At 60.7% G+C, this 55858-nt stretch carries 55 protein-coding genes (2 of these 55 cut by a window edge); 30 read left to right on the top strand and 25 right to left on the bottom strand.

The genetic code is table 11. The features are described from left to right. The 8 genes from AC245Y_RS01425 to AC245Y_RS01460 all read left to right on the top strand — a co-directional run. A protein-coding gene (locus AC245Y_RS01425) for an SDR family oxidoreductase (protein ID WP_012756011.1) crosses the window boundary here: on the top strand, nt 1-237 show its end. It extends 489 nt beyond the left edge of the window; 237 of the gene's 726 nt are visible here — the last part of the coding sequence; the start codon falls outside the window, past its left edge; the stop codon is at nt 235-237. Between the two features lie 11 nt (nt 238-248). After that, nucleotides 249-1022, top strand: a complete 774-nt coding sequence (locus AC245Y_RS01430; RefSeq protein WP_012756012.1) for an SDR family NAD(P)-dependent oxidoreductase — start codon at nt 249-251, stop codon at nt 1020-1022. 137 nt (nt 1023-1159) lie between these two features. Next, nucleotides 1160-1984, top strand: coding sequence for a class I fructose-bisphosphate aldolase (locus AC245Y_RS01435; RefSeq protein WP_017992898.1), 825 nt, complete (start codon nt 1160-1162; stop codon nt 1982-1984). Nucleotides 1985-2006: 22 nt separating this feature from the next. Beyond that, entirely contained in the window at nt 2007-3161 is a 1155-nt protein-coding gene (locus AC245Y_RS01440) for a Gfo/Idh/MocA family protein (protein ID WP_017992899.1), read from the top strand. Further along, nucleotides 3161-3832 carry a D-lyxose/D-mannose family sugar isomerase gene (locus tag AC245Y_RS01445; RefSeq protein WP_017992900.1) on the top strand — a complete coding sequence of 224 codons (672 nt, stop codon included), beginning with the start codon at nt 3161-3163 and terminating at the stop codon, nt 3830-3832. The genes AC245Y_RS01440 and AC245Y_RS01445 overlap by 1 nt, the downstream gene beginning before the upstream one ends. Beyond that, a complete protein-coding gene (locus AC245Y_RS01450; RefSeq protein ID WP_017992901.1) occupies nt 3832-4890 on the top strand; it encodes a carbohydrate kinase family protein in 1059 nt (352 codons plus the stop codon). Before AC245Y_RS01445 ends, AC245Y_RS01450 begins: the two co-directional genes overlap by 1 nt. 135 nt (nt 4891-5025) lie before the next feature. Then, a complete protein-coding gene (locus tag AC245Y_RS01455) occupies nt 5026-5814 on the top strand; it encodes an L-iditol 2-dehydrogenase (protein ID WP_017992902.1) in 789 nt (262 codons plus the stop codon). Between the two features lie 82 nt (nt 5815-5896). Then, a complete protein-coding gene (locus AC245Y_RS01460; protein WP_017992903.1) occupies nt 5897-6907 on the top strand; it encodes a zinc-dependent alcohol dehydrogenase family protein in 1011 nt (336 codons plus the stop codon). 15 nt (nt 6908-6922) lie between these two features. On the opposite strand, the gene AC245Y_RS01465 is transcribed toward AC245Y_RS01460, so the two are convergent. Continuing rightward, nucleotides 6923-7942 (bottom strand): LacI family DNA-binding transcriptional regulator, encoded by a 1020-nt coding sequence (locus AC245Y_RS01465; protein WP_017992904.1) that lies wholly within the window; start codon nt 7940-7942, stop codon nt 6923-6925. A 319-nt stretch (nt 7943-8261) separates the two neighbouring features. Between AC245Y_RS01465 and AC245Y_RS01470 the strand changes: the two genes are divergently transcribed. The 4 genes from AC245Y_RS01470 to AC245Y_RS01485 all read left to right on the top strand — a co-directional run bounded on the left by AC245Y_RS01470 (nt 8262) and on the right by AC245Y_RS01485 (nt 12049). Beyond that, on the top strand, nt 8262-9680 hold the full coding sequence (locus AC245Y_RS01470) for a rhamnulokinase (RefSeq protein ID WP_017992905.1): 1419 nt from the start codon (nt 8262-8264) through the stop codon (nt 9678-9680). A 20-nt stretch (nt 9681-9700) separates the two neighbouring features. Further along, nucleotides 9701-10456, top strand: a complete 756-nt coding sequence (locus AC245Y_RS01475; RefSeq protein ID WP_017992906.1) for a DeoR/GlpR family DNA-binding transcription regulator — start codon at nt 9701-9703, stop codon at nt 10454-10456. A gap of 90 nt (nt 10457-10546) precedes the next feature. Continuing rightward, nucleotides 10547-11236: a class II aldolase/adducin family protein gene (locus AC245Y_RS01480; protein ID WP_017992907.1), complete on the top strand. Its 690-nt coding sequence runs from the start codon at nt 10547-10549 to the stop codon at nt 11234-11236. Between the two features lie 39 nt (nt 11237-11275). After that, entirely contained in the window at nt 11276-12049 is a 774-nt protein-coding gene (locus AC245Y_RS01485; RefSeq protein ID WP_017992908.1) for an SDR family NAD(P)-dependent oxidoreductase, read from the top strand. A gap of 161 nt (nt 12050-12210) precedes the next feature. Here AC245Y_RS01485 and AC245Y_RS01490 read toward each other — a convergent pair whose 3' ends face one another. The 9 genes from AC245Y_RS01490 to AC245Y_RS01530 all read right to left on the bottom strand — a co-directional run bounded on the left by AC245Y_RS01490 (nt 12211) and on the right by AC245Y_RS01530 (nt 19973). Then, the gene (locus tag AC245Y_RS01490; RefSeq protein ID WP_017992909.1) at nt 12211-13071 is read right to left on the bottom strand and encodes a Pnap_2097 family protein; all 861 of its coding nucleotides are present in this window, start codon (nt 13069-13071) and stop codon (nt 12211-12213) included. 2 nt (nt 13072-13073) lie between these two features. After that, entirely contained in the window at nt 13074-14348 is a 1275-nt protein-coding gene (locus AC245Y_RS01495) for an MSMEG_0569 family flavin-dependent oxidoreductase (RefSeq protein WP_017992910.1), read from the bottom strand. A gap of 11 nt (nt 14349-14359) precedes the next feature. Continuing rightward, nucleotides 14360-14647 carry an MSMEG_0570 family nitrogen starvation response protein gene (locus AC245Y_RS01500; RefSeq protein WP_017992911.1) on the bottom strand — a complete coding sequence of 96 codons (288 nt, stop codon included), beginning with the start codon at nt 14645-14647 and terminating at the stop codon, nt 14360-14362. Further along, entirely contained in the window at nt 14640-15809 is a 1170-nt protein-coding gene (locus AC245Y_RS01505; RefSeq protein WP_017992912.1) for an MSMEG_0565 family glycosyltransferase, read from the bottom strand. The genes AC245Y_RS01500 and AC245Y_RS01505 overlap by 8 nt, the downstream gene beginning before the upstream one ends. Beyond that, nucleotides 15806-16780: a sll0787 family AIR synthase-like protein gene (locus tag AC245Y_RS01510; RefSeq protein WP_017992913.1), complete on the bottom strand. Its 975-nt coding sequence runs from the start codon at nt 16778-16780 to the stop codon at nt 15806-15808. The genes AC245Y_RS01505 and AC245Y_RS01510 overlap by 4 nt, the downstream gene beginning before the upstream one ends. A gap of 2 nt (nt 16781-16782) precedes the next feature. Next, a complete protein-coding gene (locus AC245Y_RS01515) occupies nt 16783-17325 on the bottom strand; it encodes an MSMEG_0567/Sll0786 family nitrogen starvation N-acetyltransferase (protein ID WP_017992914.1) in 543 nt (180 codons plus the stop codon). Beyond that, nucleotides 17322-18440 (bottom strand): MSMEG_0568 family radical SAM protein, encoded by a 1119-nt coding sequence (locus tag AC245Y_RS01520; protein ID WP_017992915.1) that lies wholly within the window; start codon nt 18438-18440, stop codon nt 17322-17324. Before AC245Y_RS01520 ends, AC245Y_RS01515 begins: the two co-directional genes overlap by 4 nt. Then, nucleotides 18367-19413: a Nit6803 family nitrilase gene (locus AC245Y_RS01525; RefSeq protein WP_017992916.1), complete on the bottom strand. Its 1047-nt coding sequence runs from the start codon at nt 19411-19413 to the stop codon at nt 18367-18369. The genes AC245Y_RS01520 and AC245Y_RS01525 overlap by 74 nt, the downstream gene beginning before the upstream one ends. Before the next feature lie 77 nt (nt 19414-19490). Beyond that, nucleotides 19491-19973 carry an MSMEG_0572/Sll0783 family nitrogen starvation response protein gene (locus AC245Y_RS01530; RefSeq protein ID WP_003545449.1) on the bottom strand — a complete coding sequence of 161 codons (483 nt, stop codon included), beginning with the start codon at nt 19971-19973 and terminating at the stop codon, nt 19491-19493. Nucleotides 19974-20484: 511 nt separating this feature from the next. Between AC245Y_RS01530 and AC245Y_RS01535 the strand changes: the two genes are divergently transcribed. The 3 genes from AC245Y_RS01535 (at nt 20485) to AC245Y_RS01545 (ending at nt 23246) form a co-directional block, all read left to right on the top strand. Continuing rightward, complete coding sequence (locus tag AC245Y_RS01535) at nt 20485-21180, top strand: alpha/beta hydrolase (protein ID WP_017992917.1); 696 nt, start codon at nt 20485-20487, stop codon at nt 21178-21180. A gap of 195 nt (nt 21181-21375) precedes the next feature. Continuing rightward, on the top strand, nt 21376-22026 hold the full coding sequence (locus AC245Y_RS01540; RefSeq protein WP_026157249.1) for an esterase/lipase family protein: 651 nt from the start codon (nt 21376-21378) through the stop codon (nt 22024-22026). Nucleotides 22027-22100: 74 nt separating this feature from the next. Further along, entirely contained in the window at nt 22101-23246 is a 1146-nt protein-coding gene (locus tag AC245Y_RS01545; RefSeq protein ID WP_017992919.1) for a right-handed parallel beta-helix repeat-containing protein, read from the top strand. A gap of 31 nt (nt 23247-23277) precedes the next feature. On the opposite strand, the gene AC245Y_RS01550 is transcribed toward AC245Y_RS01545, so the two are convergent. From AC245Y_RS01550 to AC245Y_RS01560, 3 genes are all read right to left on the bottom strand, one after another. After that, the gene (locus AC245Y_RS01550; protein ID WP_017992920.1) at nt 23278-24303 is read right to left on the bottom strand and encodes an acyltransferase family protein; all 1026 of its coding nucleotides are present in this window, start codon (nt 24301-24303) and stop codon (nt 23278-23280) included. Nucleotides 24304-24370: 67 nt separating this feature from the next. After that, complete coding sequence (locus tag AC245Y_RS01555) at nt 24371-25726, bottom strand: O-antigen ligase family protein (RefSeq protein WP_012756023.1); 1356 nt, start codon at nt 25724-25726, stop codon at nt 24371-24373. Between the two features lie 43 nt (nt 25727-25769). Next, nucleotides 25770-26504 (bottom strand): GDSL-type esterase/lipase family protein, encoded by a 735-nt coding sequence (locus AC245Y_RS01560; protein WP_017992921.1) that lies wholly within the window; start codon nt 26502-26504, stop codon nt 25770-25772. A 234-nt stretch (nt 26505-26738) separates the two neighbouring features. On the opposite strand from AC245Y_RS01560, the gene ku (AC245Y_RS01565) reads away from it, so the two are divergent. Next, on the top strand, nt 26739-27545 hold the full coding sequence (gene ku, locus AC245Y_RS01565) for a non-homologous end joining protein Ku (protein WP_017992922.1): 807 nt from the start codon (nt 26739-26741) through the stop codon (nt 27543-27545). Between the two features lie 177 nt (nt 27546-27722). Here the strand turns inward: ku (AC245Y_RS01565) and ku (AC245Y_RS01570) are convergent, their stop codons facing one another. The 3 genes from ku (AC245Y_RS01570) to AC245Y_RS01580 are packed head-to-tail and all read right to left on the bottom strand — an operon-like array spanning nt 27723 to nt 29135. Further along, a complete protein-coding gene (gene ku / locus AC245Y_RS01570; RefSeq protein ID WP_012756026.1) occupies nt 27723-28577 on the bottom strand; it encodes a non-homologous end joining protein Ku in 855 nt (284 codons plus the stop codon). Between the two features lie 17 nt (nt 28578-28594). Then, nucleotides 28595-28828 carry a DUF2188 domain-containing protein gene (locus tag AC245Y_RS01575; protein WP_012756027.1) on the bottom strand — a complete coding sequence of 78 codons (234 nt, stop codon included), beginning with the start codon at nt 28826-28828 and terminating at the stop codon, nt 28595-28597. Between the two features lie 46 nt (nt 28829-28874). Then, complete coding sequence (locus AC245Y_RS01580) at nt 28875-29135, bottom strand: hypothetical protein (RefSeq protein ID WP_011650444.1); 261 nt, start codon at nt 29133-29135, stop codon at nt 28875-28877. 145 nt (nt 29136-29280) lie between these two features. On the opposite strand from AC245Y_RS01580, the gene AC245Y_RS01585 reads away from it, so the two are divergent. The 3 genes from AC245Y_RS01585 (at nt 29281) to AC245Y_RS01595 (ending at nt 32369) form a co-directional block, all read left to right on the top strand. Then, complete coding sequence (locus tag AC245Y_RS01585; protein ID WP_017992924.1) at nt 29281-29709, top strand: OsmC family protein; 429 nt, start codon at nt 29281-29283, stop codon at nt 29707-29709. Between the two features lie 54 nt (nt 29710-29763). After that, nucleotides 29764-31248: an FAD/NAD(P)-binding protein gene (locus AC245Y_RS01590; protein WP_017992925.1), complete on the top strand. Its 1485-nt coding sequence runs from the start codon at nt 29764-29766 to the stop codon at nt 31246-31248. A 215-nt stretch (nt 31249-31463) separates the two neighbouring features. Then, nucleotides 31464-32369: a DMT family transporter gene (locus tag AC245Y_RS01595; RefSeq protein WP_012756031.1), complete on the top strand. Its 906-nt coding sequence runs from the start codon at nt 31464-31466 to the stop codon at nt 32367-32369. Nucleotides 32370-32381: 12 nt separating this feature from the next. Here AC245Y_RS01595 and AC245Y_RS01600 read toward each other — a convergent pair whose 3' ends face one another. From AC245Y_RS01600 to AC245Y_RS01615, 4 genes are read right to left on the bottom strand one after another with little or no spacing between them, the layout of a single operon-like run. After that, entirely contained in the window at nt 32382-34001 is a 1620-nt protein-coding gene (locus tag AC245Y_RS01600) for a VOC family protein (RefSeq protein WP_017992926.1), read from the bottom strand. A 21-nt stretch (nt 34002-34022) separates the two neighbouring features. Further along, entirely contained in the window at nt 34023-35618 is a 1596-nt protein-coding gene (locus tag AC245Y_RS01605; protein WP_012756033.1) for a response regulator, read from the bottom strand. A 4-nt stretch (nt 35619-35622) separates the two neighbouring features. After that, nucleotides 35623-36048 (bottom strand): response regulator, encoded by a 426-nt coding sequence (locus AC245Y_RS01610; RefSeq protein ID WP_003545468.1) that lies wholly within the window; start codon nt 36046-36048, stop codon nt 35623-35625. Beyond that, nucleotides 36035-38341, bottom strand: a complete 2307-nt coding sequence (locus AC245Y_RS01615) for a sensor histidine kinase (RefSeq protein ID WP_017992927.1) — start codon at nt 38339-38341, stop codon at nt 36035-36037. The genes AC245Y_RS01610 and AC245Y_RS01615 overlap by 14 nt, the downstream gene beginning before the upstream one ends. A 28-nt stretch (nt 38342-38369) precedes the next feature. Here AC245Y_RS01615 and AC245Y_RS01620 point away from each other — a divergent pair, with 28 nt between their 5' ends. The 3 genes from AC245Y_RS01620 (at nt 38370) to AC245Y_RS01630 (ending at nt 40399) form a co-directional block, all read left to right on the top strand. Next, on the top strand, nt 38370-38747 hold the full coding sequence (locus AC245Y_RS01620; RefSeq protein WP_012756035.1) for a response regulator: 378 nt from the start codon (nt 38370-38372) through the stop codon (nt 38745-38747). Between the two features lie 479 nt (nt 38748-39226). Further along, complete coding sequence (locus AC245Y_RS01625) at nt 39227-39931, top strand: helix-turn-helix transcriptional regulator (protein ID WP_012756036.1); 705 nt, start codon at nt 39227-39229, stop codon at nt 39929-39931. A gap of 30 nt (nt 39932-39961) precedes the next feature. Continuing rightward, the gene (locus tag AC245Y_RS01630; RefSeq protein WP_003556461.1) at nt 39962-40399 is read left to right on the top strand and encodes a response regulator; all 438 of its coding nucleotides are present in this window, start codon (nt 39962-39964) and stop codon (nt 40397-40399) included. Between the two features lie 3 nt (nt 40400-40402). Here the strand turns inward: AC245Y_RS01630 and AC245Y_RS01635 are convergent, their stop codons facing one another. The 4 genes from AC245Y_RS01635 to ybaL form a co-directional block, all read right to left on the bottom strand. Continuing rightward, a complete protein-coding gene (locus AC245Y_RS01635) occupies nt 40403-41119 on the bottom strand; it encodes a sensor histidine kinase (RefSeq protein WP_012756037.1) in 717 nt (238 codons plus the stop codon). 158 nt (nt 41120-41277) lie between these two features. Further along, entirely contained in the window at nt 41278-43824 is a 2547-nt protein-coding gene (gene secD / locus AC245Y_RS01640; RefSeq protein ID WP_012756038.1) for a protein translocase subunit SecD, read from the bottom strand. Between the two features lie 83 nt (nt 43825-43907). Further along, the gene (locus tag AC245Y_RS01645) at nt 43908-44288 is read right to left on the bottom strand and encodes a hypothetical protein (protein WP_012756039.1); all 381 of its coding nucleotides are present in this window, start codon (nt 44286-44288) and stop codon (nt 43908-43910) included. A gap of 54 nt (nt 44289-44342) precedes the next feature. Beyond that, nucleotides 44343-46163, bottom strand: a complete 1821-nt coding sequence (gene ybaL, locus AC245Y_RS01650) for a YbaL family putative K(+) efflux transporter (protein WP_012756040.1) — start codon at nt 46161-46163, stop codon at nt 44343-44345. Between the two features lie 34 nt (nt 46164-46197). On the opposite strand from ybaL, the gene AC245Y_RS01655 reads away from it, so the two are divergent. Next, on the top strand, nt 46198-46497 hold the full coding sequence (locus AC245Y_RS01655; RefSeq protein ID WP_012756041.1) for a helix-turn-helix transcriptional regulator: 300 nt from the start codon (nt 46198-46200) through the stop codon (nt 46495-46497). A gap of 81 nt (nt 46498-46578) precedes the next feature. Here the strand turns inward: AC245Y_RS01655 and AC245Y_RS01660 are convergent, their stop codons facing one another. Further along, entirely contained in the window at nt 46579-48000 is a 1422-nt protein-coding gene (locus AC245Y_RS01660) for an ArnT family glycosyltransferase (protein ID WP_017992928.1), read from the bottom strand. Between the two features lie 827 nt (nt 48001-48827). Here AC245Y_RS01660 and AC245Y_RS01665 point away from each other — a divergent pair. The 7 genes from AC245Y_RS01665 to cheB all read left to right on the top strand — a co-directional run. Continuing rightward, nucleotides 48828-50462, top strand: coding sequence for a globin-coupled sensor protein (locus AC245Y_RS01665; RefSeq protein ID WP_032996231.1), 1635 nt, complete (start codon nt 48828-48830; stop codon nt 50460-50462). A gap of 63 nt (nt 50463-50525) precedes the next feature. Beyond that, entirely contained in the window at nt 50526-50822 is a 297-nt protein-coding gene (locus tag AC245Y_RS01670; RefSeq protein WP_003545491.1) for an STAS domain-containing protein, read from the top strand. Beyond that, nucleotides 50819-51184: a chemotaxis response regulator CheY1 gene (gene cheY1 / locus AC245Y_RS01675; RefSeq protein ID WP_003545492.1), complete on the top strand. Its 366-nt coding sequence runs from the start codon at nt 50819-50821 to the stop codon at nt 51182-51184. The genes AC245Y_RS01670 and cheY1 overlap by 4 nt, the downstream gene beginning before the upstream one ends. Nucleotides 51185-51201: 17 nt before the next feature. Then, on the top strand, nt 51202-53478 hold the full coding sequence (locus AC245Y_RS01680) for a chemotaxis protein CheA (RefSeq protein ID WP_017992930.1): 2277 nt from the start codon (nt 51202-51204) through the stop codon (nt 53476-53478). 4 nt (nt 53479-53482) lie between these two features. Beyond that, on the top strand, nt 53483-53950 hold the full coding sequence (locus AC245Y_RS01685; RefSeq protein ID WP_017992931.1) for a chemotaxis protein CheW: 468 nt from the start codon (nt 53483-53485) through the stop codon (nt 53948-53950). Beyond that, nucleotides 53947-54855, top strand: coding sequence for a protein-glutamate O-methyltransferase CheR (gene cheR / locus AC245Y_RS01690; protein ID WP_017992932.1), 909 nt, complete (start codon nt 53947-53949; stop codon nt 54853-54855). Before AC245Y_RS01685 ends, cheR begins: the two co-directional genes overlap by 4 nt. Beyond that, nucleotides 54852-55858 carry the 5' portion of a protein-glutamate O-methylesterase CheB gene (gene cheB / locus AC245Y_RS01695; RefSeq protein WP_017992933.1) on the top strand. 37 nt of this gene lie beyond the right edge of the window, so the window shows 1007 of its 1044 coding nt (coding positions 1-1007); the start codon lies at nt 54852-54854; its stop codon lies beyond the right edge, outside the window. Before cheR ends, cheB begins: the two co-directional genes overlap by 4 nt.

A 55858-nucleotide genomic window follows, 5' to 3' on the forward strand; every position in this document is an offset into this window, starting at 1 on the left:
CAGACGATGCGACGCCAGCTTCTGAAAAGTGGCATTCGTGTGGGGTCGGTTTCTCCAGGGCCGGTGATCAGCGCTTTGCTTGCTGACTGGCCGGAGGAAAACCTTCGCAAGGCCAAGGAGGCCGGAGCCTTGATCGAGCCCAAGGAAGTCGCCGACGCGATCATCTTCATGCTGACCCGTCCGCGCAACGTCACTATCCGCGATATCGTCGTGCTTCCAAGCGCCTTTGACATTTGAGGAGACGCGAAATGAGCTACCAGCAGAAATTTCGCCTCGACGGCGAACGGGCGGTGGTCACAGGCGGAGGGCGTGCGATCGGTCTCTGCTGCACCGAGGCGCTGGCGGAGGCGGGCGCCGCCGTCGTCGTCATCGAACGCAGCGAGGCCGACGCTGTGCAAGCACTTGCGTTGCGCGACAGAGGCTACGACGTCGAAGTCCGGGTCGGCGACGTCACAGACGCGGCCCGAATGGACGCGATCGCGGCTGAACTCGCCGACGGCGGGCGGCCGGCGACCATCCTGGTGAACAATGCCGGAATTGGCCAGAGCGGCATCCCGGCGCAGGATCTCACCGACGCCGATTGGCTGCGCATGATGGACGTCAATCTCAACGGCGTCTTCTGGTGCTCGCGCGCCTTTGGTCGTCCGATGATTTCGATGAAACGCGGCGCCATCGTCAACCTCGGCTCGATGTCGGGGACGATCTGCAACCGGCCCCAGCCTCAGACGGCCTATAACGTCTCCAAGGCGGCAGTCCATCACCTCACGCGCTCGTTGGCCGCCGAGTGGGCACACCACGGTATCAGGGTAAATGCCGTTGCGCCCACCTATATCGAGACACCGATGGTGGTCGCCGTCGAAGCCAATCGCGAGCGTATCCCGCTCTGGCTCGCCGACACGCCGATGGGAAGAATGGGAACGCCGGAGGAGGTTGCAAGTGCGGTCCTCTTCCTCGCGTCGGGCGCCGCCAGCCTGATGACCGGGGCGATCGTCAACGTCGATGCAGGGTTCACCTGCTGGTAGTCGGTCCCGGACGAGGTGAGAGCGGCGCCTCGTCCACACCTGGAAACCAGTATGGAAACGTTACCACATTATCTTGACTCGCATTCCTGCTGCGTTTATCCAAATGTGGAAACGTTACCATATCGGGAGGAAGCTTGATGAAATCCGCGCGATTGAACCGACTTTTCGGCGTGTCTGGAAATTGTTTTGACGTTGCTATCGATCACGGCATGTTCAATGAACGGACTTTCCTCGCCGGCATCGAGAACATGAAGACTGCGATCGAGGTGATCGCGCAAGCGGCGCCGGATGCAATTCAGCTGCCGCCGGGAACCGCACCCATGCTGCAGGCGATCCCCGGCAAGCAGCGTCCGGCGCTGGTGCTGCGCACCGACATCGCCAACATCTATGGCAATCCCCTGCCGTCTCAGCTGTTTTCCGAAATGATCGACAGGGCGGTGGAACAGGGCGTTGCGTTGGATGCCGCCTGTGTCGTCGTCAATCTCTTGATGCTGCCGGACCAGCCGGAAGTCTACCGCGCCTGCGTGCGCAATGTGAACAGCCTGAAACGCGAATGCGAGATCTACGGCATGCCGCTGATGGTCGAGCCGCTCGTCATGCAGGACAATTCCAAGGGCGCCTACATGGTCGACGGCGCGATCGACAAGATCCTGCCGCTCGTGCGCCAGGCGGCCGAACTCGGCGCTGATATCATCAAGGCCGACCCCTGCGACAATGTCGAGGAATATCACCGCGTGGTCGAAATCGCCCAAGGCCTGCCGGTGCTGGTGCGCGGCGGCGGCCGCGTTTCGGATCAGGAAATCCTGATCCGCACCAAGCAGTTGATGGAGCAGGGCGCCCGCGGCATCGTCTATGGCCGCAACGTCATCCAGCATCAGAATCCCGCCGGCATGACGCGGGCCTTGATGGCAATTGTCCATGACAAGGCTTCCGTCGAGCAAGCCTCGCTGCATATTGGCTGACGCGCGTCTGGGAGGACATGTCATGACGAAAATATTCCGCTTCGGCGTCATCGGCTGCGGTCTGATGGGGCGCGAGTTCGCGAGTGCCGCGGCGCGCTGGCTGCATCTGGCCGATGTGAAGGCGCGACCGGAAATCGTCGCCGTTTGTGATACCAACGCGACGCTGCTCGACTGGTTCAGGGATCATGTGCCGACCGTTCGGCAGTTCGCCGCCGACTATAAGGAGCTTCTGGCCAATCCCGAGGTCGATGCGGTCTATTGCGCTGTCCCGCATGTGCTGCACCAGCAATTCTACATCGACGTCCTGAAGGCCGGAAAGCATCTTCTCGGCGAAAAGCCCTTCGGCATGGACGCCGCGCAGAACCGGGAGATCATGGCGGTTCTCGCCGAGCACCCCGAACTCCTGGTCCGCTGCTCGTCGGAAATGCCTTTCTTCCCCGGTGCGCAGAAGGTCATCGCGCTCGCAAAAGGCGGCGAGATGGGGGATATAATCGAAGTCGAGGCGGGTTTCCTGCACTCCTCGGATATCGACCGGCAGAAGCCGATCAACTGGAAGCGCATGGCCGATATCAATGGCGACTATGGCTGCATGGGTGATCTCGGCATGCATGTGCTGCACGTGCCGCTGCGTCTCGGCTGGCGCCCGACCACCCTGCATGCGCAATTGGTCAAAAAGGTTACCGAACGTCCTGACGGCAAGGGCGGCATGTTGCCCTGCACCACCTGGGATAATGCCACGATCAGCAGCCGCGTGCGCACCGGGGATCAGGATTTCCCGATGGTGCTGAAAACCTGGCGCATCGCACCCGGCGAATCCAACACCTGGTACATCCGCGTTCTCGGCATGAAGAAAAGCGCGTTCTTCAGCACGAAGTCGCCGCGCCAGTGGCAGTGGATGGATTATAATGGCGGTGTCCAGGCTTGGAGCACCGAGGATCTTGGTTATGGCTCGCTGTTTCCAGCCATAACAGGCAAGATCTTCGAATTCGGGTTTGCCGACGCCATACAGCAGATGTGGGCGGCCTTCGTCGATGAGCTTGCCGGCGGGAATGCCAACGGTTTCGGCTGCGCGACGCCCGCCGAGGCGCAGGCGCATCATGCGGTCCTGACGGCAGCCCTCAAATCCGGCCTCGAGGACGTCGTGGTACCGGTCGAGTATGACGGGGCGTCAGACTGATGAAGCGCTCCGAGATCAACGCCGCGTTGCTGCGGGCAACCGAGACCCTCGAGCGCTGGCACTGGTCTCTGCCGGCATGGGGGTCCTGGACGGCAGCGGATTTTGCCGCTCATCCTGAGGCATCGGCCTATTTGCGCGCTCATCAGCTGGGTTGGGATGTCACCGATTTCGGCTCGAACCGCTTCGCCGAATGCGGCCTCGTGCTGTTTTGCCTGCGCAATGGCATCGTCGATATCAGGGGTGAACGGACCTACGCCGAAAAGCTGCTCTTCGTTGGGGAAGGGCAGCTCACGCCGACGCACCGTCATGCGGCGAAGATGGAAGACATCATCAATCGCGCCGGCGGCGATCTCGTCATCGAATTCGCCGCAACCGATGCCGATGGCAATGTGCTGGCGGAGGATGTGACGGTGCCGGTAGACGGGCTGCAGCACCGGCTCGCCGCATGGGAGCCGCTGGTTCTCCAGCCCGGCCAGAGCGTGACGATCCGCACCGGGCTTTACCACCGCTTCTACGGCAGGAAAGGCGGCGGACCTGTCCTTGTCGGCGAGGTCAGCCAGGTCAACGACGACAACAGCGACAATTTCTTTCTGGAGCCGATCGCGCGCTTTGCCGCGATCGAGGAAGACGAGCCGCCGCTGAGACCCTTGTGGAACGAAGGAGTCAGCTGATGCGAGCCGGGGAGGAGGTTCACGATCGCGACAGTCAAAAGCAGGGCGGCATCGTTTGCGCCGGAAACTTCATCGTCGATCGCGTCCACACCCTGTCTTATTGGCCCGAACAGGGCAATCTCGCCCATATCCTGCACCAGGATCTGGGCGTGGGGGGCGGGGCGGCCAATGTCGTCACCGATCTGGCTTCGCTTGGATTTCCCGGAAAACTGGCGGCGGCGGGATGCATCGGCGTCGATCAGGACGGAGAGATCGTCAAGGCCCGCCTTGCGGTTGCCGGCGTCGATGTCGTGGGGCTCACCGCGCTTGCCGACCGGGTGACGGCGCATACGCATGTCATGAATGTGCCCGGCCAGAACCGGACCTTCTTCTATCATGGTGGCGCCAACGATGCCGTCACGGATGAGCTTGTCTCACCCGCAGCCTTCGCCAAGGCCGGCTATCGGCTGTTCTATCTCGGCTATCTCATGCTGTTGCCGGGTCTCGACCGCATTGGCCCCGACGGCCGTTCGGGAGCATCGCGCCTGCTGGAAGCGGCGCGGCGCGCCGGCCTGACGACCTGCGTGGATTTCGTATCGAGCGAAGACCCGGAATTTGCGGCCAAGGTCGGCGTCGCTCTGCCCTTCTGCGATTATCTGATCATCAACGAGATGGAGGCGGGGCGGGCAACCGGCGTTATCGTTCGCGATGCGGAGGGAGATTTGACCGAGGCGGGGCTTTTGGAAGCGGGCGAGCGCCTGCTTGCGGCGGGCGTCGCCAAGGGCGCGATCATCCATGCGCCGGAAACCTGCTTCTGGTTTTCGCCCGGCGCTTCTCCGATCATGACGCGTTCACGACCCGTCGATCCCGATGACATCGTCAGTACCGTCGGCGCAGGAGACGCTTTCTGCGCCGCCGTGCTCTACGGCCTGCATGAGAACTGGCCGGTCGAGCATATCTGCGCCGTCGCCCATGCGGCAGCTGCGCGTTGCCTCAAGGGGGCGACGGCCACCGATGGCATCCCCGACATGTCTGTCCTTCTTCGCGAGGCGAAGGAGACGAACCCGGAATCCGCTTAGCCCATTGGCGCCGCCTCCGGAGGGCGGCTCCGATTATCGTTCAGTCAAAAGGGGAGGAGCAACCATGAAGCTATTCATTATGGCAGCCGCGCACGGCGCCTTTGCCGATTTAGGCGCGACCGGGGAGGCAGTGCAATGACCCATACGGAAACGGCGCGACTTTCCGGCAAGGTGGCATTGGTCACGGGAGGAGCGAGCGGCATCGGCAAGGCGGTCTGCGAGCGTTTTGCCGCCGAAGGCGCCAGGGTTGTCGTGGCGGACCTCGACGGTGAACGATGCGCACGGGTGGCCGAAGCGATCGGCCCGCATGTCTGGGGTGTGGCGCTTGACGTGACCAGCCAGGACAGCATCGAAGAAGCTGTACGCTTCACTATATCAACCGCCGGTCAGATCGACATCCTGGTCAACGCCGCAGGCATTTACGACGTCGAGTCCATCCTGGAAATATCCCGGGAACGGACCGCTAGGGTATTTCAGGTCAATATCGAAGGCCTGATCTTCATGACGCAGGCCGTTGCCCGGCACATGGTGGAAGGAGGGGAAGGTGGCCGCATCATCAACTTCTCGTCCCAGGCTGGGCGTCGGGGCGAAGGACCGGCCGTGGCTTACTGCGCTTCCAAGGCGGCCGTCATCAGCATCACCCAAAGCTGCGCTCTGGAGCTGATCCGTTACGGGATCAACGTCAACGCCATTGCTCCCGGCGTCGTCGATACGCCGATGTGGGACGTCGTCGATGCAAAACTCGGCAGCCGGGAAGGTTTGAAACCCGGCGACGTCAAACGCCGCGTGGCCGCCGCCGTGCCCGCCGGACGATTTGGCGCCCCCCAAGAACAAGCTGCCATGGCCGCCTTCCTGGCCGGACCTGATGCAGCATATATTGTGGCGCAGTGCTACAATGTCGATGGCGGCAATGTCATGAGCTGAGCGCTTGAGCCGTGCCCGGGATGGTCGATGCCGCGGGGCGGACGTGTGATCAGCACAATCACTTGTGGTCTGGAGGAGTGGAATGAGAGCTGTACGTTTAGAGTCGATCGGGTCTTTGACCATGCGCAGCGTCGAGAAGCCGGTTGCCGGGCCGGGCGAGCTGCTTGTCCGGGTTTCCGTGGCCGGCATCTGCGGTTCCGATCGCCACATGTATAAGGGTGAGTATCCGACGGCTTTCCCCGTGACGCTGGGCCACGAATTCTGCGGCATAGTCGAAGCGATCGGCGATACCGTTACCCGCTTTACCGGTGGTGAGCTTGTGACGGTCAACCCGAATATTGCCTGCGGCACCTGTCGGGCTTGCACGCAGGCGCGGCCGAATTTGTGCGAGAGCTTGACCGCCATCGGCGTGACACGGGATGGCGGCTTTGCCGAATATGTGGCGGTGCCGCAGGCCCAGGCCTTCGTCCTGCCGGCCGGCCTCGATCCCGTTCACGGCGCCTTCAGTGAACCGCTGGCCTGCTGTATCCACGCCATCGACAAGGCAAAGATCCGTCCGGGCGACAGCGTCGCTATCCTCGGCGGGGGAGTGATCGGCCTGCTCATGGTGCAACTGGCCCGCCTGGCTGGGGCAGGCGAGATTATTTTGATTACGCGGCAGCAATCGAGACGCCAAACCGCTCTGCGCCTGGGGGCGACGCACGCCTTCGACCCGGCCGCTTCAGACACAATCGCTTCCGTTCGAGAGGTCACCAAAGGCGGCGCCGACGTGGTCATCGAGTGCGCCGGCGTCAGCGACACGCTGCAAAGCGGTCTGAAGATGGCGCGGCGCGGTGGTACCTTCGTGCTTTTCGGGGTCACACCGGCGGGGGTCGAGGTGCCGGTTCTGCCTTTCGATCTGCTCGTAAACGAAGTCGATATCAGGCCGGCCTACCTCAACCCCTTCACCCATTCGCGGGCTGCGGCAATGGTCGCGAGCGGAGTGTTGGAGCTGGACGCATTGGTCACCAAAACCATAAGTCTCGAGGAGGTCGCCGACGTGGTGGCCAACGCGCCATTGCCGGGCGAGATCAAGGTCATCGTCCGGCCCTAGCTTCGGGGTCCCACCTCAGTTGCGGACGAGACCGGTGGAATCGCGCTCAATCAGGGTGACCGGCACTTTTACGATCGCGCCTTGCCGAGATTCGTCTCCTGTTTGGTGCTCTTCGATCAGCGCTTCCAGCAGTCGTGCTGCCTGCTGTCCGACATTGCGGATCGGCTGCGCAACCGTTGTCAGCCGTGGAAAGACGTAAGCGGCCTCCGGCAGATCGTCGAAGCCGACGACCGAATAGTCGCCCGGAACGGAAAATCCGCGATCCTGGATGGCATGGATTGCGGCAATCGCCGAAACGTCGGTCGTGCCGATGATCGCGGTGACCTCGGGTCGAGACGCCAGCAATTCCCGCGCCAGCCGGTAGGTCTCTGCAAAGCTGTGCTCTTCCGCCATCGCCACGATGGCGGGCGCGATGCCATCTTTCGCCATTTCTGCCGTGATGCCCTGAAGGCGAAGCTGGATCGGCTGGCTGTGGGCCGGCGCGCCGACAATGGCGATTGCCCGGTGGCCGAGGTCGATCAGATGGCGCGCCATCAGCCGTCCGCCTTCCTCGTGATCGGCCATGACAGCGTCGTCAGCGATGCCGCTCAGCTCGCGGTCAATGGCGATGATCGGAATGCCAGCGTCCCGCAGCACGCCGAAATGCTCGATGCTGCCAAAGGCGCTTGCCACGATGACGCCATCGACGCGCTGAGCGAGCAGCATGGAGATATAGCGCACCTCATGGTCCATATTTTCCGCCGTGCTGCAGATCAGCGTCTGATAGCCGTGCTGGAACAATTCCTGTTCGATCGCATGGGCCAGGATGCCGAAGAAGGGCACGTCGATCGACGGCAGCATCAGTCCGATCATCCGGCTTGGTGCACCGCGCAGCATGCGTGCACCCTTGCTCGGCGTGTAGTTCAGCGTTCGGATGGCCGCCTCGACCCGCTCCCTGAGCTCAGGCGAGGCATAACCGCTGTTGTTGAGCACGCGCGAGACCGAAGAGACTGACGTTCCTGCAAGTTTAGCGATATGTCGGATGCTGGTCGTCACGTGCTCGCATTTCTTTCTCTACAGCGCTGCGCGTCTTTTCAGACGCGCATAGGAGGCTAGCACAGGAGCGGTCGAACATTCATCAGACGGGATCCTGACGTTCACTTCCATTTGTCAGTCCACTAGATCACTCGCGGAACGCCGCATCAAGCGCGCCGCTGTTCGAAGACCTTTCTGTCGCTCCGAAACCGCAAAAGTTGCGCGCTATACAAGTCAAAAATAAAATCACATAAAGTCACATTTATAAAGATTGGTTTGTGTTTACGGTCTGATACTGTCGCCTTGGCGGGCGTCCGAGCCATTTTTTGAGAGAAGCAAAATGATCAATTGCCTCGTAGTCGATTTGGGCGCTGGCAGCGGGCGGGCGATGCTGGGCCGTTTCGACGGACAAAAGGTCGATCTTTCGGAGGTCCACCGGTTCTCCGGGATAGAGATGCGCCTCGGTGATGGACCGCACTGGGACCTCAATCGTTTGCTTGAGGAAATCAGGAAGGGCTTGCAGCTGGCACTCGAACGTTGCGCGAAGATCGATTCGATCGGCGTGGATAGTTGGGGGGTAGATTATGCTCTCGTCGATGCCGATGGAAAGCTGCAAGCTGCGCCTCATCACTACCGGCATCCCCGTTCCCAACGAGGTTATGACGCCTTTCCCATGACACCCAGTGAAATGTTCGAACGGACCGGTTCGCAGGTTCTCCCAATCAACACGGTCTATCAGCTTTTCAGCGCAGGCAAGGAAGATCCATCGGTGATCGCCACCAGCCAGCGCGTGCTGATGATCGCCGATGCCGTCAATTATTACCTGACAGGGGCAGTCGGCGGCGACCTTACGCTTGCGCGCACCTCCGGCCTTCTCTCGTTGGACGGAAAATGGGATCGTTCCATCTGCCGCAGCGCCGGCATCCCCCTCGGCCTGCTTCCACCGTTAAAGCAGCCGGGCACAGTCCTTGGCCGGCTTCGGGAAGAGCTCCAATTGGAACTTCAACTACACAACCGAATTCCCGTGATCTCGGTCGCGGCCCACGACACTGCAAGCGCAGTATGCGGACTTCCACTGCGTACGCAGGAAGCGTTCCTGATCTGTGGTTCATGGTCAATCATCGGCCGCGAGGTGCGTCACGCGATCACTTCGGAGGACGCCCGGTTAAGCGGTTTCGGCAACGAAGGTGGCATTGAAGGTCGTCAGCTTTTCTTGCGAAGTTTGAATGGGTTACATCTGCTGCAAAAGCTTCGTGCGCACTGGTCGGGGCGCGTAGGGCAGGAGATCAGCTTCGCTCAAATGTCAGACCTTGCGACGATTGCCTCCGCACGTGGGATGACAGCCTCGATCAATCCGTCGGATCCAGCTTTCTTCGATCCGCCCGACATTGTGGCCGCTTTGACGCGCGCCTGCCCCGAACTCGCGGGATGCACCAATGACGACCTCGGCACTCTCGCACTTGCCGTTTACCGCGGGTTGATTGAAGACGTTGCAGACAGTCTTTTGGCGCTCGAACGGCAGACGAACGAGCCCGTGGCCCGCCTTCGGATCTGTGGTGGCGGGGGCCGGGACGCTCTTTTGTGCCAGCTGATAGCAAACCGCACCAGCCGCATTGTCACCGTCGGACCAATCGAAGCAAGCGCTTGGGGAAATATCGCAATGCAGCTGATTGGCCTTGGTTTGATCGAAAACCTTGCAGCGGCTCGCATCGTGATTGAAAAGTCGGCCGATATCCTGAATTACTACCCCCAGAAATAACAATGGGTTTCCCCTAAAAAATGCTTGCAGTCGAACGAAGACAGAAAATTCTTGACCTGGTCTATCGCCACAAGACGGTGCAGGTCACTGATCTCAGCAAGTCTTTTGGCGTCACCGAAGAGACGATCCGCCGCGACCTGCAGACCTTGGATGGAAGCGGGCTTCTGAGCCGCACACACGGAGGGGCGGTAGCAAAGGAAGCCGAAGCGGAAGATGTTCCTTACCGGATGCGTCAGGTCACCAATATCGAGGCGAAGCGGAAGATTGCCGCTCTCGCGGCTGCATTGGTGCACGATGCGTATGCCGTTATGATTGACTCTTCATCGACAGCTTTTGAGGTGCTCAGCGCGCTTAAAGATCATCACGACCTAACATTGATTACCAATTCTGTACGCATTACCGCCAATCCTGGAGCGACGCAGCACACTATCGTGTCTGTCGGCGGCGAGCTGCGTAAGCAGTCGATGACCTTCGTTGGAACGTTGGCGACGCAGGCAATCGCCAAATTCAATGCCGATATCGCGCTCATCAGCTGCAAGGCCATCTCGATATCGGGAGGCGTTATGGATGCGAGCCTTCCGGATGCTGAGGTCAAGCGTGCGTTCATTGCCGCCGCCCGAAAGGTATGTCTCCTCGTCGACGGGGACAAGTTTGATGGTTCGGCGCTCACCAGCGTCTGCCCTGTTGATCAAATCAACGCTGTTATCACCGATCGTCAGCCTTCCGACGAATGGATCAAACATTTTCAGAAGCTGAGCATCCCAGTTCTCTACTAAAAACAACATTTTCAGACATTAAAATTTCTGTTTTTGTTGACTATGTCGCTGTCGCGGTTATGGTCCTCTCCGGAATTGAAGGTGAGGATCATGGAAAATAATCTCGAACTGCGTGAATTTATCTGCGAGGTGGGCCGACGCGCCTACGCGCGTGAGATGGGCGCGGCCAACGACGGCAATATTTCCGTTCTACTGGATGATGGTACGCTTCTTTGCACGCCGACCGGTGTCTCCAAGGGCTTTATGAAGCCGGAAATGATCTGCCATATCGATCGCAGCGGAAAACCCATCGGTGATGGGCTATATCGTCCGTCCAGCGAAATTGGCATGCATTTGTGTGTCTACGATCATCGCGACGATGTGCGTTCCGTCGTGCATGCGCATCCGCTTTACGCCACCGTGCATGCCATTTGTGGCAAGCCGCTGACCCAACAGATCATGCCTGAGTCGACAATGTTTTTGGGCGAAGTCCCGCTGACACCGTACGGCCTTCCGTCGACGCCGGAACTGTCGGACGCCATCATACCCTACCTGCAAAGGCACGATGCGCTTTTACTCGAAAACCACGGCGCCCTGACTTATGGGCATGATTTGAACAGCGCCTATTTCAAGATGGAAGCACTCGATTACTACGCCAAGGTCGTCTACCTCGCGGCCTCCTACGGCGGCGCCAAGGAGTTCAACGCAGATCAGATCGAGAGGTTGCTCGATGTTCGCCGCAAGCACTTCAACCAGCCAGGCCGCCATCCGTTTTTGAATCTCGCAGAGCAAGTTCGTTAGGAAGATCATTGATCTTCTGAAGAGTATGTGGAGGACGCAATGTACGCAGAAAAGTTTCGCCTGGATGGCAAGGTCGCCGTCGTTACGGGTGGCGGACGCGGCATAGGGCTAAGCTGCGTCGAGGCGCTTGCCGAACACGGAGCAAAAGTTGTCATTGCCGATATTGATAAGGCAATCGCCGATGAGGGCGCGGCGGCAATGAAGGCAAAGGGATATGATGTCGCCACCTACCAGGTCGATGTTACGAAATCGGCGGAAGTCGATGGGCTGGCCGACTGGGTGGTCTCGACCTATGGCAAGGTGAACATCCTGGTTGCGAATGCAGGCATCGCTCGTTCCGGCGTCGCCGCAGAAGACGTGACCGACGAGCATTGGCTCCACGTCAATGACGTCAACTACAATGGCGTATTTTGGTGTAACCGTGCCTTCGCCCGGCATATGCTCAATGCCAATTCGGGCTCGATCGTCAACATCGGGTCGATGTCGGGTCTGATATCGAACCGCCCACAGAAGCAAACCTACTATAACGCCGCCAAGGCTGCCGTGCACCAGATGACATCGTCGCTTGCGGCCGAATGGGCCGACCGTGGCATCCGGGTCAACGCCGTTGCGCCCACCTACATCGAGACTGCGATGACCACGTATCGTCACGATAATGAGGGAATGATCGATGTCTGGCTGCGAGATACTCCGATGCACCGTCTCGGCAAACCTGACGAGATCGCTTCCGTCGTCCATTTTCTTGCATCGGATGCGTCAAGCCTCATGACCGGTACGACGGTCGTTGCCGATGCTGGTTTTACCTGCTGGTAAATCTATTCCGCATGCATTTTGGCTGGCGGATCAAACGACAGGCGAGATCATGTCTAGTTTGAGGTTCGCATCCTCGAGGGTGATGGCCAAGCTTGGGCTGCAGGCTTTCAGCCGGTTCCAACTTGCAAACCGAACCGACGCGGCTGAATCTGCAGGTAGCCTCAGCGAAGACATCTCCACAGACCGAATATTTTGGCGATCACTTTCCCATTTTCGCGTCGTAGCTGCCCATAGACAGTTTTTTGCTCGTCAGAAAAATCAATAAGGTCGAAGAAGACGCTTTCATTTCGTTCGATATTTCCGAGGAAGAAAACGTCTTTTCGGACGACCGGCCCCTTCAGGGGAAACCAGCTTTCCAAGGCGCGATCGGCCAATGCCTGATACTCGGCAAAGTAAAATAGTCCTGCGCCGTTGAACTCCTGCGAGGCGCTGGGATCAAATCGAAAGGTTCTGAGCGCTTTGTTGGCGGGGACCGGAAACCCGAAATGCGTTGCTGACCGCCCATTCCGGATGTCTGCAGCATTCTCAGCCAGGCGGCTGGGCTGGAACCGCTCTCCCGGCGGCTCAGGCAACGTCACACGCGCTATCGAGTGATTGTTGTCTTTGATCGTTCTGTAAACGAAGGTTGAGATGAGTTCGACCGCGCCGACGCTTCGTCCGTGGACAGACAATTCATGTCGGGTCGAAGTCCGGGTTCGCGAGACTACGGACAGTCTCGAATGGATGGTCAAAATATTGTTCGCCTGCACGACGTCGAAACGCGCATCCGTCAGTGACGTTGCACAGATCGCGGCATAGGCCTCCTCTCCATCGGCCGTTCTGAAAGCCGCATTGTCGAGCCCGAGATGACAGGCGAGCATCAGCCAGTGACGATGGCCGAGTTCCTTCATCAGCCATGTCTCGGACAGCCCGTTTCCATTCAAATGCGGCATGCCGAGGAGTATATGCGGATCAAGGGCACGTTCCATCAAGTCGCGTGCCGAAGGTCCTGCGGGCGGAAAATCGAGAAGGGCCGCGCTCATGATCAGGCACTGACCGATTGCTTGAGAGACGATGTCTGTGCCGAACGTCGCGCTGCGAGATGCCCGACCACATGTTCTGCATCCCTGCCGACGCTGAGGAACCGGCCCGAGCCCCAGGTCCAGAGCCAGGGAAGTCCCAGCACGTAGACGCCATCGACGGCAGTGACGCCGCGGCGATGAACGGGATAGGCGTTGCCGTCGAAGATCGGCAGTCCGACGAAGGACCAATCCGGGCTGAATCCCGTGGCCCAGATGACCGAGGTGATCCCCTCCGCCTTCAGGTCGAGTTCGGCAATCTCAGCCTCAGGCTCCCAGATAGGGACATAGGGGGATGCGGCCGGAGCATCGATACCCTTTTCGGCGATATGCCGGTCAATCAGGGCATTGATGCCGTTATAGACCCGGTCGGCGCCGTCGAGATTGGCCTTCAGGTTCGGCTCGAACAGCATCCGGCCGGCGGCGATGCCGGACATGCGGCCATACAGCGCCATGCCCTCCAGCGCGAACTTGCGCAGATCGATATCGCGTCCGCCGTCGCGTCCTGTCAGATAATGGTTGGTGTCGTGCTTCTTCTTCGTCATGCCATCATGTTCGACGGTGATGTCGTACTGGCCGATATCGGAAAGCCAATCGACCACATCGCGGCCGCGATAGAACCGGGCGCAACGCGGTGCATTGCCGGTGACGAGATGCACCTTGCGGCCGGCAAGATGCAGATCCTCCGCAATCTGGCAGCCGGACTGGCCGGAGCCGACCACGATGACGCCGCCGTCCGGCAGTTGGTCGGCATTGCGATAGGCGGCGGTGTGGATCTGCATGATGTCCTCGGGCAGGCGCTCGGCCGCACGCGGAATGGCCGGATCTGCATAGAGGCTGGTGGCGATCACCACGGCATCGGCAGTCACCGCCCCAGCCGAGGTCTCGAGCCGGAAGAGGCCGCCATGCTTTTCGAGCGACGTCACGCTGGTTTGCTCGAAGACCGGCGCCTCGACCTTCTTCACGAAGCGATCGACATAGGCAAGGATCTCGTCCTTGACCATAAAACCGTGCGGATCCGTGCCGTCATAGGGATGATCGGGGAGCTGGCACTGCCAGTTCGGCGTCACCAGGCAAAAGGCGTCCCAGCGTTCGTTCTTCCACTTATGCGCAACGGTCTTCTTCTCGAAGACCACATGGTCGATGCCGTGGCTCTTCAGATAGTAAGAGGCCGAGAGCCCGGCCTGGCCACCGCCGATGACAATCGCACTGTAATGGCTCTTGAGGGATGGTGTGGGCATGATGGGTCATTTCAAAGGATGAAGCTTTCGCAGCGGACTTCGGCCTCTGCGTCGGTGAGATAAGGAGTGGCGGCCTGTTCGATGCGCGACAGTTGGCCGAGCGCCAGCGAGCAGGGATAGCCGTATTTCGCCTTGACCCTGTCGCTGGCGATGGTCAGTGCCGTGCGGCTGCGATTAAGAAAGTCCGATAGCGGATAGGTTTGGCCCTCGGCGAAATAGTCCTTGATCACCAGCGAGGGCGAATAACAGGTCTCCTTGCGGCCATCCGGCCAGGCAATGACAAACCGCATTTCAGGCATGGTTGGGCTCCAGCAGCGTGTGATAGCGGGCAAGATGGGCGGTTGCGGTTTGCTGCCAGCCATGGCGGGCGGCAACCGCGAGACCACGGGGAATGATCTGCTCGCGGATAGGTGCGACCAGCGCCAGCGCCATGCCTTCGGCAATCGAGACCGGATGATGCGGATCGCACCAGATCGCATCGCCGGGACCCAGATATTCGGTGAAGGGCGCAATCGAGGATGTTACGACCGGAATGCCGCTGGCCATGGCTTCCAGAACGACGAGGCCGAAGCCTTCCTTGATCGAAGGGAACACCAGCGCATCCGCCAACCGGTAGAGGCTCGACATGTCGGCATCCGCGATCGCTCCGGTGATATGCACCGCTGCGGCGTCCCGACCGAGGCAGGCGAGGCAAGAACGGAACTCCTCCTGATAGTCGCCATGGTCCAGGAGAGAGGCGCCGCCGGCAATGACAAGCTGGGCATCTGGCCGGATGGCGCGGACCTGACGAAAGGCTTCGAGAATACCGAGGGTGTTCTTTCGCGCCTCGATGCCGCCGACACTGAGGAAGATCGGCCCGCTTCCCAGCTGCAGCCTGTCGCGCAGAGCGACCTGCTCCCCGCTCCAGGCAGGCGAGAAGCGGTTGGTGTCGACGCCATTGCCGACCACTGTCGCCTCGATGCCGCGCTCGTCTCTCAGCCTGTCCTGCCAGAGGCGGCTGACGGCGAAGAAGATATCGGCCGCATCGATCGCGCGGTCCTGCAAGGCCATCAGGCGCGGATCGGCAAACTGGTCGATGTGGTGGACAGTGCGGGCAAAATTCGGGATCAGGCCGTCCAGTTTGAGCGTCGCCAGCGCATTGCCGGAAATGCCGTCCTGGGCGTGAAAGAGGTCGAAGCCATCGGTTCCCGTTCTCCGGAAATAGTCGACATAGTCTGCAATCCGCTGCTCGACCATTTGCGTCATGTCCGCGGGTGCCGGCGGCACGGCAATGCAGGCCGCGCCGCAAAAGGGTTGACGAAAGAAGCCCGTCCCCTGGGCATCCGGCGCGTGCAGGACCACTTCATGGCCAAGTGCGGTCAGCGTTTCCGAAAGCTGCATGGCATGAACCACGCCGCCACGCGGATTGGTGGAATGGGTCAGCATGGCAATGCGTAGCGTTCGGTGCGGCGGGAGGCTCATGCGGCGACATCCTGTCGGCCGAGCTGCAGCAGTGGTGTTTCGGCATGATTGCGCACCACTGCACGGCTCTCGCCATCGACCAGCACGACTTCGGCGCCGGCCACGACCGCGCCGATGACCGCGGCGCTGATGCCGCGCGCGGTGAAGCGGGTGACGACATCGGCCACATCTTCCAACGCGACCGAGAGCAGATAGCCGAAGCTCGGAAAGGTAACGAGCCAGCGATCGAGATTGACACCGGCGGGCAGGGGAATGGCGGTGACGTCGATGTCGATGCCGACATGCGAACATTCGGCCAGCATGATGGCCGTGCCGACGATGCCGCCCTGGCTGATATCCTTCGCAGACAGCGCCAGCCCGGCCTCGGCGATCTCGGGCAGCAATTCGAGGTCGCCGCGCAGGCGCGCCGGCGCGGCATCGGTGGCGGCTTCCCAGTTATTGAAGGGTTCGCGGTAACGGCCGCGATGGTCGATGGCTGCAACCAGCACATCGCCCGGCTTTGCATCGAAGCTCGTCAGCAACTTCTTGGAGCGACCGAGAATGGCGACCGACAATTGGCCGCGTTCGCTGCGGATATTGGTGTGCCCGCCGACGATCGGCACACCAAAGGCGCTGGATGCCGCCCGCATACCTTCGAGAACGGGTGTCGCACCTGCCTCGCCATTGGCCCAGACGGCATCGACCACGGCGATCGGCCGGCCGCCCATGGCAACGACGTCAGAGATATTGACCATGACGCCGCACCAGCCGGCGAACCACGGGTCGGCGGCGACGAACTCGTTCATGAAGCCTTCGATGGCAAAGAGCAGATAACCGTCGCCGTCGGGCAGCGCGGCGCAATCGTCGCCGACGGCAATCTGCTGCCCCTGCAGGCCGAGCCTTGCCGCGATCGTGCCGATATCCTGCTTGGCGGCGATGCCGCTGCTGGTCGAGAGTTTTGCCGCCAGGGCCCTGATGTCGATTGCGGCCATCCTCACGCTGCCTTTCTGGAAAGGGCGGTGAAGCCTGCCTCGGGTGTGGCGCAGGGCGGATAGTAGGCAAGGTCAGCCTTCATCCTGAGATGCGGCTTGCCATAGACCTCGAACTCCTCGATCACATCCCAGTGCAGCCTGCGGAACAGCAGGCCGTTCTGAACCTGCACATTGGCGAGGAACGTGTGGCATCCGATCGCGTTGGCGGAGGACACGGCGAGTTTGATCAGGGTCGCCCCCAGGGCGCCGATCTTGCGGTAATCGCGATGGACCGCCAGTCGCGAGCCCCACCAGAGACCGGGTTCCGCCTGATGGATGCGCACCGTTCCGACCAGCTGGTCGGCGGCAATGCCGAGCATGGAGAGCGCCACGATCGGGATGGCCTGATCGTCGATCGCGTCGCGGTCATCGCCCTCGAAGATCTGCTGTTCCTCGCAGAAGACGGCACGGCGCAGCGCATGCGCTTGGCTGCGCTCCCAGGCGGAGGTCGCGAATTTCACCTGGAATTCGCTCGAGCGATAGGGAGCAAAGGTTTCGAGCATCATTTGGTAAGCATCCTTTCATAGGTGGAAAGGGCGGAGCAGGCGCCGCATTTGCCGCAGCCGGCCTTGATGTCGACGGCCTTCAAGCCGCTGGCGACCAGCATCCTGGACAAGGGGCCGAGGATCGAGTGCATGAAGTCGGGCCTCGGCGCCGGGTGGCTTTCGAGCGGCGTGCCCGAGATCGGCACGAAGGGCACGACGAAGGGATAGACGCCGAGCGCAACTAGCTTTTCGCAGATGTCCAGAATGGCTTCACGGCTGTCGCCAAGCCCAGCCAGGATATAGGTCGAGACCTGGCCGCGCCCGAAGACCTCCACTGCGGCCTCGAACGAGGCCATGTATTTGGCGATCGAGACCTGCGCCTTGCCCGGCATGATGCGGGCACGCACCTCTGGCGTCACGGCCTCCAGATGCATGCCGAGGGCATCGACGCCGGCCTCCTTCATGCGGGTGAACCATATATCGTCTTCCGGCGGCTCACATTGCGCCTGGATGGGAATGTTGACTGCCGCCTTGATGGCGCGGGCGCTGTCGGCGAGGATCGCAGCGCCGCGGTCGTCGCCCTTCGGCGTGCCGGTGGTCATCACCATATGCTTGACGCCGTCCAGTTCGACGGCCGCCTTGGCGACTTCCGCAAGCTGCTCTGGCGTCTTGTGGGCGATGGTGCGGCCGGCTGCCAGCGATTGGCCGATGGCGCAGAACTGACAGGTCTTGGTGCGGCTCTGATAGCGGATGCAGGTCTGCAGCACCGTCGTGGCAAGCACGTCCTTGCCGTGCAGAACGGCGATCTGCGAATAGGGAATGCCGTCGGCGGTCGAGCGCTCGTAGAAGCGCGGGCGCAGGGGAAAGGAGACCTCACCCAGCGCCGTGCCATCCCGGCTGATACGGCTGCGGCCCATATCGTCCGGCTTTTCCACCAGATAGGGGCTCTCGAATGCAGGTGCGGTGTGAACCGGCACCATCACCGTCATGCCGTCAATGGTCAGTGCCTTATGGTCGGACGGTCCAGCACCACCGCGTCGGCTTTCATGTCCGGCCTTGGGGTCAACGAGCCGGGCTCCGTAGGACTGCAATTCGTTGATCAGAATCTCGGTCGGCAGATGTGTCGTATTCTCCATCGGAAAAGGTCCTTGCTTCGGCTGTGGGGAGGGATGGCTGAGTGGTGGTGACCATCGGCGCCGTGGCCCGGCCATCCATGACAAGATGCAGCAGCTCGGGTCGGGCATAATGGCCGACCGAATCCATCATCCGCTTGCGTTTGACGATCAGGCTCATGTCGAGATCGGCGATCAGGATGCCTTCGCCTTCTGTCAGCGGCGGCACGACATGTTTGCCTTCGGGCGAGATGATCGCGGTCATGCAGCCGCCGCGCAGGGTCTTCTGCAGGCCGGCGTCTGACGTGATGGAGGCGATCTGCTCGTCGGCCAGCCAGCCTGTGGCGTTGACCACGAAGCAACCGCTTTCCAGCGCATGGTGGCGGATGGTGACTTCCATCTGGTCGGCAAAAATCGGCCCGACCATGGAGCCTGGAAACTGGGCGATATGGATGTCTTCGTGCTGCGCCATCAGGGCGTAGCGGGCCAGAGGATTGTAATGCTCCCAGCAGGCCAGCGCCCCAAGGCGTCCGACGGCGCTGTCGACCACCTTCAGGCCGGAGGCGTCGCCCTGGCCCCAGATCATCCGCTCGTGAAAGGTCGGAGTGATCTTGCGACGCTTGAGGATGAGTGTGCCATCGGCATCAAACAGCAGCTGGGCATTATAGAGCGATCCGTGGTCACGCTCGTTGACGCCAAGCGCCACGACGATGCCATGCTCGCGGGCGGCCGCCGAGACGGCATCGGTGGGGGCACTCGGCACCGTGACGGCTTCCTCGTAAAGTCGCACGTGCTCCTTGCCGGAGAGAACAGGCGGCAGCACGAAAGAAAAATAGGGGTACCAGGGGACGAAGGTTTCGGGAAAGACGATCAGCTCGGCGCCTTTGGCTGCCGCTTCGCGAATTGCATCCAGCACGCGGGCCAGTGTTTTCTCGCGCGAGGTCAGATCCGGCGCGATCTGCGCGGCGGCAACCCGGACGCTCGGTTTTTTCTCCATGACGAAATCCTCGATTGACGGGGCAGGAGGCGGAGCGCCAAGGCTCCGCCCCTTATTCTTCGGAGCGCGCCTGGTGCTTAGAGCGTCCAGGTATCAAGGATGAAGGCGCCGTCGCGGCGATGGATCAGGATCAGGTCGAGAACGTCGAGCGGACTGATCGGCGTGATGCCGGGGATCAGCGCGCCTTCGCCATGGCCGTAAAGCGCCTGAAGGGCAAAACGGCAGGCATAGACCTTGCCGCCTTCTTCCATGAACTTGACGATCTGGTTGTTGAAATTCAGATGGCCGGGAAAGGCCTCCGCACCGAGCGTCGGAAAACCACGCTGGACGCCGAGCGTCACGCCCGGGCCGTAGAGAAGGATCGAGGTTTCGAAACCCTTCCGCTTCAGGCGTGTCGCCTGCAGCAGGTTGACGAATCCGATCGATCCTTCGAAGGCCACGGTATGGAAGGTGACGAGGGCTTTTTCGCCTTCGCCGGCCTGTACGTCCTCGAAAACCTTGTCCTCGTAATCGACAAGAAAGTCGCCTTTTTGATTGGCTGGCTTGGTCACTGCGGGCATGGATGGCTCCTTGATTGAAATCCGATCCCCATCCGGGGAGCATCCATCCAATTGCAAGCGTCATGCCAGATTGATTATGCATAAATAGCAGTCAAATCTACCAATTATACATTCAATTATGCTATCAATTTCGAGGGTTAAAGTTTTAAAGCCAATTTTCTGGGCGATCGAACGCAAAAAACGAATGCATGAAAGCTCAAAACAAATGCATTCAATTGGTCGTCAACCAGCAGGGAGACATAATATTTGTCCGGCATGAGTCCTCGTCACCGGTCGCATCGGGATGCGGAGGCTCATGTCCGAACATCCGGCCTCGGCCGCATGTCAGTGAATGCGCTCGTTCGCCTTGCGTCAAGATGGCCTATCGCATCAATCGGAAAAGTCTAGCCATGTTGAATGCGATCAATTAATGCGATTTGTATGCATTCATAATGACAATTGGCATCCAAGTGCTACAGCGTCTTTGCGCGCCTGGAGAGACACGCGGTGCTGCAGGAAACAGGAGAAAACTATGAGTAATAAACCGACTATCATTCTGGTGCACGGCTTTTGGGGTGGGGCCGGGCATTGGGGCAAGGTCATACTCGAACTGGCGCATAGGGGCTATCAGTCCATTCACGCCGTCGAACTACCGCTGACGTCGCTAGGCGAGGACGCTGAACGGACACGAAAGATGGTGGCTCAACAGAACGGGCCGATCCTGCTCGTCGGTCATTCCTACGGCGGCGCGGTCATCACCGAAGCGGGAGATCAACCGAATGTAGCGGGGCTTGTCTATATCGCCGCATTCGCTCCCGACGCAGGCGAAAGTCCAGGCAGCATCACTCAACGGCATCCTCCTGCAGCAATGGTCAATATCGAGCCTGACAGCGACAACTACCTGTGGCTCAAGGCTGACAAATTTCACGAAAGCTTCTGCCAGGATATGTCCCCCGAAGACGGTTTCGTTTTGGCGGCGACCCAAAAGGCGCCGCTCGCTGGCACTTTTGGAGATGCCATCACCGCCCCGGCCTGGAGGAAGAAGCCGTCCTGGTATCAAATAGCAAGTGAAGACAGAATGATTGCTCCTGAAAATCAAAAGGCAATGTCGGCTCGTCTCAATGCTCGGAAAGTCGTGACCTTGGCGGCAAGCCATGCTTTGCCCCAATCAAAGCCCCTGGAGGTTGCGGCTCTTATCGATGAGGCGGCGGTAGACGTCTCGAAGTAAGAACAAGGCGCTTGTGGCGGGGGTGTGAGAATAAGCGCCCCCCGCTTTCTCGTCTTGCGTGCTTCGGCTTCGAGCACACATACGCCACAACGAAACTGTTCGAATGTCTGGCCATTTGGCGCATTGATCGACAAGCTTCACCCTGAGAGCTACAGAATAGGCCTGATCGATAGCAGCCCGTTGAGCGGACAGATGATGAACGACACAGTTCTTCTTTTTCACGGCATTGCCCGGACGAAGAAAAGCATGGCGAAGCTCGCCGGCTTCCTGTCCGGCCACGGTTATCGGGTTGTGAATGTCGGTTACCCCTCCACCAAGTTTTCGATCAGCGACCTCATCGACATCATCCGACCGGAGATCGACGACGCCGTGAAGAAAGCAGGCGATGGCCGGGTCCATTTCGTCGGTTATTCGATGGGTGGGCTGGTCATCCGCGCTTTTCTCAGGCGCTATCGCCCAGCCAAGCTGGGGAGAGTGGTCATGGTCGGAACGCCGAACAACGGCAGTCAGATTGCCGATTTCCTCAAGAGCTGGCCACTATACAGGAAGGTCTATGGACCGGCAGGACAGCAGCTGATTACCGATCAAACCGCCATGACCGAGCTGTTCGGCACGGTCGATTACGAACTTGGCATCATTGCCGGGAACCGGACCATTGATCCGGTCTCTTCGCTTATCATCGGCCTCAGGGTTCCGAATGATGGGAAGGTTTCGGTGGAGAGCACGCGCCTTGACGGCGCGGCGGACCATATCGTCATTCCGGCAAACCACACTTTCTTGCCCGTCAACAAGACGATGTGGAGCCAAGCCCTGTCGTTTCTGAAAGATGGGCGGTTTACAAGCTGAATTTCCAAATATTCAAACATCTGCCACATGCCCTCTGCTTAATTCCCCGCGGCACCGGTATCGAAGGAAATGCAATGACCGCCATCCTGCGAAAGAAAGTTCACGGCGCGTCTACACGCGGACAGGTCATCGACGGTGCGCCCGATGTCGGCGTCGCCTATCAGGTGTTTTCCGATACGGTGATCGAAGACGTTATCGTCAAGAATTCCCCTCGCGGCTTCAAATTTCACAATGGCAAGAATCTCACCGTCAGGCGCTGTGAAACGGAGAATGTGAACGGCGACGGCATCTACCTGACGAAGACGACGCACGTGTTGCTGGAGAATAATCGCATCGGCGCGGCCCCGGGCGAGGGAGCAGACTGCTGCCAATTCGCCTATCAAAACAGCGACGACAATATCAGCTCCGATATCGTGATCCGCGGCAACCTCTTCCTGCAGTCGCCGGCGAGCGCATCGAACAAGGGCGCGCTGGTCTGCGACAAAACGCGACAATACCTGGTCGAGTACAATTTCATCGGCGGCAAGAATTTCTCCTTTTCGTCGATCGGCGATGACGCCGTGGTGCGCAGCAACATCATGCGCGATGGCAGGATGAATGATTATTCCTTCGGCTACGGCGTTGGCGACAAGGCCGACCACGCCGGCCATCACGTTTATGACAACTGGATCGAGAACACCAATCGTGGCGTCAGCCTGAGCGGTTTTTCGGATCAGGAGCTGGCATTTCGCAAAGACATCGATATCCACGACAACGTCATTAGCCAATGCGACATCGCGTTCTTCGCCAACCGTCGGTGGTCCGGCAGCTTTCGGCGCAACATATTCCTGCGGTGCGAACAGGACATCGTTCTCAAGGGAAACGGCAAAGCGACTGCGGGTGATATCGATGGCAACTATCGCAACGATGGCAGCTTCCTGAACGTCACCCCGCCGCCGCTTCGCTTCAAGCCCGATGGCAACGCGTCCGTTGCCTCCGGGGAATGGACATCCGAGCCCGACGAAATCCGCATCCAGTGGCGCAACAAGGGGATCGATATCCCAGGCGCCAATCGGCCCTCCTTCACCGCGGAGCCTGGCATGGAATTGTCATGCGTCTTGCTGGCTCGCAAAGACCAGAACTGGATGCTGGCGATCGCCGAGACTGCCTATGACGACTTCACGCCGCGCGCATGGCAGGAACACAAGCTGCCTTGGCAGAAGCGCTATCTCTCGATTTAAGCCGTGCGACGGGGGCCCGGATCGCGCAAAATCAGGATCGACGCCAGCGAAGTCTCATGGCCTTTCCTGCGCTGAGCGCTTTGCGAACCGGTTCATCGTAGAGGCGGGTGACGACAATGGCCAATAGGACGATCAGCGGAAGAACGATGGCAAAGATCGCCCAGGCTGGCGGTTGTCCCAAGCCAGCGGCTTTCCAGGCTCCCAACAGCAAGCCCAGCAGCGGAACATGAATTGCATAGAGCGCGTAAGACGCCTCTCCCGCAATAAGAAGGGGCTGCCGCAACACGCCATCGAAGTTGGCTGTGTAAAGGACAAGCACGGCGATAGGAAATAAAACAGTGATGACAATCAGGTCCTTTATGCCAACCCAGGCGGCCGGCGCCTGGAAGACGAGAAGAGCGGTCGCGACGACGATTGTTGTCACTGCGGCGGCTTTTCCGATGCCTGAAGGGGAAAGCCGCTGACGGTAGCGGTACATCAAGATGCCGAGGCTGAAAGAAAAGAGAACGCGGGGAAATCCGGAGAGCAAGGCGCCGTCGAGCGGGATCAGGTCGGCGCTTCCATGGGCCAGCGTTTGCGCCGCCAGCCAAACCCATGACGCAAGCAGGATGAGTGCGAGTACGCCGCTGGACAGCATTCTCGCCGCATAGCCGTAGGCCAGGTTGATCACGATCTCCAGGAATAGGGACCATGACGGACCGTTGAAGGGGAACAGGTTCGGCGCCTTCAGCGATGTTCCACCGATCGCCGGCAGGAAGAACATCGAGGCAATCAACGAGGTGGCAAACAGCATCGGATCGATTTGCTGATTTCTGCTGAGCGACATGCCGGCATATGCGAGTACGCCGAGCAGCAAACCGAGCAGATACAGGGGGTATAAGCGGATGAGACGCTTGATGGCAAAATCATTGGCAGAGAGTGAAGACTCTTGAATGAGTTTCCTCTCATAGGCGTGGCCGATCACGAAGCCGCTGAGACAAAAAAACAGGTCGACGGCGAGATAGGCAGCAGGTGCTGCATCAAATCCGACGAAACCTTCGGTGTGATGCACTGCCACACAAATGGCCGCCAAGCCACGAATCCCATCGAGGCCAACCAGTCTACGATTATTTGAAGTCATCTTTTTAGCCTGATGCATGTTGCGCCCCTGCCTGGGTCGGTTTGCGGAAGCGGGACAGGAACTCCGGGCCAAGGCTCGTAAGCGCGATCACGGTGTGGGGCCACAAGATGAAGGGGGCCAGCATCATTCCGGCTTCGGTGAACGCGCCGATCAAGATCAGGAGGATAATGACAACCTCCTTTCGCTTGGTGATGGCGAGCGCTTGATTGAGGGGTGACGAGGTCATCTTCCCCACGAGCCGCACCACGACGAACGAGGTCCAGATGATGGTGGCTGGTATGCCCATGTTCAGCGCAAGTTCGATATAGGTGTTGTGTGTCGATTGAGCATCCCACGTAAGGCGAACATATTGCTCCATGATATCGGGCTGTCGGAACAAGGCGAATCCCCAGCCTGAAAACGGCCGCTCGTAGATCAGCGGCAGCAACTGTTCCCAGACATTCGTACGTCCGCTGAGCGTAAGGTCTTTCCCGAATGACTCGGCAATCGCCTGGGCCACACCCATCAACGCGACGGAGACGACGAAGCCTAGCAGGGCGAATGCAAGAAGAACGACGAAGGATCTGAAGATGCGGCCTGGAAAGCGCTGAATCCAGCTCATTCCGTAGTATACGGCTATTCCGATCGAAAGCAGGATGATCGCCGTCGATGATTTCGCCAGCACGATGAGCACGAGGTAGAGCAGCATTGCCGCCCATCGCAGGAGATCATAATAGCGCAGGCGCCACATCGGCAGGGCTGGAAGTAGCAGGATGAAGTTTGTTGCCGAAAACTGGCCGAGCATATTTTTGTGGTAGAACGCCCCTTTCACCATCCCGGCATAACTGCCTCTCATCACCGCAAACCGGGGAAAGGCTGCCGTGTAAAGAATATTGATGAAAGCCGTGGCAATGGCAAATTTCGCCAAGCTTTCAAATGTGTCGACGGCTCCATAACGGGCTCGGTAAAGAAGGGGTCCAGCAGTCAGCAATGCGACGGCGACGAGAGCCCGGAGCGAGGCTGTAACGCTGACGGAAAAAGCAATCGACAGAAAGACGCATAAGCAGATTATGCCGACCAGCGGCGAGGCGCTGCGGAGCATTTCAACGACTCGCCTGGGCTCCAGCAAGCAGTAGAGGCCGATGAGTGGAACGAGCGACATCAGCAACAGTCGCATTGGCATGGGATCTTTGCCGACACCCTCCTGGAAGTCGGCGGGCAGCCCGTACCACATGCCAGTCGCTCTCCAGAGGGAAATATAAAATATTGCCGAGAGGAGGATCCGAACGAGGGTTTCACGCCGAATGCGATATTGCGCGCGAGCTCTGGGTCTATGTCTTTGCAGGCCAATCGGTTGGTAGCTGTCAAATGAGGTGCTCATGACATTCCGCCTTACGTTTTGGTAACCACCTGAGCGGCAAAAATTAAAGCTGCAGACCCGCTGCGGCGAGGAAGCTCGTGATCAGCTTGTATGCCCCTTCATTGAAATGAAGATGGTCAGGCTTGTAGTTGGAACAATCCTTATCGCTTGGTTTGCCGCACCGCAACATATCATCGTTCATTTGAACGAAGGTGACACCAGGCATTTCAGCCAATGACGATGCGACAAGTTGGTTGGCCGGAATTCGGACATCCTCGTAGAAGGCGTAGCGCTTGCCCCGAGGCGGTATGGACAACGCATAAATATGGGCGCCTGGCCAAAGAGCGCGAACCTTGCTGACAACAGCCACGACACCCGCCGCCACGGCGCATGGCGCCGTTTTCGCACCCAGGTTATTCGTGCCGATAAGCACGACGACATCCGTCGGATGGAAATCCGGAAGGTCTAGATCATCGAGGCGGTACAATGCATTTTGCGTGGTGTCGCCGGCGACCGCGAGGTTCATCGCCGGGCGGGTGGGAAAGCTGTCCTTGATCCAGGGCTGCCAGAGTTCGACGAGCGAATCGCCGACAAGAGCCAGATTGTATCGGGCCGATTTGACGCGATAGCTGGGAAGAGCGCGATTAAGTCGCTTGCTTGCCTGCTTTTGCTGGGCCGAGGCGTTCGTCGCTTTTGCAGGGTCAGGGCATTCCTGTGCGAAGGACGGCCCAGCATTGCCGACGATGAGAAGGAAATTCAATGCGAGGACGATGACGAGGTTGGCGAAAACTCGCAACATTCAGATGACCGATATCCTGACGTCTTGGGGCTTTCATTATTGAAGAGGAAAATGGCGGTGGCAAGGAAAGAGTGGTTCTGGTCTCTCCGCCCGCAATGCTCGGGCATGGCAGCCGATCCATGAAATGGACATGCACCGACCGCATCCGATCAACGAAATCGTCAATTGCCGGAACCAAAGACCGAACCCGCCGTTGATTGCCATGCCCCACCGTGTCCGGGAGACATGACAGACATGGCACGTCAGACATTCTGGAAAGGTTATCTCAAGCTTTCGCTCGTCACCGCCGCCGTCTCGCTGACGCCGGCGACGACCGAAAGCAACAAGGTTCGTTTCCACGTCCTCAATCGCCAGACGAAGAACCGCGTCGAAAGCCGCTATGTCGACAGCGTCACCCACAAACCGGTGGCCGAGAGGGACCAGGTGAAGGGTTATCCGCGCGGCGAGGATGACTATGTTCTTCTCGAAGACGAGGAGATCGAGGAAGTCGGGCTCGAAAGCACCCGCACCATCGAGATCGACAATTTCGTGCCGCGCGGCTCGATCGATTGGATCTGGTACGACAAACCGCATTTTCTGGCGCCGGAGGACAAGGTCGGAGTGGAAGCCTTCTGCGTCATCCGCGAGGCGATGAAGGCGAATGACGTCGTCGGCATCGCCCGCCTTGTCCTCTATCGCCGCGAGCGTGCGGTGCTGCTGGAACCGCTGGGCAAAGGCATCGTTCTCTGGACCCTGCGCTATGGCGACGAAGTGCGGGACCCCGTGGCCGAACTCGACAGCAAAACTGAAATCGACAGCAAGCTGCTTGCGCTGATGACGCAACTGGTGAAGGAAGAGACGAAGAATTGGAGCCCGGCCATGGTGCAGGACCCGATTCAGAAACGCCTGAAGTCGATGATCCGCGGCAAGCAGAAGAGCATGAAGAAGGCGGCGCCTGCGCAAAAACCTGCACCGGTGAAATCGACCGGCAACGTCATTAATATCATGGATGCGCTGAAAAAAAGCCTGGCGGCCGAAGGCGGCCAGAAGCCGCGCCAATGAAAAAGTGGCCAGAGATTTCGGGAAACTGCATATATAAATCAAAGATTTAAAGCGCGCCGCGGGAATCCACTTTGACGCGCTTGAGTCCGGCGGCTTCGCCGGCGCGACAAACCGATGCATTCGCGCGAGGTCGGGTGCGCTTGAGATTGCCCATCGCCCGCCAGGGTCGAGGCCATCTCAGCTTGCCTTCTTGCTGCGGCTGTCGCTGCGCGCCGGTGCCTTCTTCTTCGCCAGGGCCTTCTTTGCTGGAGCGTTGCCGCTCATCTTGGCGCTTTGGCGCAGCGCTTCCATCAGGTCGACGACCTTGCGTTCCGGGGCCGGTTTCTTCTTCGGTGGCGCCCGGCCCTCGATCTTCGCCTTCACCAACTCGACGAGGGCGGCTTCGTAGCGATCTTCGTATGTGCTCGGTTCGAAGCTGCCTTGTTTGGTGCCAATGATATGGCCCGCAAGCGCGATCATTTCCTTGTCGAACTTGATGTCGGGAATGTCCTCGAAAACCGTCTCGGCCGAGCGCACCTCGTAGTCGAAATTCAGCATCGTCGCGACGATGTAGTCGTCATGCGGACGGATCAGCAGTGTCCGGTTGCGCCGGAAAAGCACGGCTTCGGCCAGCGCCGCGACCTTGCCGTCACGCATGCCCCTGGCGATCAGCGACAGCGCCTCTTCGTCATGTTCGTCGACGGGCGCGAGATAATAAGGGCGGTCGAAATAGAGCTTGTCGATATCGTCATAGGCGATGAAAGCCTTGATATTGAGGACCTTGTCGCTTTCCGGCATGATTTCGGCGATCTCGTCGCCCTCGATGACGATGTAATCGCCATTCTCCATCTGGTAGCCCTTGACCTGGTCGCCCCGCTCGACCGGCTTTCCGGTCTCGCTGTCGACGAATTGCCGTTCCACCCGGTGGCCGGTCCTGCGGTTGATGATGTTGAAGGAGACGCGGTCGGAGGAGGAAACGGCGGTGTAGAGCCCGACGGCGCAGGCAAGGTCGCCCACCTTCAGATGACCCTTCCAGCTTGCCCGAGCGGCCATTCCATCCTCCGTCGCAATCAGAGCCGGCTGCCGCTCTTGTCGGTTTCGAGTTCCTGAAATGCCCAGCCACGGCCGTCGGGCGCGGGATAGGCGAGCAACGCATCGCCATCGCCGATCTTCTGGCGCGATGCGGCGTCCTTGGCATGGATGATCGCTTCATCCGCTGTCGCATAGGTTTCCGAAAGTGTGTCGCCGAGCTTGTAGGCCCAGCCATTGTCATGCGGCACGACCTGATAGGTGATATCGGCCATTTCGGATCTCCTCTTCTCACTCAAATAGGGTGCATGATGTCGTCGGCTAGTTCCGATTTGCTTTGCGCCGTTCATCGAGCGCGATGATCTTCTCCAGCGAGGCGATATCCTCGCTGGTGACGACGGGAACCGGATCAGCAGCGATGGCTTCCAGCACTTCCTGTGAGACGGCGCCATTTCGGATCGCCCATTCCAGCGTTTCGCGGGTTTCCCGCTCGGCTTTCAGCTGCGCATAGAGCGCAACGATCAGCCGATCGCGAGCATCCATCCGCCGGCCTTGGTTATCCATGCTGCGGACGTCAGGCATCGCAATCCACCTTTGTCACTGATTTCGTTCAGGTGTATTCAACTGATGACGGATCGAAAGGTTCCGAAACCGATGGGCCGCCGCTTGCCATTGCCGCCTCAGGCGGAAATTACTATCTGCAACATGTTCGCCAGAGGATTTCAACATGGCCGATCTCAAGGCTCGTCCCCGCCCGACCGGCGCCACCGCCGTTCTCGGCCGTACCGGTTTCCCGCACGTCACCTCCGCCACCAAGGGCGAAATAGATATCGTCACCGGGCCGTCGCAGCCGGGTTTCAATCCGCTCGATTTGCTCTATTCCTCGCTCTCGGCCTGTCTGGTGCTCAGCGCCCGCATCGCCGCCAGCCAGATGGGCATTCTCGACAAGATCAGCGAGATCACTGCCGAGGTCACCGGCGAGAAAGCGACGGAAGGCCTTTCGCGCGTCGCCAAGTTCAACATCGCCTTTTCGATCAAGGGCGATATCGACGAGGAAACCCGGCAGAAAATTGCCCATGCCGCCGAAGACGAGATCTGCACCGTGAGCAACACCATCCGCGGCAATCCCGAGTTCTCGACGACGATATTGGGGTAAGGCTAAATCTACATAATAATTATAGACAATCGAGAGCGGAGGATTGCGTGACCAATGCCCGGCTTCTATGCTCGGGCATCGAAAGCAATGATCCCGGCCACCATGCAGCCCAAGCCTCTCCCGACGTCTGAACAGCCCGTCGTCGCCATCATCGGCGGCGGTGTCTCCGGCGCCGGCGTCGCCTATCATCTCGCGAGAGCCAACTGCGGCGAGCGCCCTGCCATCGTGGTTTTCGAGCCGCGTGCCGAACTCGGCCGCGGCCTTGCCTACGACACGGCCGATCCGGCCCACCGCATCAATGTTCCAGCCGCCAAGATGAGCCTGCAGCCAGATGACCTGGGCGAATTCCTGGCCTGGATCGAAGTCCGCGATGCGGTCGCCGGCGACCCTGAGGCCAGGCAGCCCGATGGCTCGCTCTTCCCCCGGCGCCGGCTGTTCGGCGATTATGTCGCCTCGCTGCTGAAGCCGCTGCTGGAAGACGGTAGCGTGCGTCATTGCCGCGCTGCAGTGACGGCTGTCGAACGCTGTGCCGGCCGCTGGTCAATCCGCGACGACAGAGGCGGCGTGACGAAGGCCGATATCGTCGCGATCGCCACCAGCCATCCGCCGCCGACAGCCCCAGGCCGGCTTGGGAGCCGGCTTGCTGCCCATCCCCGTTTCGTCGCCGATACCACCAAGCCGAACGCGCTCGACGTGATCCGCCCGCATGACCGGGTGCTGGTCATTGGCAATGGCCTGACGGCCGCCGATGTCATCGCCTCGCTGGCGCAGCGCGGGCATGACGGTTCGGTGACCGCGATCTCGCGCCGCGGGCTGCGGTCTCGCGGCCATCCGCTGGTACCGCAGGAACTCTTCGGCGATTTCGTCTCCAGTGCAGCCCATTCCGCCGTGTCGCTGCTGAGAGGGATCCGTACCGCCATAGGTGCGGCGAAGGCGCAGGGCATAAGCTGGCATGGGGTGATCGACCAGGTGCGGGCGCAGGGATACGATCTCTGGCAGGCGCTGCCGGTCGCCGAACGACGCCGTCTCGTCCGCCATCTGCGTCCCTATTGGGATGTGCATCGTTTCCGGATCGCCCCGCAGGTCGAGGCCGTGCTCGACGCAGCTGTTACCTCGGGCCGTCTGGATATCCTGGCCGGCTCGGTCGCCGATGCGCGCATCGAGGGCGAGCTCATTCTTTGCTCCCTGCAGCCGCGTCATCAGCGCCAGCCGTTGGAGCGGCGCTATGACGCCGTCGTCGTCACCACCGGCCCGGCGCATGGCGGTATTCTCGACACCCAACCCTGGCTCGCAGCACTCGCGGCGAACGGTCACCTGGCGCTCGACCCGACCGGCCTCGGCCTTGCCTGCACCGAGCGCTCGGAGGCGATCGGCCCGTCAGGAAAGGTAGATCCCTCGCTGCTGATCTCCGGCCCGCTGGCGCGCGGTACATTCGGCGAGCTGATGGGACTGCCGCAGGTGACCGAGCATGCCTTTTTCGTCGCCGGCGAGATTGCCGAAAAGCTGCGGACCAGCGCGACGAATAGGCATCCTGCCTGATTTTCCACCAATATGTCGCTCTTCGACTGTCCCCGGTGATCGACTTCTGATAGTCCCTCGGCCATCACTGCATAATTCCTTAAATCGAAGGCGATTTAAGGATAAAATTATGCAGCAATTTAAAGTGTTACAGCGTCCTTTGCGCGTCTGAAAAGACGCGCGGCGCTGTAATATCCCGCCGGCCCGGCATTCGGGCGACCAGAAATATCGAGACCATGTCGCAGGCCGCCCCCACCCTTTCCGAAGCCTCGCCTTCCAATCGTTTCGCCCTTGCGGCGCTCCTTCTCGGCGGCGCGGCGATCGGCGGCTCGCCGATCTTCGTCAGGCTGTCCGAAGTCGGACCGATGGCGACGGCCTTCTGGCGTGTGGCGCTGGCGTTGATCCCGATCGTCATCGTCTCGCTGCTGAAGAAGGAAAGGGGGCCGAAGCCGCAAAGCCTTTCCGACTACGGCATGCTCATTCTCCCAGGCGTCATCTTGGCGCTTGACCTTGCCGCCTGGCATCTTTCGCTCACCATGACGTCGGTCGCCAATGCGACTCTGCTTGCCAACCTCGCACCTGTTTTCGTCACGCTGATTGCCTTCGTCTTTTTCAGCGCGCGGATCAGCCGCGGCTTCGCGCTCGGGCTTGTCCTTGCGCTCTCAGGCGTCGTCATTCTGAAGGGCGGACCGGCAGCCATCGGCAATGGCGACCTTCGCGGCGACGGCATCGCGATGATCGCCGCCTTCTTCTATGCCTGCTACATCCTTGCGATCGGCAGGCTGCGCAGCCGCTTCGATACGCTCCGCATCATGCTGTGGAGCACGACCTGCGCTGCCGCCTGCATCTTTCCGATCGGCCTGATCTACGAGGGCCATATGCTGCCCGCGACCGTCTATGGCTGGTCGATCGTCTTCGGCCTCGCCTTTATCAGCCATGCCGGCGGACAGGTGGCGATCACCTATGCGCTCGCCTATCTGCCGCCGGCCTTTTCCTCGCTGACACTGCTGCTGCAGCCGGTCGTTGCGGCAATCCTGGCCTGGGCGCTGCTTAACGAGGCGATCGGAACGATGCAGGCGCTCGGCGGCGCCGTCGTGCTGGCCGGCATCATGATTGCCCGGACATCCCGCGTTCAGGTGTGAAGCCGCGGCAGATCAGCGGTTTTCCTGCAGCAGCCATTTCTGGATGATCGGAATGTCGGCATCGCCGAGATCGTGGCCGCCGGGGATGACGTCGGAATCGACGGTGGCGCCCGAACTCTTCAGCCTCCCTTCCAACTCGCTCGCATATTTGCCATAGGCATCCGTCTTGCCGCTGATGACGAGCAGGTCCGTGCCTTTCAGATCGGCATGCGGATAATCGCTGAGCACAGGCATGGAACGCAGCAGCACGGCCTTGTGAACCAGGTGCGGGTGTAGGTAGAGCAGCGAGTTTAAAAGGTTGGCGCCATTGGAATAACCGACATAGACGACCTTCTGAGGATCGAGCCCGTAGGATTTGACGGCGCCCTCGATAAAGGCCGCGAAGGCCTCCGCCTCGGTCTTGATGTCGTTCTGGTCGAAGGAGAAGGGCGTAATGCGCTTGTACCAGCGCGGAAAACCTTCCTCCGTCGCCCGGCCGCGCACGCCGAGCAGCGTCGCCCGCGGCGCCGCTTTGTTCAACAGTGGCATCAGCGTCGTCTCGTTGCCGCCGGAGCCGTGCAACAGCACGAAGACGCTGCCGTCGGGATCGGGGGGCGTATAGAAACGGTGGACGAATGGCAGCTCGCGATAATTGACACGCGGCTGGCCGGGCATCGAAAATTGCGGCAGCATCACCTTCAGGTCGTGAAGATTGGTGATGGCTTCGGGCGGTGCGAACAGCTTCCCCCCGAGGGCGGCCTGCTCTTCGTCCACGGTCATGCCGGGCTTGTCGGTGGCGAGCTCCACCAGCGTACCGCCGGGCTCGCGGGCATAGAGCGAGCGGAAATATTTACGGTCATGCATGTTGGTCGGCGATGCGTCAGTCGCCTCCAGAGCCTTGCGAACGACAAGCAGCGTCTCCTCGTCGGCGGCGCGGAAGGCGACGTGATCGACCGTCCCGGTGCCTGGCGCGCCGGACCAGAAGCCGCGCGCATCGCGCACGTCGATAATGTCGCCGGATTGCGACACCAGCCTGTCGATCGTGCCGCGGCTGGCCTGGAAGCGGTAACCGAAATGGCTCTCGAGGAAGCTGCGGCTTTCGGTGGGCTTCTCCGTCAGCATGGTTGCGCCGCGCACCCGCTGGATGGCATGCTCGACCGGGATCGAGGCGCCGTCCCAGGCGGCCGGCGATACCAGGCTCTTTGCGCCGGCGAGCTTGAGGATGATGTTGTCAGGGTCCTTCAGCCGTAGGACAGGCTCGCCGAATTCGTCGGCCGGTCCCTCGGAGCTGAGGCCGAAGCTCATGGCACGCGTCAGCCAGTAGCCGATGCTGGTGGGGTTGATCGACAGCGATATTTCGCTGATCTGGCCATAGCCGGCCCGGCCGGGCGCACCATCTTCCCAGGCGAGGAAGGTCAGCAGCGAACCCGGCGTCCCCTCTGCATCGCCATAGAAGAGATGAAGCTGCGTCGCGTCCTCGTAACCGGCTGTCTGCTTGACGAGCCGCATGCCGAGAAATCCCGCGTAAAAGTCCACGTTCGCCTGCACCTTTCGGGTGACGGCCGTGACGTGATGTATACCTGATACCATCGAGAGCAGTCCTGATTGAAGCGGCGTCGTCAGGAGCGCGAGTATGAGAGCTGCGAAGGTCATACCGTTGCCAATGACGATCGCTTAGTTTTGTTCCGCACAAAGCGCAAGCGAATCGCCGCGCTGCAACAACTCCAAATTCTCGACATCTTCGAGTGCCTCTTCTAGTTGCTGCAGGGTCGGCGGCTTGACCATATAGGCGCGCGCACCGAGATTTCTGGCCCGCCGCATGTCGCTCTCGTCGCTTGATGTGCTGAGGATGCAGACGGGAATTTGCTTGAGGCGCACGTCGGCTGAAAGCGCATGCAGCACCTCGAAGCCGTCCATGATCGGCATGTTGATGTCGAGCAGCATGAGGTCGATCTGCGGCAGATCGGCAATGCCGGCGCGTTCTTCGAGCAGCCGCATCGCCTCGCGCCCGTTGGTGGCGACATGCAGGTTGAAGTTCACCTTCTCCCTCCGCATCAGCTTGATCTTCAGAAGTTGAATGTCGGCCGGGCTGTCTTCCACCAGCAGCACTTCGGCAAGCCTGCCCGAACCTTCGGCTTGCTGCTCCGCCGGCCTTGTGCTGTGCGGCACGGCCGATGCGGCTGATGGCACGGGCCTCGCCTCGGCGAGCGGCACTTCGAGAATGAAGGTGGCGCCCGGCCCATTTTCTGCCTCGCACCAGATCGAGCCGCCATGCATCTGCGCGATGCGGCGGCAGATGGCAAGGCCGAGCCCGGTGCCTTCGATGCCACGGCCGACGAGACGCTTGAACGGCTGGAAGATCAGTTCGCGGTGCTCGGGGTCGATGCCGGGCCCGTTGTCACGCACCGTGAGGCGGCAGGTATCGCCCTGCGCTTCGCCTGTGATGCTGATCTCCGGAACCTTCTGCTCGCAATAGCGGATGGCGTTCGACACCAGGTTCTGCAGGAGCTGGGTCAGCAGCGTCGCATCGCCCATGACCTCGGGCAGCGCCCCGCGGATGATGACGGCTCCACGGCTTTCGGTCTGCTGGCGCAGATTGTCCTCCACCTGGTCGAGCACATCAGAGAGCGAGACCGGCCTGAGCTCCAGTCCGCCGGAGGCCTCGAGCTTGGTGAAGCCCGAGACCTTGACGATCAGGTCTTCCATATGGTCGGCCGCGCTGAGCACGTAATCGAGCAATTCCCGGTCTTCGGCCGGCAGCGCCGCAGAACCGTGCAGGATGCGGGTGAAGGATTTGATCGTCCGGAGCGGCTCCTTCAGATCATGGGCCATGGCGCGGGTGAAAATCTCCAGCGACTGCCGCTTCTGCTCCAGTTTCGCCTCCAGCATGCCGTGCATGATGGCGTTCTGAATGCAACGATGCAGCGTCTCGGGCGAAAGCGAATCCTTTGTCAGATAGTCGCGTGCCCCGCTCTTCATCACCTCCACGGCCACGGTCTCACTGCCCTGGCCGGTCAGCATGATGACGTTGGCGGCGGGATCATCCTCCAGGATATCGGCAAGAACGCCGAGCCCGTCGCGCCCAGGCAGCGAATAGTCGAGCAGGATGCAGTCCGGCCGTTTCCGGCCATTCAGCGCACGGCCCTCTTCGCCCGTCTCCGCCTCCACGACGGTATAGGCAGTGCTGGAAACGCGGCCCAATATGCGGCGATAGACCTCGAGATCGTCGATGTTGTCGTCGATGATGAGAATAGAGCAGTGTTCCGCCAATCTGTCAGTCCTCGAGTGGCAGGATCGCGATTTCGAACCAGTATTCCTTCAGCCGCTGGATCGCGGCAAAGAGCCCGTCGAGATCCACCGGCTTCTGCACATAGGTATTGGCGCCGAGCGCGTAGCAGCCTTCGATATCGCGTTCGTCGTCGGAGGTCGTGAGGATGACCACCGGGATCTTGCGCCAGCCGGCGTTCGACTTGATCGCCTCCAGCGTCTTGCGGCCGTCAAGACCCGGCATGTTGAGGTCAAGCAGGATCAGCCCCGGTTTCGGCACCATCTCGGCGAGCATGTCGAGCGCTTCCTGACCGGAGGCCGCCCAGCGGATCGAGTTGCGCAGATTGGTGCGTTTGAAGGCGCGCATCGTCGCTTCGAAATCGTCTTCGCTGTCCTCGACGATCAGGATCGGTTGCGTATCACGCTGCTGCATTCTGCCCCTCGCGCTTTTTTCCCAGAGTGAAGTAGAATGTCGTGCCGGTGCCGACCTCGGATTCCAGCCAGATATCGCCATTGTGCCGGGCGATGATCTTGCGAACGAAGGTGAGGCCTGCTCCGGTCCCGTCGTCGGAATCCTGCGACTTTTCCAGCCGTTTGAAAATGCGGAAAATATCCTCGTGGAATTCCCGCGGAATGCCCTTGCCGTTATCCTTAACGAAAAACACGTTGCGGGCAACCGTGCCGTCCTTGCCGACGAACCGATCAAGATAGCCGATCGAGACGAGCGGCGCCGGCTTGTCATTGTATTTGATCGCGTTGGTAATGAGATTGCGGAACACTTCGGTCAGCCGCGTCGCGTCGCAGACCACCTCCGGCAGCCGGCCGTCGATGATCACCTTGGCGTGTCGTTCCTCGAGTAGCAACTCCATCGTCGCGACGACATCCTTGACGATCAGGCCGATATCGGTGCGTTTGACCGCCAGCTGCTGGCGTCCGAGCCGGGAGAAATAAAGAAGCTCGTTGACGAGTTTCTCCATGCGCTGGCTGAGACGCACGAGCCGGTTCAGCCGGCGCACGCCGTCCGCATCGAGCTTGTCTTCATAATCTTCCAACAGGAAGCGGGAGTGGTTGTGCAGGCCGCGCAGCGGTTCCTTGAGATCATGCGAGGCGATATAGGCGAATTCATCGAGGTCGTGGTTGCTGCGCTCGAGTTCGGCCGTATAGGCCTCAAGCTGGGAAAGCGTCGTTTTCATCCGTTCTTCCTGCCGGACGCGCTCGCTGATGTCGCGCACGATACCGACGAAGGTCTTCGTATGGCCGGTGACGACGGCGCTGATGGAAACGTCGATCGGAAAGACGATGCCGTTCTTGCGTCGTCCGGAGACCATGCGCGTCGTGCCGATGATGCGCTCGTCGCCGGTCTGCCGGTAGTGGGCGAGATAGCCGTCATGCTCGGAATGGTAGGGTTCGGGCATCAGCATCTTGATGTTCTTGCCGATCGTCTCCTGCGGGGAGTAACCGAACATGCTTTCAGCCGCCGGATTGAAATTCCTGATCGTTCCACGCTCGTCGATGACGACGACGGCATCGGGCGTGCCGCGCACCAGCGCGCCGAAGCGGACGCGCTCGGTTTCGAGGTTATAGTTGTTGCGCATGAAATAGAAGACGAGGATCGCGATCAGCCAAAGCGTGGCAGCCGTGATGGCACGGTTGGCGATTTCCTGCCAGAACGCCGCCTCGTTATGCTTGACGGCGAAGAAGCCGAGCATCAGGAGCACGGTGCAGGCAAAGGCGAAGAAAAGCGGCGCGTTCCGGTTGCCGAACCAGAGCGCCGTCAGCACCAGCGGTACGTAGAGAATGCCGTTGGCGACACCCAGCGGCGTATAGAGATCGACGAGAAGACCGGTGAAGCAGACCGCAGCCGGGATCCAGAGCGGGATCTGTGCCCGGTTTGCCGGCTGCATCCACCAGGAGCGGGCGAGAAGCCCCGAGCCGAAGATTACCATGCCGGCCGCCGTGTGCAGCGCCATCGCCGCATAGGGGCCCCAGCGGTAGCCCTGTTCGGCATCGGTGACATAGCTGGCCAGCGCGATCATGCCGAGCGTGATAACGACATAGCTCGTCAATTCCTGCACCACCTGGCTTCTCGACTTCTCCACCTGGAGCGAGAGCAGCAGCGAAAGATTGGCAATCAGGAAGACCAATGCCGTGTTCGGCCCCATGCCGCCGCCGATCTCGGCGAGGAAATCCGGCGAAACCAGAAAGCGCGAGATCAGCACGTCGACATTGTGAAAACTCCGCCCGATTGTGACGATTTCGACGAGGCGGGCCGCGGCGATCGCCGCCGCAAGCCCCATCGTGATCGCTGCCATTATTCGAAAACGGCGGGCGGCCAGTGTCGAGGCGGCCAGCCCTGCGCCGGAAAGCACAAAGCAGAGCGCGGTGTTGAAAGCCATCGACGGAAAGCCGGGAACCAGCGAGATGACAATCTCGGCCTGCAGCAGCCAGCCGGTAAGCGCCGTCGCGCCGAGAAGCAACATCAGGCAGCCGACGGCAATCGCAAAGGCTCGGTAGTGCTGTCTTGGCTGGTCCTGCAGGTCCACGTTGCCCTGATCCTGCACCCCTGTGTCCTCCTTCGGTTTGCGCGGCCATCTTTTCCGAAATCGAGGAATACTCAATAGCCAAGGCAGGGCGGTGCCGCGCTTTTTGCGAAATGATTTGCGATGAGGTATATCGAATTTTAGTGGAACCGCGATATGGTGATGTCGAAGGACAGCGAGGTTCATTCGAACAATATCCAAATTACGGTGCTAGATGACCACCCTATTTTATGTCGACGACAGCAAGGATGACCTCTTCTATCTCGACTATATGAGCAGAAAGCAGCAGATAGACATCGATCTATTCTGCTTCTCCACAGCCGAGACCGCGCTTGAGGCGCTGGAGACGCGCGCGGCAGAAGGCAAGACCTCGCCCGATCTTCTGGTCGCCGATCTCTACATGCCGCTCGATAGCGGCATTGGCCTGATCACGCGGTTGCGCCTGGATGATCGTTTCAAGGCGATGCGACTTGCTATCTGCAGCGGATCGGATGCTGCCGAGGACCGCGCCCGCTCACTCGATGCCGGCGCCGATGTCTATCTGGAAAAGCCACTTGACCTTGCCAAGATCATTCTCAATCTTGAGATGTAGAAAACGTCGAAAGCCGCAAGCCCTGTTTCCTCTCATTCGTCCAAGCCATCTGACAAACCGCAATTGACAAGGTCGAGGACGCATCACAAGATGCAACCGAAGCGAAGAATATGGAACGCGAAATAAGCGCTGAGAGAACCGATCAACCCGCGTTCGCCGCCACGAACATCAGCCAACCCCTTAGCTGAATGGGTCATCGGCTCTCTCGCGCTTACGTCTGGCACTGCCTTCTCGCATTCATGGATGTTGAATGCAGGAAGAATACGATACCCAGGTAAGAACTACTGCCCCTCAGTAAAATCTGCCCGTGCATCACCTGTCGTTGAGATAATTGATGATTTCCGCCTTACATATCGAAAGTCCCCGTTTTCGATATCTCTCATCAACCGTCTCGCAATTTTTGTAGCTCTTCGCGTTTAAGACGTATATCCCAAGATTTCGGGATTAGAGGCATTGGCGGGAGGAGAGGAAGAGTGGGAATGAACAATGCCCCGGCAATTCCCTTTCATGCCGGACCGGAGCTGAGCCGGGCGATCAACCGCACCGATTTTTTCCGTCTGCTGAAATCGGCGGCGCAGCATTACAACTTCGACAATTTTGCGCTGGCCCGCATTTCCGAGGCTTCGGCCCCTTTCGGTGAACGTGATGTCGTCATCACCAATGTCGCCGAGCGGCGTGTCGGCCTTTTCATCACGACGTTGAAGGAAGCGCTGGGCACCGTCCGGGCAAAGACCGCCCAGTTCCTGGCAACGCCGGTCCATGGCAGGAGCGCACAGCCGGAAGTTTATCCGTCCGATCTGGTTTTCAACGAATTCCTGAGCGGCGTCTTTCTCTTCATCCCGCTGTTTACGCCGGAAGGGCGGCGATATTGCCTCGTGCTCAGCGGCGAGCGTCAGGAGCCGGATCAGAGTGAGATCGCCGACATACTTCTCGACGCCATGCGCATTTTCGACAAGCTCTACGAGGAAATCCTGACGCCGGAAATGTCCGGACGGCTGACGCAGCGCGAATCGGAAATCGTCAAATGGACGAGCGAAGGTAAGACGTCGGCGGAAATCGCCATCATTCTCGGTCTCTCCGAACATACGGTCAATTCGCACATCACCGCGGCCGCGCGCAAACTCGACGCTGTCAACCGCGTTCATATGGTGGCGATCGCCTTGAGGAATGGTTTGGTTTCGTGAAGTTGGTTTCGGGATTGGGGAAATGAGACGATGATCACCGAAACGGGCCGGAGGAACGCCGTAAAGGTTCTCTTTGTCGACGACGAATTTATCGAATTCCGCGCGCTCAAGAAGAAGATCGCCGATCTCTCCGAGCCGGCAGTCGAGGTTGAATATTCGCCATCGATCGGTGACGCGCTGGAAAAGATCCGCTTGGCGCGCTTCGATCTCATCCTGCTCGACAATCGCCTTCTGCCCAATGCCGATTTCCGCGAGACGGTGCCGGAGCTGCGCGGCATCGGCTACACCGGCCCGATCGGCGTCGTCTCGACCGATATATCGGGCGGCTATTTCCAGGAATTCCCGGATTACGGCGTCGATTTCCGCATCGGCAAGGACGAAATCGATGCCCAGACGCTACAGCACATCATCCGCGAATATGTGACCTATGACGTCCCGGATTTCTGGAAGGACGATTATAGTATCTAACCATCAAGCGATGGGAAGGCGGATGATGAAGCGACTGCCGCTTTCATCCGAACGTTCGAGGCTGATATCGCCGCCAAGCGCCGCCAGAAACTCACGCGCCGTGGTCAATCCGAGACCGGCGCCCGGGACCGCTCCCGCCTTCGGCAATTTCCAGAACGGCTCGAATATCCGCTCTCGATAAGCCGGATCGATGCCTGTCCCATTGTCGGAAATCCGGATGAACCAGTCCGTCCGCTCGCGCTCCGCGGCAATGGCCACATGCGGCGGCGCTTCCCCGCGGTAGGTGAGGGCATTGGTCAAAAGGTGCCGCAGCACCAGACCGAGGAGGGCAGGGTCGGTACGGATCGAGGGCAGGCCGTCGCTTTCAAGCGTCGCTGCGCCGACCGCCGTCTCGTCGGTCAGTTCGCCCCAGACATTTTCGGCGAGCGCCTGCAGATCGACCTCTTCAGGCGTCACCTGAGGTGTGCCAGCGGCAAGGCTCATCAATGCCTTGGTGAGGCGCTGCGCCGTCTGCGCCTTTTCCATGATCATCCGGAGGCTCTGAAGCTGTTCGCCGTCGAGCGTCTCCTCGAGATCGTCGAGCAGCAGCTCGGCATACATGGCGATATGGCGGAGCGGTGATTGCAGGTCGTGCGAGGCAGTCGCGAGAAAACGCTTGATGCGCTCCTCGCTGTCTCCGGCAACGGTGGTTTCCGGCGGTCTTGTCGGGTTGGATGACATCTGGCGGCTTCCCCGATCTCAATTACAGCGCGCGCGTCCTTTCAGACGTACGAAGGACGCTGTAACACCTTGAATTGGCACATAATGCAGTAGCCGACAATAGAAAGAGGGCGCCGGCTGTGCAACCGGCGCCCTATCAAGGATGCGTCAACGGGATTTTAGCTCGCGGACTTGCGCGGACGACCCTGTTCCGGCGGAATGATCTCGACTGCCGCATCGGTTGCCGATGCCTTGGCATGGCGGCGGCGCCAGTCGCCAAGGAAGAGCAGGATCGGTGCCGCGATGAAGATCGAAGAGGCGCCGGCCACGAGAATGCCGAAGACCATCGGGATCGCGAAGCTCGACACAGCACTACCGCCCCAGATCGCCATCGGCACCAGCGCGAGGAAGGCCGTCGCATTGGTGTAAAGGCTTCGCGCCAGGGTCTCGTTGATCGACTTGTCGATAATCTCGCGCAGCGGCATCGACTTGTAGAGCCGCATGTTTTCGCGCATGCGGTCATAGACGACGACCTTGTCGTTCACCGAATAACCTACAAGCGTCAGAATGGCGGCGATGGCCGTCAGATTGAAGTCGAGACCGGTGATCGCGAAGAAGCCGATCGCCTTTGTGACGTCGAGCACCAACGTGACGATGGCGCCGACGGCAAACGGCCATTCGAACCGCACCCAGATGTAGATGAGCATCGCGAAGCTCGCGATCACCACCGACAGGATACCGGCCCAGGCAAGCTCGCCGCTGACCTTCGGGCCGATGACGTCGGTGCCTTCGATGGTGGCGGTTGGATCGATCTTGGTGACTTCTGCCTTCAGCTTGGTCACCGCTGCCGTCTGTGCCTCTTCGCCGCCTTCCTGCCGTTGAGCGCGAACGAGAATGCTGTTCTTGTCGCCGAAGGACTGCAGCGAGATTTCGCCGAGACCAAGCGTGTTCAGGCCTTCACGGAACGTCCCGAGGTCGGCCGGGCCGGTGGTCTTGACGGCCATCTGGATGCCGCCGCGGAAATCGACGCCGTAGTTGAGGCCCGGATGAATGAAGAGCACGATGGAGGCGATCGAAAGCAGCGCTGAAACGGTGATGCCGAAGAAGCGCGCCTTCATGAACTGGATGTGCTTGTCATAGGGGCTGAACGGGATCAGCGGCCGGATGTTCAGCACCTTGAGCTTGCTGCGGCGGGTGATCTCGATCATCGCCACACGCACGAAGGCGACCGATGTGAACATCGAAATGATCAGGCCGAGCGCCATGGTCACGGCAAAGCCGCGAACCGGTCCGGAGCCGAAAAAGAACAGGATGGCCGCAGCGATCAGGGCCGTCATGTTGCCGTCGATAATGGTCGAATAGGCACGGCGGAAACCGGTATCGATGGCGGCGAAGGCGCTCTTGCCCTTGCGCGTTTCTTCGCGGATGCGCTCGTTGATGAGAACGTTGGCGTCGACCGCAAGGCCGATGCCGAGAACGACACCGGCAATGCCCGGCAGCGTCAGCGTCGCACCAACCAGCGTTAGCGCCGAGAAGGTCAGGATCGTGTGGATCAACAGCGCGATATTCGCCAGGAAGCCCCAGGTGCCATAGAGTACGAAGATGAAGACGGCGACGAGCACAAAGCCGACGATGCCGGAATAAATGCCCATCTTGATGGCGTCGGCTCCGAGGTCGGCGCCGACGGTGCGCTCTTCGATGACCGTCAGCTTGGCGGGCAGGGCGCCAGCGCGCAGCATGGCGGCCAGCGTCGTGGCGCTATCGGCCGAGAAACTGCCGGAGATTTGACCGGAACCGCCGGTAATCGGCTCGCGGATAACAGGCGCGCTCAGCACCTTGTCGTCGAGGACGATGGCGAAGGGATTGCCGACGTTCTGGCGGGTGATCTCGGCAAAGCGGCTGGCGCCGGCGCTGTCGAATCTGAAGCTGACGATCGGCTCATGCGTGTTCGGGTCGAAGCTGACGCGGGCATCCGAAAGGCGGTCGCCGGAGATTTCGACGCGGTCGAGGACCGGAAAGGACCGGCCTTCGTCGTCCTTCAGCATGGTCACGCCGGGTCCGGGCGCATTGTTCGGCGACAGCATGTGGAACGACATTTTGGCGGTGGAGCCGAGAAGTTCGCGCAGGCGTGACGGATCCTGCGCGCCCGGAAGCTGGACGAGCACGCGGTTGGCGCCGATGCGCTGGATGGTCGGCTCGGAGACGCCGACCTGGTCGACGCGCTGGCGGATGACTTCGAGGCTCTGCTGGACGGCATTGTCGACATTGGCGGAGATGCCGGCCGGCGAGAAGCCGACGGTGATGGTGGCGCCGTTCGCAGTGACGGCCAGATCGGCCTGGCCGGCGCTGAGGCCGGTGCTGATCGGGTTGGCAAGCGTCTTGAGTTCGGTGACGGCAGCATCGCTCTGCGCGGCATCGGCAAGCGTCACGACGATCTGGTTCTGGCTGCGGACCACGGCCTTCGGCTGAATGCCCTTTTCGCGCAGCACACGGCGCGCGTCCTGAAGCAGCGATTGCAGCCGCTCCTTGGTCAGGTCGGCTTCGTCGACTTCCAGAACGAGGTGCGAACCGCCGCGAAGGTCGAGGCCGAGCGACACCTGCTCATGCGGCAGCCAGGCCGGCACGCGCTGGAGGACGGATTGCGGCAGGACGTTCGGCAGGGCGATCAATAGGCCGAGTAGGATGATCACCGAATAGGTGATCACCAGCCATCGTGAAGTACGCATGTTGTATTCCTTGATATCGAGGGCCGGCGCTCGGGCGCTGGCGGCATGTCGTCAATGGTCGGAAGCGCCGATCGGCGCGAGCGTCAGGCAGCGACCGGCGGTGCGCGCGGCTGATGGGTCCTGGAGACTGCGGCGTGAAGCGAAGCTTCAAATGCCGGAAAAGCCGCTGATATATTCCAGCCGGCGAAGTTAAGGGTCGGAGCGGCGGCAAGGGCAGGCGATCCGCCGTCATGTGCCGTCTGCTTCGGCACAAGCTTGCGCTCCGTGGCAAGCAGCCCACGCACGGTATCGCGCGCAGTCAGCTGCGGCGGCTGAGGATCTCGACCGGAAGAGGAAAGCGTATTGGCGGCCGCCGCCGGCGAGATCACCAGATTGCCGCCGAAAAGCAGGCCAAGATAGGCAAGGACGGCGACGAGGACGGAAGCGGCGATACGGCTCGTCAGACGGTGCTGTTCCAGCTCCATCTTCTCCGTCCCGGCGATGTCACTCCCGTATCGGCTCAAAAGCGCGCCAATCTCTCATTCTCTTTCCGGCGGAGGGTCATCCGTCGGGGCAATTGTATCAGGCCCATGGCTGTCTTCATAGGGCACACTCTCATGATGCACTTGGGCGAGCCGGTCAACCATGCCAAGCGCAATTTCACGCTCGCCCATGATGACGGTGTCGGCGCCATATTGCTTCAGCTCATCGACTTCGGCGTCGGAATGGGCTCGGGCGACGATGAGGATCGATGGGTTGACGCTGCGTGCCTGCTCGGCGATGCGGCAGGCCTCGAAGGCGTTGGGGATGGCGATCGCAATGCTGCGGGCGCCGGAAAGATTGGCTAGGTCGAGCGTTTCCCGCATCACCGCATTGCCCGCCAGAGTTTCGATGCCCTGCGCCTTCAGCTCGCCGATGCGCTTGTCAGAGTCCTCGATGACCAGAAAAGGTGTGGCTGACGACTTGAGATTCTGTCCGACGATGCTGCCAACCCGCCCGTAGCCGACGAGAATGGCGTGGCCGCGGAGAGCGGTCGGGTGCACCTCGTCATCTTCGGGCGGTATCTCCTCCGGCGCTGCTATTGCATCTGCAGCGGGAGCAGGGTCTGCCGCGACGTCTTCGCGCTTTGCACCATCCAGCAGCGGCCGCATGCGGTCGCAGAGGAAGAACAGTAGCGGATTGAGGATGATCGAGATGATGGCGCCGGCAAGGATCAGATCGCGGCCTTCCTCCGGCAGCAGCCCCAGTTCGACGCCGAGGGCGGCGAGGATGAAGGAGAATTCGCCGATCTGGCCGAGGCTGGCCGAAATCGTCAGCGCCGTACTGAGCGGCTTCTTGAAGGCGAGCACGATCAGGAGCGCGGCGACGGACTTGCCGATGACGATGATGAAGATGGTGGCGAGGATCGGCAGCGGCTTGTCGATCAGGATGTTCGGATCGAACAGCATGCCGACCGAGACGAAGAACAGCACGGCGAAGGCGTCGCGCAGCGGCAGGCTTTCCTGTGCGGCGCGATGGCTGAGCTCGCTTTCGGCAAGCACCATGCCGGCAAAGAAGGCGCCGAGCGCCAGCGACACGCCGAAGAGCTTCGCCGCTCCGAAAGCGACACCGAGCGCGATCGCCAGCACGCCGAGCCGGAAAAGCTCGCGCGAACCGGTATGGGCGATGCGATGCATCGTCCAGGGAATGAGCTTGCGGCCGAAGACCAGCATCAGCGCCACGAACAGCGCCACCTTCACCAGCGTCATGGCGATCATGCCGCCGATGCCGAGATCGAGGCCGAACAGGCGGCTGAGCGCGGCTGAGAGCGGCTCGACGGGAGCGTGCCCCTCACCGCCGATGCTGGCTGCGGCCGGGATCAGCACCAGCGCCAGCACCATGGCGAGATCCTCGACGATCAGCCAGCCGACGGCGATCCTGCCGCGCTCGGTCTCGACCAGGCGCCGCTCCTGCAGCGCCTTCAAGAGCACGACGGTGGAGGCGACCGAAAGCGCCAGGCCGAAAACCAGGCTGCCGCCGGTCGGCCAGCCCATGAAGGCGCCGAGCCCCCAGCCGAGCAATGTCGCAAAAGCGATCTGCACGATCGCGCCGGGCACGGCGATGCCGCGCACCGACAGCAGGTCTTTCAGGGAAAAATGCAGCCCGACGCCGAACATCAGCAGGATGACGCCGATTTCGGCCAGCTCCGGCGCAAGGTTCTGATCTGCCACATAACCTGGCGTATGTGGCCCGACGAGCACGCCGGCGATCAGATAACCGACGAGCGGCGGCATCCGCAGCCGATGGGCGAAGGCGCCGAAGATGAAAGCCAGCACGAGGCCGCCGACGATTGTCGAAATCAAGGGCGTATCGTGTGGCATTGTTGTCTCCCGATCTGGAAATCCCGATTGTAATATGACATATATGGTCTATATCGACCAATATGGGCAACTCGAAATCATGGGTCAAGGCGCAAGAGAAACAATTCTCACTCCCGCTCTCTGCCGCGCGGCGCGCGGCCTGCTCGACTGGACTCAAACCGATCTTGCCGACAGGGCTGCCGTCTCGCGCAGCACCATCCGCGACTATGAGGGCCGGCACCACGACATCCACCGCGCGACGGAAGCGCAACTGCGCCTCGCCTTCGAGGAAGGCGGCGTCAAATTCGTGGAGATCCAAGGGGCAGGCACCGGCGTTTACCTGCCGACTGCATAAAATGATGCAGCAATTCAAAGTGTTACTGCGTTGCGCCTCTGAAAAGAGGCTTGGTGCTGTCATCGGGCAGACTGAACACGCTCAGGGTGCCAGGCAGGCGGCAGAGACCTTGTAGATGGAAAGTGTCTTACCCTTGTAGTTGCCCTCCGTCGGCTGCCAGTTCTTCAGCACCTCGGGCGTCTCGGTGGCGCAGGTGAAGGCCCCGTCCGTCAGGAAAAGCACCTTGCCGGTGATGTCGGCGGGCAGAGCGAATTCCTGCTCGTAATAGCTCTCCGGAAGGCCCGCCGGCGCCCGCGCATAGATCCTGTAGGATGCATCGCGCAGCGTGTAGAAAAGATCGGCGACCATATCGCGATTGTCGGTGACGATGATGTCGGTGCCGGCCTGAGCTGCGAGTGCGGCGGTCTCGCGGCTGACCTCGGCGCGGCCGAGATAGCGCTTCATCAGCGCGTCGCCGTTCGGCAGCAGCAACTGATGCGGAAAGATCGTCGCCAGCGGAAAGAGCAGGCTGGCGATGCCGTTGATGGTCAGCGACAGCCTGAGCCCCTTCGGCCACTTCAGGTAAAGCAGCCAGACGGCAAGGATGGTGCCGGCGACATAGGCAGTCACCGCCCAGTTGGCATAGGCCTTGGCGACCGTCGCCTGCAGCGTGATGAGCACGACGACCGGCATCGACAGCCAGACCAGCATCTTTTCCCGATCGTCACTCCTGCCCTTGATCATGCGGTAGACCGCCCAGAGCATCGCGAAGAAGATGATCGGCCCGACCACGCCGAACTGGGCGGCGAAGAATTCAAGCCCGCGACGGAGATTGATGCCGAGTTCGCTCCAATGGGCGATATCCTGCGTATGCCGCACCGTCGTGTTGTCGTGCTGCAGGTTCCACCAGAGGTTCGGCAAGGCGACGACCGCCGCGACCGCGACCGCGATGATGAAATCCCGGATGGCGATGCGCGCCGCCGGAATGAGGAGGAGGGCAAGCGCTCCGCCCGGAACGACGAACAGCACGGCATATTTCGTCAGGAAGGCGAGGCCGACGCCTAGGCCCATGACGAGCGCCAGCCCGACCGAGCGCCGCTGGGTCAAGCCGAAATAGGCAAGCAGCGCGATCGCGATGAAGAACAGCAGGATCACGTCGGTCGAGAAGAACACCGAAGACAGCGCGACGCCCGGGAGGGTGATATAGGTGGCGCCCGTCCAGCCTTGGATCTCCGGCCCGACGAAACGTTTTGCCGTCTTCATCAGCACCAGTGCCGCCGACATGTGGATCAGCGGTCCGAGCAGCCTGATCCAATAGATGGCGTTGGAGCCGGAAAGCTCGGTCATCGCCCGGATCACCCACGCAATCATCGGCGGCTTGGAATAATAGCCGAGGTCGAGGTTTTGCGACCAGAACCAGTACTGCGCCTCGTCGACGAAAAGGTCCGTCGTATCGAAATTGAGCATGACGACGCGCCAGAGCGTGAAGCCAAGAACGATGAGGAGACCAGATCTGGGGGACATGAACCGATAGTTCCGCTGACATGAAAGGCGCGAGTGCGATACACCAAAGGTGCCGGACTGCCAACGGGGAAGGGTGGGTCTAGCGCATCGGCCCGAAAATCGATTCCGATTTTCGGAAAGCACGATGCGTAGATTCAAAGTGTTAGAGCGTCCTTTGTGCGTCCGAAAGGACGCACGGCGCTCTAAAGCATGTCGCGCAAGACTGTGCAGCGGTTTTGCGACAACGACATGCGCAAAACAAAGAGCTAAAGCGCAAGGAGGTATCTGAAAGATTGCGACGCGCTTAGAACACCCGAAGGGCGCGGATGTCGCGGTTTGCGGCGATGGAATCGAGGCGAGCGACGGCTGCAAGCAGCGTCATTGCAATCAAGCAGGCACCCAATCCGAGAACAATCATTGCTCTGTCCTTGTCGACGTCATGTCTTGGTTATCGACCGGCATATAACACGGAGCTTGCGTGTGCCTTGTAGCAGCCATGCAACTCCGCAACAGTATTTGCTGCGAACTCCCTTGAATTGCTTCAAAAGCCTGTCCTTCGAAAGGCTTATTAACCTTCAAGCAAGGAATTAACCATAAACATTGATGTACACGTCGGAATGGGAAGATGCACTCGTTCCCACCAGGCATGACGCCGTCCCGCCGTACCGGGTTGATCCGGTATCCATCTCTTCAGACAGCTCCGAAACATAGCTGATCAGAGGGTTTCGATCCGCCGGTTGTAACCGGTGGTGAGGACCGTCTCCACGCTTCGCGTTCATCGGATGCTGCACAAGTTTTTGGCCGGGCCTTCGCCCGGAAGTGGTTGGGGACAGGCGTTGAGGCAGGACATGCCATCAGATCAGGCTCGTGGAGCGCAGGCAGGCAGCTTGCGCGACCGCCTGCGCTTTGCCGGTCTCGATACCGACCAGTGCGAGCTGGTGCGCCGTAACCGACCGGCGCTCGAAGCGCATCTGAAGGCGGGCCTCAGGGATCTCTTCCACCGATTCCAGTCATTCCCCGACGCCTCGCGCAATTTCGAGAGCGAACGCCAGGTCGAGCGTCTGCACGATCTGCAGTCCTCGCATTGGGACGTGCTGACGGATGCGCGGTTCGACAGCCTCTATGCCGAGCGAGTCAAGGTTCTCTCCGATACCGAAAGCAAGATGGGTCTTGACCCGCGCTGGCACGTGGCCGGCCATGGCGTCATGCTGGAGCATGTCGTTTCCGGCCTCGCCGAGCAGATTGCCGGCCGTCCGCTGCTGCCGTCGGCCAAGCGCCGCACCCGCGAAATCTCCGACCTGATGACGGCGATCATCCGCATCGTCATGGTCGATGTGGAAATTGCCGTCTCGCTCCGCTTCAATGCGCTGCGCGCCGGGGAGCAGCGCGCGCTCGCCGATCAGCGCGCCGCCAACGAGGCCGAGATCATCAGGATCTTCGGCGATGTCATCGAAGGCCTGTCCGCACGCGACCTGACGCGCCGCGCGCCTGTCGACGGCGACGGCGCCTATGGCGGGATCGCCGCGGCGCTGAATGGCGCGCTGGACGGCCTCCAGGCCGAATTCACCGCTATTACCGAGCGCACGGTCAAGGCCGAAGCGGCGACAGGTTCGCTTGCCGGTCTGTCGCGGCAGTTCGCCGGCACGGCGTCCGGCCAGGCCGATCGGCTGCAGCTTTCCGCCGCTGCCCTTGCCGGCATCGCCGGCAGTGTGCGCGATGGTGCTGCTGACAGCCGCGCTGCCGAACAGGCGGCCGCCACGACGCGCGCTGCCGCCGAGGAAAGCGGTGAAGTCGTCGGCCGCGCGATCAGCGCCATGGCCGATATCGAGCAGTCGGCCGAAAAGATCGGCCAGATCATCGGGGCGATCGACGAGATCGCCTTCCAGACCAATCTTCTGGCGCTGAATGCCGGCATCGAAGCCGCGCGCGCCGGCGATTCCGGCCGCGGTTTTGCCGTCGTCGCCCAGGAAGTCCGCGCCCTTGCCCAGCGTTCGGCCGAAGCCGCCCGCGAGATCAAGACGCTGGTGACGACGACCAAGGCGCAGGTCGACGCTGGCGTGCAGATGGTCGGCCGCACACAGGATTCGATCGGCAGCATCGTGCGCCAGGTCACCGACATCAACGCCGCCATATCAGGCATCGCCACCCGAACCGGCGAACATGCCGCAAGCCTCGACAGCGTGACATCAGACGTCAAGGGCCTGGGTGGCGAGGTGGCCGATAGCGCCGGCCTTGCGGAGCGCTCGGCCGAAGGCGCCGACCACCTCCACAGCGTCATTCTCGAGCTCGGCCAGACGATTCGCGAATTCCGCATCGCCCGGGAAAACGCCACTGCCGGGCGCCCTGCGCCGGTGCGCGTGACACCGCCGCGGGCCCTTGAGGGCGCTACCCGCCCGGCACCGGTCGTGGACGAATACGAAAATGACGATTTTGGCCTTCCGCAAGCGTTCGCAAGCGTCGGAGGTGGGCGGAATGTTTACTAACCTATCGGATGATTGCCGCAGCTCGTCTTTTCGGGCCGGGGACAAGGGGACAAGGAAAAGCTGATGGCAGCAAAGAAGAGTGGCAAAACGCTGGATTTGACAGCGGTGCTCGACCTCAACGAGGCTTCCGCCTTGCGCGATAAACTCCTCTCCCTCCGGGGTAGCGGTCTTTCGATAGACGCTTCCGGCGTCGAACGGATCGGTGCGCTTTGCGCCCAGGTTCTGATGTCCGCCGAGAAGACCTGGGAGCAGGACAAGCAGCCGTTCACCTTCTCCAAGGTGTCCGACGCATTTCAGAAAACCATGCAGCTGGTTGGCGTCAATATTGACCACCTGCTTGCCAAGGAGATTCGGCAATGAAGAAAAAAGTGCTGACCGTGGATGATTCCCGCACCATCCGAAACATGCTTCTCGTGACACTGAACAATGCTGGCTTCGAGACGATCCAGGCGGAAGACGGCATCGAGGGCCTTGAGGTTCTCGAAGAGTCCAATCCCGACGTCATCGTGACCGACATCAACATGCCGCGCCTCGACGGTTTCGGCTTCATCGAAGGTGTCCGCCGCAACGAGAAATATCGGGCGATCCCGATCCTGGTCCTGACCACGGAAAGCGACGCGGAAAAGAAGAACCGTGCCCGCCAGGCCGGTGCCACGGGCTGGATAGTCAAGCCTTTCGACCCGGCCAAGCTGATCGATGCCATTGAGCGTGTAACCGCTTAAACCCAGGATTTGCTCCTATGGATATGAACGAAATCAAAGAGATCTTTTTCCAGGAGTGCGAGGAACAGCTCGCAGAATTGGAATCCGGTCTTCTGAAAATGAATGATGGCGATCGCGATCCGGAAACCGTCAATGCGGTGTTCCGTGCCGTGCATTCGATCAAGGGCGGCGCCGGCGCCTTCGGCCTTGACGATCTGGTAGCCTTCGCCCATGTTTTCGAGACCACTCTCGATTGCGTTCGATCCAACAAGCTTGAGCCGAACCAGGACGTCCTGAAGGTGATGCTGAAGTCGGCCGACGTGCTCGCTGACCTGACGAACGTTGCGCGCGACGGCGGCAGCGTCGATGAAAGCCGCAGCCGCGGCCTCGTCAGGGAGCTCGAGGCGCTGGCCAACGGTGAAATGCCGTCTCCCTCGGCGTCAGTCGAGGCGCCTGCGCCGAAGGCAGCCGCAAAGGCCGCTCCGGCGCCGACCCCCAAGCCGACGGACGACAGCGGCTTCCAGCCGGTCCCCTTTTCCTTCGACGATTTTGGCGGCGAGGGCGATGCCGGCGGCATGCCGGCCTATGAAGTCATCTTCAAGCCGCGCTACGAACTCTATTCCAAGGGCAATGACGCCACCCTGCTGCTGCGCGATCTCTCGCGCCTCGGCGAAATGACGATCTATTGCAATACGGATGACCTTCCGGGCCTCGAGGAGCTCGATCCGGAAGGCGCTTATTTCTTCTGGAATGTCACGATCAAGACGGACAAGGGCGAGGACGCCATCCGCACCGTCTTCGAATTCGCCGAGTGGGATTGCGAACTGACGGTAAAGCCGGTCGAAGAAGCAAGGGCCGAGGCGACCAGCAACGACGAACTGCCGATGGTGCCGGTTCCTTTCGACCTGTCGATCCTGGACGAAGCCGGCGCAATCGAAGAGGTTTCCGCCTCAGACGCGCGGGCCGAGGAGGCGGCCGCAGCCGTTGCCGCAGCCGAGACTGCCTCCAACGTCACGCAGATTGTCGCCGCCCGCGTCGAGAAGAAGGAATCGGCCGCCGCCGCAGCGGCCGCAGCAAGTGCTGCCGCTCAGAACAATGCCGCCGGTGCCGGCCAGACGATCCGCGTCGATCTCGACCGTGTCGACCGCCTCATCAACCTCGTCGGCGAATTGGTCATCAACCAGGCGATGCTGTCGCAGAGCGTCATCGAGAACGACACGACCGGCACCTCCTCGATCAATATGGGCCTCGAGGAGCTGCAGCAGCTCACCCGCGAGATCCAGGACTCGGTCATGGCGATCCGCGCGCAGCCGGTGAAGCCGGTCTTCCAGCGCATGTCGCGTATCGTCCGCGAAATCGCCGACATGACCGGCAAGTCGATCCGCCTGATCACCGAAGGTGAAAACACCGAAGTCGACAAGACGGTCATCGACAAGCTGGCCGAACCGCTGACCCACATGATCCGCAACGCCGTCGACCACGGCATCGAAACGCCCGAAAAGCGTGCAGCCGCCGGCAAGAACACCGAAGGCACTGTCCGCCTGACCGCCAAGCATCGTTCGGGACGCATCCTGATCGAGCTTGCCGACGACGGTGCCGGTATCAACCGCGAGAAGGTCCGCCAGAAGGCGATCGACAACGACCTCATCCCGGCCGATTCCAACCTGTCGGACGAGGAAATCGACAATCTGATCTTCCTGCCGGGCTTCTCGACGGCCGACAAGATCTCCGACATCTCCGGCCGCGGCGTTGGCATGGACGTCGTCAAACGTTCGATCCAGGCGCTCGGCGGCCGCATCAACATCACCTCGAAGCCGGGTCACGGCTCGGTCTTCACCATGAGCCTGCCGCTGACGCTCGCCGTCCTCGACGGCATGGTAGTCACTGTCGCCGGCCAGACGCTGGTCGTGCCGCTGACGGCGATCGTCGAAACCCTGCAGCCGGAAGCGGCCGCGATCCACTCCTTCGGTGCCAACCACCGGCTGATCTCGATCCGCAACAGCTTCTGCCCGCTGGTCGATGTCGGCCGCATCCTGAACTTCCGCGCCACCCAGGCCAATCCGGTCGAGGGCGTGGCGCTTCTGGTGGAATCCGAAGGCGGCGGCCAGCGCGCCCTGATGGTCGATGCCATCCAGGGTCAGCGCCAGGTGGTCATCAAGAGCCTGGAAGCGAACTACACCCATGTGCCGGGCATTGCCGCCGCCACCATCCTCGGTGACGGGCGCGTCGCTCTCATCCTCGATGTCGACGCAGTCGTCGGCGCCTCGCGCGGCCAGTCGCTCAAAGCGGAAATGTCGTTAGCAGCGGTGGGATAAGGGAATGTCGTACACTGTAAAAAATCTGAACGAGGGGGATCGCGAGCTGATCGCGTTCCGCATCGGGGATCAGGAATTTTGCGTGAACATCATGTCGGTTCGCGAAATCCGCGGCTGGACCCCGGCGACCGCGATGCCGCATTCGCCTGGCTATATGCTGGGTGTCATCAACCTGCGCGGCGCGGTGCTGCCGATCATCGATCTTGCGGCCCGGCTCGGCATGAAGCCGGCCGATCCGACTGCCCGTCATGTCATCATCGTCGCCCAGGCCCGGCGTAAGGTCGTCGGCCTGCTGGTCGACGCCGTTTCCGATATCCTGACGGTGACCGACGAAACCATCCAGCCGACGCCCGAGATCTCCTCCGAGCTCGAGCGTCAATTTGCCCGCGGCATTCTCGCCATCGAGAAGCGCATGATCTGCCTGATCGAACTCGAATCCCTCTTTCCAGAGACCGAAAGCGAAGCCGCATGAGTGTAATGGGCGCAAAAGATCAGAGACAGGGATCCGACGAGGTCCTGGCGAGCGGAGAATATCCGCTGACGCGCCGCGACCTCACTGAAATCGCCGCAATGATCTATTCGGATGCCGGCATCTTCCTCAACGAAACGAAGGCGTCGCTCGTCTATTCGCGCCTGTCGAAGCATATCCGCAATCTCGGCCTGTCCGGCTTCCGGGAATATTGCGACCTCGTCGCTTCGCCGGCCGGTGCTGCGCCGCGCCGCGAGATGCTTTCGCATCTGACGACCAATTTTACTCGCTTCTTCCGCGAAAACCATCATTTCGATCACCTGCGCGACCATGTCCTGCCGGAGCTTCTGCAGCGGGCGAGATCGGGCGGCAGGGTGCGCATCTGGTCGGCCGCCTCTTCCGACGGGCAAGAACCCTATTCGATCGCGCTGACGGTGCTGTCGCTGATGCCGAACGTCGCCGATTACGACTTCAAGATCCTGGCGACCGACATCGACCCGAAGATCCTCGCGATCGCCCGCGCCGGCGCCTATGACGAGAGCGCGCTCGAAACCGTATCGCCCGCCATGCGCAAACAATGGTTCAGCGAAGTCGAGATACAGGGCCGCCGGAAGTTCCAGGTCGACGACCGCGTCAAGCGGCTGATCACCTACAACGAGCTGAACCTGATGGCGCAATGGCCGTTCAAGGGCAAGTTCGACGTCATCTTCTGCCGCAACGTCGTCATCTATTTCGACGAGCCGACGCAGATGAAGATCTGGCAGCGTTTCGCCGGCCTGCTGCCGGAGGGCGGTCATCTTTATATCGGTCATTCCGAGCGTGTTTCGGGTGAGGCAAAACACGTCTTCGACAATATCGGCATCACGACCTATCGCTACACGGCCAAAGGTCTCGGGAGGAAGGCATGAGCGCTCCGGCAAGGGTTCTCGTTGTTGACGACTCGCCGACGATGCGGGGGCTGATCACCGCCGTCTTGAGTTCCGACCCCGAGGTCAACGTCATCGGCCAGGCCGGCGACGCGCTGGAAGCGCGGGAGGCAATCAAGCGGCTGAACCCCGACGTCCTGACGCTCGACATCGAGATGCCGAACATGAACGGTCTCGATTTCCTCGAAAAGATCATGACGCTGCGGCCGATGCCTGTCATCATGGTATCCACAATGACCCATCGCGGCGCCGAGGCGACGCTTGCGGCGCTGGAGATCGGCGCGTTCGACTGTGTCGGCAAGCCGGCGCCGGGCGAACTCAGGCCGTTTGGCGACCTCGCCGAGAAGGTCAAGGCCGCCGCGCGCACGCAGCGCCAATATTCCCAGCCCGTCGCCGCCGTCGCGCCACCGCCCTCGGTTGGCGACTTCCGCGTCGGCCGCAAGATCGTCGCGATCGGCTCGTCCACCGGCGGCGTCGAGGCGCTGATCGCCGTGCTGCAAAAGTTTCCGGCGAATTGCCCGCCGACCGTCATCACCCAGCATATGCCGCCGACCTTCACCAAGAGCTTCGCCGAACGGCTGAACCGCCTCTGTGCGCCGGTGGTGCAGGAAGCGACCGACGGTGCCCGTCTCGAAATCGGCAAGATCTATCTGGCGCCCGGCGGCGAGCGTCACCTCCAGGTCAGCAACGCCTCGGCACCATGCTGCCGACTCATTGACCGGGCACCGGTCAACGGTCACCGCCCCTCGGTGGACGTGCTATTCGATTCGGTCGCTGAACTGGCGGGCCGTAATGCCGTCGGCGTGATTTTGACCGGAATGGGCCGCGATGGCGCCGCCGGATTGTTGAAAATGCGCCACGCCGGCGCCAGAACGCTCGGCCAGAACGAAAAAACCTGTGTCGTTTACGGAATGCCAAGGGTTGCCCACGAACTTGGCGCCGTTGAGCAGCAGCTGCCGCTGTCTGCCATTGGTGAAGAAATATT

The organism is Rhizobium sp. SRDI943 (assembly GCF_057653695.1).

Bases quoted from the DNA above. Each gene is read 5' to 3' on its own strand.
- AC245Y_RS01680 (WP_017992930.1), top strand. From the start codon at position 51,202: ATGGATATGAACGAAATCAAAGAGATCTTTTTCCAGGAGTGCGAGGAA.
- AC245Y_RS01670 (WP_003545491.1), top strand. From the start codon at position 50,526: ATGGCAGCAAAGAAGAGTGGCAAAACGCTGGATTTGACAGCGGTGCTC.
- AC245Y_RS01480 (WP_017992907.1), top strand. From the start codon at position 10,547: ATGGAAAATAATCTCGAACTGCGTGAATTTATCTGCGAGGTGGGCCGA.
- cheY1 (WP_003545492.1), top strand. From the start codon at position 50,819: ATGAAGAAAAAAGTGCTGACCGTGGATGATTCCCGCACCATCCGAAAC.
- ku (WP_012756026.1), bottom strand. From the start codon at position 28,577: ATGGCCGCTCGGGCAAGCTGGAAGGGTCATCTGAAGGTGGGCGACCTT.
- AC245Y_RS01470 (WP_017992905.1), top strand. From the start codon at position 8,262: ATGATCAATTGCCTCGTAGTCGATTTGGGCGCTGGCAGCGGGCGGGCG.
- AC245Y_RS01505 (WP_017992912.1), bottom strand. From the start codon at position 15,809: ATGAGCCTCCCGCCGCACCGAACGCTACGCATTGCCATGCTGACCCAT.
- AC245Y_RS01575 (WP_012756027.1), bottom strand. From the start codon at position 28,828: ATGGCCGATATCACCTATCAGGTCGTGCCGCATGACAATGGCTGGGCC.
- AC245Y_RS01635 (WP_012756037.1), bottom strand. From the start codon at position 41,119: ATGTCATCCAACCCGACAAGACCGCCGGAAACCACCGTTGCCGGAGAC.
- ybaL (WP_012756040.1), bottom strand. From the start codon at position 46,163: ATGCCACACGATACGCCCTTGATTTCGACAATCGTCGGCGGCCTCGTG.
- AC245Y_RS01585 (WP_017992924.1), top strand. From the start codon at position 29,281: ATGGCCGATCTCAAGGCTCGTCCCCGCCCGACCGGCGCCACCGCCGTT.
- cheR (WP_017992932.1), top strand. From the start codon at position 53,947: ATGAGTGTAATGGGCGCAAAAGATCAGAGACAGGGATCCGACGAGGTC.
- AC245Y_RS01630 (WP_003556461.1), top strand. From the start codon at position 39,962: ATGATCACCGAAACGGGCCGGAGGAACGCCGTAAAGGTTCTCTTTGTC.
- AC245Y_RS01455 (WP_017992902.1), top strand. From the start codon at position 5,026: ATGACCCATACGGAAACGGCGCGACTTTCCGGCAAGGTGGCATTGGTC.
- AC245Y_RS01535 (WP_017992917.1), top strand. From the start codon at position 20,485: ATGAGTAATAAACCGACTATCATTCTGGTGCACGGCTTTTGGGGTGGG.
- AC245Y_RS01660 (WP_017992928.1), bottom strand. From the start codon at position 48,000: ATGTCCCCCAGATCTGGTCTCCTCATCGTTCTTGGCTTCACGCTCTGG.
- AC245Y_RS01520 (WP_017992915.1), bottom strand. From the start codon at position 18,440: ATGGAGAATACGACACATCTGCCGACCGAGATTCTGATCAACGAATTG.
- AC245Y_RS01490 (WP_017992909.1), bottom strand. From the start codon at position 13,071: ATGAGCGCGGCCCTTCTCGATTTTCCGCCCGCAGGACCTTCGGCACGC.
- AC245Y_RS01595 (WP_012756031.1), top strand. From the start codon at position 31,464: ATGTCGCAGGCCGCCCCCACCCTTTCCGAAGCCTCGCCTTCCAATCGT.
- AC245Y_RS01515 (WP_017992914.1), bottom strand. From the start codon at position 17,325: ATGATGCTCGAAACCTTTGCTCCCTATCGCTCGAGCGAATTCCAGGTG.
- AC245Y_RS01525 (WP_017992916.1), bottom strand. From the start codon at position 19,413: ATGGAGAAAAAACCGAGCGTCCGGGTTGCCGCCGCGCAGATCGCGCCG.
- AC245Y_RS01445 (WP_017992900.1), top strand. From the start codon at position 3,161: ATGAAGCGCTCCGAGATCAACGCCGCGTTGCTGCGGGCAACCGAGACC.
- AC245Y_RS01655 (WP_012756041.1), top strand. From the start codon at position 46,198: ATGACATATATGGTCTATATCGACCAATATGGGCAACTCGAAATCATG.
- AC245Y_RS01555 (WP_012756023.1), bottom strand. From the start codon at position 25,726: ATGAGCACCTCATTTGACAGCTACCAACCGATTGGCCTGCAAAGACAT.
- AC245Y_RS01560 (WP_017992921.1), bottom strand. From the start codon at position 26,504: ATGTTGCGAGTTTTCGCCAACCTCGTCATCGTCCTCGCATTGAATTTC.
- AC245Y_RS01495 (WP_017992910.1), bottom strand. From the start codon at position 14,348: ATGCCCACACCATCCCTCAAGAGCCATTACAGTGCGATTGTCATCGGC.
- AC245Y_RS01540 (WP_026157249.1), top strand. From the start codon at position 21,376: ATGAACGACACAGTTCTTCTTTTTCACGGCATTGCCCGGACGAAGAAA.
- AC245Y_RS01450 (WP_017992901.1), top strand. From the start codon at position 3,832: ATGCGAGCCGGGGAGGAGGTTCACGATCGCGACAGTCAAAAGCAGGGC.
- AC245Y_RS01625 (WP_012756036.1), top strand. From the start codon at position 39,227: ATGAACAATGCCCCGGCAATTCCCTTTCATGCCGGACCGGAGCTGAGC.
- AC245Y_RS01600 (WP_017992926.1), bottom strand. From the start codon at position 34,001: ATGACCTTCGCAGCTCTCATACTCGCGCTCCTGACGACGCCGCTTCAA.
- AC245Y_RS01645 (WP_012756039.1), bottom strand. From the start codon at position 44,288: ATGGAGCTGGAACAGCACCGTCTGACGAGCCGTATCGCCGCTTCCGTC.
- AC245Y_RS01475 (WP_017992906.1), top strand. From the start codon at position 9,701: ATGCTTGCAGTCGAACGAAGACAGAAAATTCTTGACCTGGTCTATCGC.
- AC245Y_RS01485 (WP_017992908.1), top strand. From the start codon at position 11,276: ATGTACGCAGAAAAGTTTCGCCTGGATGGCAAGGTCGCCGTCGTTACG.
- secD (WP_012756038.1), bottom strand. From the start codon at position 43,824: ATGCGTACTTCACGATGGCTGGTGATCACCTATTCGGTGATCATCCTA.
- AC245Y_RS01500 (WP_017992911.1), bottom strand. From the start codon at position 14,647: ATGCCTGAAATGCGGTTTGTCATTGCCTGGCCGGATGGCCGCAAGGAG.
- AC245Y_RS01610 (WP_003545468.1), bottom strand. From the start codon at position 36,048: ATGCAGCAGCGTGATACGCAACCGATCCTGATCGTCGAGGACAGCGAA.
- AC245Y_RS01510 (WP_017992913.1), bottom strand. From the start codon at position 16,780: ATGGCCGCAATCGACATCAGGGCCCTGGCGGCAAAACTCTCGACCAGC.
- AC245Y_RS01440 (WP_017992899.1), top strand. From the start codon at position 2,007: ATGACGAAAATATTCCGCTTCGGCGTCATCGGCTGCGGTCTGATGGGG.
- AC245Y_RS01430 (WP_012756012.1), top strand. From the start codon at position 249: ATGAGCTACCAGCAGAAATTTCGCCTCGACGGCGAACGGGCGGTGGTC.
- AC245Y_RS01545 (WP_017992919.1), top strand. From the start codon at position 22,101: ATGACCGCCATCCTGCGAAAGAAAGTTCACGGCGCGTCTACACGCGGA.
- AC245Y_RS01580 (WP_011650444.1), bottom strand. From the start codon at position 29,135: ATGCCTGACGTCCGCAGCATGGATAACCAAGGCCGGCGGATGGATGCT.
- AC245Y_RS01685 (WP_017992931.1), top strand. From the start codon at position 53,483: ATGTCGTACACTGTAAAAAATCTGAACGAGGGGGATCGCGAGCTGATC.
- AC245Y_RS01590 (WP_017992925.1), top strand. From the start codon at position 29,764: ATGCCCGGCTTCTATGCTCGGGCATCGAAAGCAATGATCCCGGCCACC.
- AC245Y_RS01530 (WP_003545449.1), bottom strand. From the start codon at position 19,973: ATGCCCGCAGTGACCAAGCCAGCCAATCAAAAAGGCGACTTTCTTGTC.
- ku (WP_017992922.1), top strand. From the start codon at position 26,739: ATGGCACGTCAGACATTCTGGAAAGGTTATCTCAAGCTTTCGCTCGTC.
- AC245Y_RS01615 (WP_017992927.1), bottom strand. From the start codon at position 38,341: ATGAACCTCGCTGTCCTTCGACATCACCATATCGCGGTTCCACTAAAA.
- AC245Y_RS01435 (WP_017992898.1), top strand. From the start codon at position 1,160: ATGAAATCCGCGCGATTGAACCGACTTTTCGGCGTGTCTGGAAATTGT.
- AC245Y_RS01620 (WP_012756035.1), top strand. From the start codon at position 38,370: ATGACCACCCTATTTTATGTCGACGACAGCAAGGATGACCTCTTCTAT.
- AC245Y_RS01460 (WP_017992903.1), top strand. From the start codon at position 5,897: ATGAGAGCTGTACGTTTAGAGTCGATCGGGTCTTTGACCATGCGCAGC.
- AC245Y_RS01665 (WP_032996231.1), top strand. From the start codon at position 48,828: ATGCCATCAGATCAGGCTCGTGGAGCGCAGGCAGGCAGCTTGCGCGAC.